The sequence below is a fragment of the Oceanobacillus sp. NCCP-135 genome, from assembly GCF_059698015.1.
On record NZ_BAAKSZ010000025.1, the window covers coordinates 1 to 49,895 of the forward strand.

Annotated in this window: 38 protein-coding genes and 2 pseudogenes; 28 read left to right on the forward strand and 12 right to left on the reverse strand. The window is 37.0% G+C overall.

Annotated features, from left to right (window positions below; translation table 11 throughout):
* Positions 1–428: 428 nt before the first annotated feature.
* Positions 429–1,616 (reverse strand): ROK family protein, encoded by a 1,188-nt coding sequence (locus tag AC6HVZ_RS15400; RefSeq protein WP_497559067.1) that lies wholly within the window; start codon positions 1,614–1,616, stop codon positions 429–431.
* Between the two features lie 270 nt (positions 1,617–1,886).
* Between AC6HVZ_RS15400 and AC6HVZ_RS15405 the strand changes: the two genes are divergently transcribed.
* From AC6HVZ_RS15405 to AC6HVZ_RS15480, 16 genes and pseudogenes are all read left to right on the forward strand, one after another.
* A complete protein-coding gene (locus AC6HVZ_RS15405; protein WP_497559068.1) occupies positions 1,887–3,140 on the forward strand; it encodes an ABC transporter substrate-binding protein in 1,254 nt (417 codons plus the stop codon).
* A gap of 61 nt (positions 3,141–3,201) precedes the next feature.
* On the forward strand, positions 3,202–4,089 hold the full coding sequence (locus tag AC6HVZ_RS15410) for a carbohydrate ABC transporter permease (protein WP_497559069.1): 888 nt from the start codon (positions 3,202–3,204) through the stop codon (positions 4,087–4,089).
* Complete coding sequence (locus AC6HVZ_RS15415; RefSeq protein WP_497559070.1) at positions 4,089–4,907, forward strand: carbohydrate ABC transporter permease; 819 nt, start codon at positions 4,089–4,091, stop codon at positions 4,905–4,907. Before AC6HVZ_RS15410 ends, AC6HVZ_RS15415 begins: the two co-directional genes overlap by 1 nt.
* Before the next feature lie 21 nt (positions 4,908–4,928).
* Positions 4,929–7,247: an alpha-xylosidase gene (gene yicI / locus AC6HVZ_RS15420; protein WP_497559071.1), complete on the forward strand. Its 2,319-nt coding sequence runs from the start codon at positions 4,929–4,931 to the stop codon at positions 7,245–7,247.
* A 26-nt stretch (positions 7,248–7,273) separates the two neighbouring features.
* Entirely contained in the window at positions 7,274–8,599 is a 1,326-nt protein-coding gene (xylA, locus tag AC6HVZ_RS15425) for a xylose isomerase (protein WP_497559072.1), read from the forward strand.
* Positions 8,600–8,627: 28 nt separating this feature from the next.
* A complete protein-coding gene (xylB, locus tag AC6HVZ_RS15430; protein ID WP_497559073.1) occupies positions 8,628–10,127 on the forward strand; it encodes a xylulokinase in 1,500 nt (499 codons plus the stop codon).
* Positions 10,128–10,465: 338 nt separating this feature from the next.
* A complete protein-coding gene (araD, locus tag AC6HVZ_RS15435; RefSeq protein ID WP_497559074.1) occupies positions 10,466–11,158 on the forward strand; it encodes an L-ribulose-5-phosphate 4-epimerase in 693 nt (230 codons plus the stop codon).
* A 21-nt stretch (positions 11,159–11,179) separates the two neighbouring features.
* On the forward strand, positions 11,180–12,886 hold the full coding sequence (locus tag AC6HVZ_RS15440; protein WP_497559075.1) for a ribulokinase: 1,707 nt from the start codon (positions 11,180–11,182) through the stop codon (positions 12,884–12,886).
* Complete coding sequence (gene araA, locus AC6HVZ_RS15445; protein WP_497559076.1) at positions 12,880–14,367, forward strand: L-arabinose isomerase; 1,488 nt, start codon at positions 12,880–12,882, stop codon at positions 14,365–14,367. The genes AC6HVZ_RS15440 and araA overlap by 7 nt, the downstream gene beginning before the upstream one ends.
* A gap of 662 nt (positions 14,368–15,029) precedes the next feature.
* Positions 15,030–15,519: pseudogene (locus tag AC6HVZ_RS15450) on the forward strand (substrate-binding domain-containing protein); the annotation flags it as partial.
* A 725-nt stretch (positions 15,520–16,244) separates the two neighbouring features.
* Positions 16,245–17,504 (forward strand): ABC transporter substrate-binding protein, encoded by a 1,260-nt coding sequence (locus tag AC6HVZ_RS15455; RefSeq protein ID WP_497559077.1) that lies wholly within the window; start codon positions 16,245–16,247, stop codon positions 17,502–17,504.
* Positions 17,505–17,558: 54 nt separating this feature from the next.
* A complete protein-coding gene (locus AC6HVZ_RS15460) occupies positions 17,559–18,491 on the forward strand; it encodes a carbohydrate ABC transporter permease (protein WP_497559078.1) in 933 nt (310 codons plus the stop codon).
* Positions 18,492–18,517: 26 nt separating this feature from the next.
* The gene (locus AC6HVZ_RS15465; protein ID WP_497559079.1) at positions 18,518–19,375 is read left to right on the forward strand and encodes a carbohydrate ABC transporter permease; all 858 of its coding nucleotides are present in this window, start codon (positions 18,518–18,520) and stop codon (positions 19,373–19,375) included.
* A 17-nt stretch (positions 19,376–19,392) separates the two neighbouring features.
* Positions 19,393–20,025, forward strand: coding sequence for a YesL family protein (locus AC6HVZ_RS15470; RefSeq protein ID WP_497559080.1), 633 nt, complete (start codon positions 19,393–19,395; stop codon positions 20,023–20,025).
* A 427-nt stretch (positions 20,026–20,452) separates the two neighbouring features.
* Complete coding sequence (locus tag AC6HVZ_RS15475) at positions 20,453–20,950, forward strand: helix-turn-helix domain-containing protein (protein ID WP_497559081.1); 498 nt, start codon at positions 20,453–20,455, stop codon at positions 20,948–20,950.
* Between the two features lie 23 nt (positions 20,951–20,973).
* Entirely contained in the window at positions 20,974–21,708 is a 735-nt protein-coding gene (locus tag AC6HVZ_RS15480) for a transposase (protein WP_497559082.1), read from the forward strand.
* Between the two features lie 305 nt (positions 21,709–22,013).
* Here the strand turns inward: AC6HVZ_RS15480 and AC6HVZ_RS15485 are convergent, their stop codons facing one another.
* From AC6HVZ_RS15485 to AC6HVZ_RS15495, 3 genes are read right to left on the reverse strand one after another with little or no spacing between them, the layout of a single operon-like run.
* Positions 22,014–23,180 (reverse strand): carbohydrate kinase family protein, encoded by a 1,167-nt coding sequence (locus AC6HVZ_RS15485; protein ID WP_497559083.1) that lies wholly within the window; start codon positions 23,178–23,180, stop codon positions 22,014–22,016.
* A 38-nt stretch (positions 23,181–23,218) separates the two neighbouring features.
* Entirely contained in the window at positions 23,219–24,367 is a 1,149-nt protein-coding gene (locus AC6HVZ_RS15490) for a Gfo/Idh/MocA family protein (protein ID WP_497559084.1), read from the reverse strand.
* A gap of 3 nt (positions 24,368–24,370) precedes the next feature.
* Positions 24,371–25,207 carry a class I fructose-bisphosphate aldolase gene (locus tag AC6HVZ_RS15495; RefSeq protein WP_497559085.1) on the reverse strand — a complete coding sequence of 279 codons (837 nt, stop codon included), beginning with the start codon at positions 25,205–25,207 and terminating at the stop codon, positions 24,371–24,373.
* Positions 25,208–25,451: 244 nt separating this feature from the next.
* On the opposite strand from AC6HVZ_RS15495, the pseudogene tnpA reads away from it, so the two are divergent.
* Positions 25,452–25,775, forward strand: a pseudogene (gene tnpA, locus AC6HVZ_RS15500) (IS200/IS605 family transposase).
* 214 nt (positions 25,776–25,989) lie between these two features.
* Here the strand turns inward: tnpA and AC6HVZ_RS15505 are convergent.
* Positions 25,990–26,745, reverse strand: coding sequence for a DeoR/GlpR family DNA-binding transcription regulator (locus AC6HVZ_RS15505; protein WP_497559086.1), 756 nt, complete (start codon positions 26,743–26,745; stop codon positions 25,990–25,992).
* 1,327 nt (positions 26,746–28,072) lie between these two features.
* Here AC6HVZ_RS15505 and AC6HVZ_RS15510 point away from each other — a divergent pair.
* Both AC6HVZ_RS15510 and AC6HVZ_RS15515 read left to right on the forward strand, forming a co-directional pair.
* Complete coding sequence (locus tag AC6HVZ_RS15510) at positions 28,073–29,179, forward strand: GntR family transcriptional regulator (RefSeq protein ID WP_497559087.1); 1,107 nt, start codon at positions 28,073–28,075, stop codon at positions 29,177–29,179.
* Between the two features lie 391 nt (positions 29,180–29,570).
* A complete protein-coding gene (locus AC6HVZ_RS15515) occupies positions 29,571–30,758 on the forward strand; it encodes a sn-glycerol-1-phosphate dehydrogenase (RefSeq protein ID WP_497559088.1) in 1,188 nt (395 codons plus the stop codon).
* 280 nt (positions 30,759–31,038) lie between these two features.
* Here the strand turns inward: AC6HVZ_RS15515 and AC6HVZ_RS15520 are convergent, their stop codons facing one another.
* Positions 31,039–31,185, reverse strand: a complete 147-nt coding sequence (locus AC6HVZ_RS15520; RefSeq protein WP_497559089.1) for a hypothetical protein — start codon at positions 31,183–31,185, stop codon at positions 31,039–31,041.
* A gap of 3 nt (positions 31,186–31,188) precedes the next feature.
* Positions 31,189–31,338, reverse strand: coding sequence for a hypothetical protein (locus AC6HVZ_RS15525; RefSeq protein ID WP_497559090.1), 150 nt, complete (start codon positions 31,336–31,338; stop codon positions 31,189–31,191).
* A gap of 253 nt (positions 31,339–31,591) precedes the next feature.
* On the opposite strand from AC6HVZ_RS15525, the gene AC6HVZ_RS15530 reads away from it, so the two are divergent.
* Entirely contained in the window at positions 31,592–32,545 is a 954-nt protein-coding gene (locus tag AC6HVZ_RS15530; RefSeq protein ID WP_497559091.1) for a DMT family transporter, read from the forward strand.
* A gap of 373 nt (positions 32,546–32,918) precedes the next feature.
* Here the strand turns inward: AC6HVZ_RS15530 and AC6HVZ_RS15535 are convergent, their stop codons facing one another.
* Positions 32,919–33,314, reverse strand: coding sequence for a hypothetical protein (locus AC6HVZ_RS15535; protein ID WP_497559092.1), 396 nt, complete (start codon positions 33,312–33,314; stop codon positions 32,919–32,921).
* 308 nt (positions 33,315–33,622) lie between these two features.
* Here AC6HVZ_RS15535 and AC6HVZ_RS15540 point away from each other — a divergent pair, with 308 nt between their 5' ends.
* On the forward strand, positions 33,623–34,789 hold the full coding sequence (locus AC6HVZ_RS15540; RefSeq protein WP_497559093.1) for an ROK family transcriptional regulator: 1,167 nt from the start codon (positions 33,623–33,625) through the stop codon (positions 34,787–34,789).
* Between the two features lie 97 nt (positions 34,790–34,886).
* Here the strand turns inward: AC6HVZ_RS15540 and AC6HVZ_RS15545 are convergent, their stop codons facing one another.
* Genes AC6HVZ_RS15545 through AC6HVZ_RS15560 form a run of 4 tightly spaced genes read right to left on the reverse strand, consistent with a single transcriptional unit; the run spans position 34,887 to position 39,594 of the window.
* Positions 34,887–35,924 carry an aldose epimerase family protein gene (locus tag AC6HVZ_RS15545; RefSeq protein ID WP_497559094.1) on the reverse strand — a complete coding sequence of 346 codons (1,038 nt, stop codon included), beginning with the start codon at positions 35,922–35,924 and terminating at the stop codon, positions 34,887–34,889.
* A 12-nt stretch (positions 35,925–35,936) separates the two neighbouring features.
* Positions 35,937–37,415, reverse strand: coding sequence for a UDP-glucose--hexose-1-phosphate uridylyltransferase (gene galT / locus AC6HVZ_RS15550; RefSeq protein ID WP_497559095.1), 1,479 nt, complete (start codon positions 37,413–37,415; stop codon positions 35,937–35,939).
* Positions 37,412–38,416 carry a UDP-glucose 4-epimerase GalE gene (galE, locus tag AC6HVZ_RS15555; RefSeq protein WP_497559096.1) on the reverse strand — a complete coding sequence of 335 codons (1,005 nt, stop codon included), beginning with the start codon at positions 38,414–38,416 and terminating at the stop codon, positions 37,412–37,414. Before galE ends, galT begins: the two co-directional genes overlap by 4 nt.
* Positions 38,413–39,594 carry a galactokinase gene (locus AC6HVZ_RS15560; RefSeq protein ID WP_497559097.1) on the reverse strand — a complete coding sequence of 394 codons (1,182 nt, stop codon included), beginning with the start codon at positions 39,592–39,594 and terminating at the stop codon, positions 38,413–38,415. The genes galE and AC6HVZ_RS15560 overlap by 4 nt, the downstream gene beginning before the upstream one ends.
* 418 nt (positions 39,595–40,012) lie before the next feature.
* Between AC6HVZ_RS15560 and AC6HVZ_RS15565 the strand changes: the two genes are divergently transcribed.
* The 7 genes from AC6HVZ_RS15565 (at position 40,013) to AC6HVZ_RS15595 (ending at position 49,404) form a co-directional block, all read left to right on the forward strand.
* Positions 40,013–41,017, forward strand: coding sequence for a Gfo/Idh/MocA family protein (locus tag AC6HVZ_RS15565; protein WP_497559098.1), 1,005 nt, complete (start codon positions 40,013–40,015; stop codon positions 41,015–41,017).
* Between the two features lie 720 nt (positions 41,018–41,737).
* Positions 41,738–42,724: a sugar-binding protein gene (locus AC6HVZ_RS15570; RefSeq protein ID WP_497559099.1), complete on the forward strand. Its 987-nt coding sequence runs from the start codon at positions 41,738–41,740 to the stop codon at positions 42,722–42,724.
* The gene (locus AC6HVZ_RS15575; protein ID WP_497559100.1) at positions 42,721–44,169 is read left to right on the forward strand and encodes a sensor histidine kinase; all 1,449 of its coding nucleotides are present in this window, start codon (positions 42,721–42,723) and stop codon (positions 44,167–44,169) included. The genes AC6HVZ_RS15570 and AC6HVZ_RS15575 overlap by 4 nt, the downstream gene beginning before the upstream one ends.
* Complete coding sequence (locus AC6HVZ_RS15580) at positions 44,150–45,559, forward strand: response regulator transcription factor (RefSeq protein WP_497559101.1); 1,410 nt, start codon at positions 44,150–44,152, stop codon at positions 45,557–45,559. Before AC6HVZ_RS15575 ends, AC6HVZ_RS15580 begins: the two co-directional genes overlap by 20 nt.
* Before the next feature lie 81 nt (positions 45,560–45,640).
* Positions 45,641–46,960, forward strand: a complete 1,320-nt coding sequence (locus tag AC6HVZ_RS15585; protein WP_497559102.1) for an ABC transporter substrate-binding protein — start codon at positions 45,641–45,643, stop codon at positions 46,958–46,960.
* A gap of 681 nt (positions 46,961–47,641) precedes the next feature.
* On the forward strand, positions 47,642–48,580 hold the full coding sequence (locus AC6HVZ_RS15590) for a carbohydrate ABC transporter permease (RefSeq protein ID WP_497559103.1): 939 nt from the start codon (positions 47,642–47,644) through the stop codon (positions 48,578–48,580).
* A gap of 71 nt (positions 48,581–48,651) precedes the next feature.
* Entirely contained in the window at positions 48,652–49,404 is a 753-nt protein-coding gene (locus AC6HVZ_RS15595; RefSeq protein WP_497559104.1) for a carbohydrate ABC transporter permease, read from the forward strand.
* Positions 49,405–49,895 lie beyond the last annotated feature (491 nt).

Consider the following 49,895-nt stretch of genomic DNA (forward strand, 5'->3'; position numbering starts at 1 on the left):
GATAACACGTCCTTTTTGGTTAGTTTGGTTGGTATCTTAATTATACCAAAAATCCAGTGTTCATGCGTTTTTTTTATGTCTTATTATCTTATTTAAGTAGGCTCTTTTTATTAAGTTATCAAGGTGCGAAACTTAAGTAATAGAGTTATGAACCAAGTATTTCCGTCTGCTATCTAGTGGATCGCACTGAAAGGCTGCTGCTTCTCAGCTTAAAAGGGTAAACCATTCACCATGCATTTGGCTACGTACTTTAACGTTTTACCTACCTGTGTGTGAAAATCAAGGTAATGCAACTCGAATATTTATTGGGTACAACGTTTTTCTCCTTTTTTGAACAGGGTGGACAACCAGGTTTTTCTTATTTAGGAGCTTAACTTTTTAGATCTCTAAGACCCGGGAAGTGAGCAATGACATCCAAGATCCGTAATTTACTCCACCGTAATTTTATGCTCAGAAAAGAAATTATTAATCATGAATGATGACATTCCGAGTGCGGTAGAAAATTTCCCTAAATTGGAGAAGACTATCTTTGTTTCTTCTCTATGATTAGTAGATAATCTTTCTTTTAACACTCGATTTATTGGATTAGTTATCCAATTTTCAAAGCGGGCAAACCTATTTCCTATCATTACGAGTTCTGGGTTAAACATATTGATTGTATTCGTTATTCCGATTCCAAGATATTCGCCGATATTGTTAAGTAAGTTAAGGATTTCATTATTCCCATTTTTAGCTTCTTGAATAATGTTATCTATGTTAATTTCATTAAAATCTTTAAATAAGTTTAATTTTCTTATTTCGTTAAATAAGGTACTTTCTGATGCATATAATTCCCAACAACCTCGGTTTCCACATCTACATTTTTTTCCATTGGATTCAATAGTAGAATGCCCGAGTTCTCCAGAAATACCTGTTGAACCAGTATATAGTTCATTATTAATGATGATACCAGCACCTATCCCGATGCCAACACTGAGATAAACGATACTATTATAATTTTTACCTGCACCATAGATATACTCACCATGAGCACCAGCATTTGCTTCATTTTTAATACTAGTTGGTGTATTAAACTTTTGCTCTATTTTCTCTTTCAAGTTTACTTTTTTCCATTTTAAATTTGGTGCGAAAAGGACTTCGTCATCTTTGTTGACCATACCCGGAACACCTACACCTATCCCAATAATGCCATAAGGACTGTTTGGAGCAATATTGAATAATGTTTCAATTGTGTGAAAAACTTGGTTTAAAACTACTTCAACATTTGTATTGCTAATAGTTTCATTAAGTTCATTGACTATATTTCCACTTAAATCCGTCAATACAGCCAAAATATAATTAACCCCTACATCAACCCCTATTGAATAACCGGCTTGATTATTAAAATAAAGCATTACTGGTTTTCTCCCACCAACTGATTGTCCTAGACCTATTTCATTTACCATAGATTCATCTATTAATTGATTGACCATTGTCGATACGGTTGCCTTATTTAGGCCAGTCGACTTAGAAATTTGAGCGCGAGAAATAGGACCATTATGTTCAATTGTATTTAAGACAATTGATTTATTAAGTTTTTTAATTAAATTTAAATCCCCGGTTTGAAGTGTTTTCATAAACCTCCACTCTCCCCTCTTTGTTTAACTTATAAATTATATTATCTACATAATACTATATTTTAAAAATAATATATACTTAAATACAAATATACTTTTCTTAAATTTCCTTATATTAAGTGTTGACAACGTTTTCAAAAGGAATTATACTAAGTTTAATCATTAAACAAAGTATTGAAAAATCCATTATAATTAGTAATGAAAGGAGTCGAATCTTTTTATTTATTAATTCAATAATATCCTAATAGAATATATAAAATGAAGGAGTAGATGACAGTGAAAAGGAAAAGTGTTTTATTAATTCTATCGTTAGTTTTTATATTGGCTGCATGTGGCGGAGGAGACTCTGTTACAGATCAATCAGATGAGCAGAAAGATGAATCAGGTAACAAGGATGTAAACATTTGGTACTATTATTCAGGCAAACAGCAAGATTTATTTGTAGATCTAATTGATCAATATAATGAATCGCAAGATGAATATAATTTGGTGGGAGAATACGTCCCATTTGCAGATACTAAGAAACAACTTTCTATAGGATTAGCAGGTGGAACATTACCTGATTTGGTGATTATGGACGTAGTTGATAATGCTGCATTTGCTGCTCAAGGTGTATTAGAAGATATTACTTCTAAAGTAGAAGAGTGGGGAAAAGCGGATGAGCTTTATGAGGGTCCACTCGAATCAGCTACTTATGAAGGTAAGTATTATGGTCTACCAGTAGGAAGTAATGCATTAGGGTTGTTTTATAATGAAGATTTATTTAAAGAAGCTGGTATTGATTCTCCGCCAGAAACTTGGGAAGAATTAATCGATGTAGCTCAAAAATTGACTACAGATAATGTGAAGGGTTTTGCAGTATCTGCAGTGAAATCTGAAGAGAGTGCATTCCAGTTCTATCCATTTTTACGGTCTGCTGGTGCAGAATATGACAGCCTAGACTCTCAAGAAGCAGTCGATGCATTAAGTTTATTTAAAACACTTGTAGATAATGGCTCAATGGGAAGTGATATTGTAAATGCTACTCAAGATGACTTGGCTAGACAATTTGCGACCGGGCAAATTGCTATGATGGTTAATGGTCCTTGGAATATTGAACGTTTAAAAGGAGAAAATCCTGACTTAAATTTCGGGACTACACAAATACCTAAAGATAAAGAATTTGCTTCGGTACTGGGTGGAGAAAATATAGCTATTATCAAAGAAAGTAATGTTGATGGAGCCTTCGATTTTGTAACTTGGCTATTAGAGCCTGATCGTATTGAGGAGTTTTCAGCTGAGACAGGTGTATTCCCTGTAATAAAAGAAGTACTTGAAAATTCTGATTTCTGGAATGAAGATAAACATTTAAGTGGATTTGTGCCTATTATGGATAATGCTGAACCAAGAGGTCCATCACCTGAATGGCCGGCTATTTCAGAAGCTATTCAAATTGCGATACAAGAAACACTGACAGATACAAAGACAGCTGAAGATGCTTTAAATAATGCGGCAGAAAAAGTTGACAAAATTATAAAAGAGTAAATATGGGGTCCCTCACCACGAGGGACTCCTCATAAACACTTAGTTAAAAGGAGGGGAACTAATGAAAAATCTTGTTAGCCGTTGGGGAGTTTATGCATTTGTTCTTCCAGCAGTAATATTCATGTTACTTTTGATAGGTTACCCACTGATATACAATATTATTTTAAGTTTTCAAAATGTAGATTTAAGTTCATTAGCCTCTGGTGAGAAAGACTTTATAGGATTTGGTAATTATAAGCAGTTATTTGAAATGGAAGTCTTTGGAATATCGGTTATAAACACGATTGTATATACAGTTGGTAGTGTTGTCTTTCAAGTTGTAATCGGATTTTTCATGGCCCTTTTTTTTAGTATGAATTTCCGCTTAGCCTCTTTCTTACGGGGACTTATGATGATTGCTTGGTTAATTCCTCTTACGATCACTGCGCTATTATTTAAATTTATGATGAGTGAAAATGCAGGAATATTTAATGAATTACTTATGGCATGGGGATTAATAGATAACCCAATCCAATGGTTATCTAGTCCAGATATTGCTTTATGGAGTGTTATTATTGCAAATATATGGGTAGGTATACCATTTAATATGCTTTTAATATCAACTGGATTAAGTAGTCTACCGCAAGATGTTTATGAAGCTGCTAGTTTAGACGGTGCAAACTGGTTCCATAGGTTAATTCATATTACACTTCCACTTCTTCGTCCAGTAATATTGGTTGTGTTAATGTTAGGGTTTATTTATACGTTTAAAGTATTTGATATAGTCTTTGTAATGACAGGTGGAGGTCCAATAAATTCAACAGAAGTGTTATCCACAGTTGCATACAGATTTTCATTTGACGAATTTAACTTTAGCTTGGGTGCTGCAGCAGCTAACATCTTATTTGTTATTTTGTTTATAATAAGCTTAATCTACTTAAGGCTTATTAAGAATGATGAGGTGATTTGATGAGCAAGAGAAAAGAATGGACACTAAATGTTATAGGTGTAATAATCGTTCTGGCCTTTTTGTTCCCGGTATTTTGGATGATAATTACCGCATTTAAAACACAATCTGAAATATTCCAGTCACCACCAACTTTTTGGCCAAAGGATTTTCAATTTACGAGTTTTATTGAAATATTTAAAGACGATGTAGGCCAGTACTTTCTCAACAGTTTCGCAATCTCTGGTTTAGCTACCCTATTAGTACTGGTATTAGCTGTGCCATCTGCGTATGGTCTCGCAAGGTTTAATGTGAAAGGTAAAAAGTCAATGATTTTACTTTTCCTGACAACACAGATGTTACCAGCAACAGTAGTTTTAACACCATTATTTGTTGTATTTAATAATTTAAGTTTATTAAATACGTATTGGGGACCAATTATAGCTTGTGCCACATTAGGAACACCATTTTCAATTCTTATTTTACGAACATTTTTCATGGGGCTTCCTAAAGAATTAGAAGAGTCAGCTGCAATTGATGGTTGTAGCCGGTTTGGAGCGTTTATGAGAATTATAGTACCTATTTCTCTACCGAGTATAGTTGTTTGCGGTGCAGTATCCTTTTTCTTCTCTTGGGGAGATTTAATATTTAGTATGACATTCAATAGGGATCAAAGTTTATGGCCCTTAACTGCAGGAATTTATAATTCAATTGGTCGATATGGAATTGAATGGAATAGTTTAATGGCTTTTGCAACTGTTTCAATACTACCTGTAATTGTAATTTTTATTTTACTACAAAAACATATTGTAAAAGGATTAGTAAGTGGTTCCATAAAATAATTGGAAGGAATGATGATAAATATGAAATTTACAAATGGTTATTGGTTAGTGCGAGAAGGGTTCGATGTTAACTATCCACGAAGTGTGCGTGATTTTGAAATAATAGATGATGGATTAATTTTATATGCTCCATGTAAAGAGATTAGACATAGAGGTGATACACTAAATATTCCATTACTTACAGTTAAGTTATCTTCCCCTATGGAGGATGTTATTCGAGTTCAAACATGGCACCACAAGGGTGGAAGAGAGAAAACGCCTAATTTCGATGTGCTACAATGTTCTACTAATTTTTCAGTAGATCACAACGAGAATGAAATTTATTTTTCGAGTGGAAATTTAAAAGTGAAAATAAATAAAGAATATTTTGGAATAGTTTATTATAACGGTAAACAAAAACTTACCCATACTGAAAATAAAGGTCTTGCTTGGATAACAGGCCCAAATAAAGAAACGTATATGAGAGCACAGTTAAACATTAGCGTTGGAGAAAATTTGTATGGACTTGGTGAACGGTTTACCCCATTTGTTAAAAATGGACAAGTTGTTGATACATGGAATGAAGATGGCGGAACAAGCTCTGAACAAGCGTATAAAAATATACCTTTCTATATGAGTAATAAAGGGTATGGTGTATTTGTTAACCATCCTGAAAATGTAAGCTTTGAATTAGGTTCTGAAGCAGTATCGAAATCTCAATTTAGTGTTGAAGGAGAATCGCTAGATTATTATGTAATTAACGGCCCAACACCGAAAGAAGTATTACTTAATTACACCGAATTATCAGGTAAACCAGCATTACCACCTGCATGGTCATTTGGACTATGGTTATCAACTTCTTTTACCACGAATTACGATGAAAATACGGTAAGTCATTTCGTAGATCAAATGGCTGAAAGAGATATACCACTAAGCGTATTCCATTTTGACTGTTTTTGGATGAAAGAATTTGAATGGTCTAGTTTTGAATGGGATAAAGATGTCTTTCCGGATCCAGAAGGTATGCTTAGAAGATTGAAAGAAAAAGGCTTGAAAATTTGTGTATGGATAAATCCATATATAGCACAAAAATCTAAACTATTTGATGAAGCTGTAGTTAATGGATACTTATTAAAAAAACCAAATGGAGATGTTTGGCAATGGGATCTATGGCAATCGGGAATGGGGATTGTAGACTTTACAAACCCTGATGCATGTACTTGGTATACTGAAAAATTAAAAGCTTTATTAGATATGGGTGTTGATTCCTTTAAAACAGACTTTGGGGAAAGAATTCCAACTGATGTTGTATTTGCAGATAATTCGGATCCGAAAAGAATGCACAATTATTATTCTTATAAGTATAACCAAGTAGTTTTTGATTTATTAAAACGTGAAAAAGGAGAAAAAGAAGCAGTTGTGTTTGCAAGGTCTGCTACAGCTGGTGGTCAACAATTCCCAGTTCACTGGGGTGGAGACTGTGAAGGAACGTATGAATCTATGGCAGAAAGTTTAAGAGGTGGACTTTCTTTAACGATGTCAGGGTTTGGTTACTGGAGTCATGATATCGGTGGGTTTGAAACGTTAGCAACTCCTGACCTTTTTAAACGCTGGATAGCCTTTGGTCTTTTATCCAGTCATAGTCGCCTTCACGGAAGTAATACTTACCGTGTGCCGTGGAATTATGATGAAGAATCGGTTGATGTAACGAGTTATTTCTCTAAGTTAAAAAATAAATTGATGCCCTATTTATTTAATGTGTCAGTAGAAAATAATATCACTGGTATACCAGTGATGCGACCAATGATGCTTGAATATCCTGAGGATTTGAATACGCATATTCTTGATACTCAATATATGTTAGGTGAATCTATTCTAGTTGCTCCTATCTTTAATGATGAAGGAAAAGGTTCTTATTATTTGCCAAAGGGAAAATGGACTCATTTATTATCTGGAAAAGTAGTCGAAGGTGGAGAGTGGAAAAGTGAAATCTATGATTATTTGAGCTTACCACTGTATGTAAGGGAAAACACTATTTTACCAATAGGAGAAAATGAAAACAGACCGGAATATGATTATGTGAGTAATATAACCTTTAATATTTATGAATTAAATGAAAATAAAGAAGCTAAAGCAATGATTCATGATGTTAGTGGGGAACTTACAGCTTCCATTACAGCAATAAAAAATGATAATGAAATAGCAATGAAAATTCATATGAAAGAGAATATAGCTTATTCAGTAATGCTTAAAGGATATACTTCCATCTCCTCAATATCTGCAGGGGAATGGATTAAGGAAAAAGATGGAATTAGAATACTGATAAATGAACCAGTTGAATCAGTAATAATAAGTATTTAAGAAAATGACTGGAAGAAGGGGAAAAAATGACTTACTTCAACAACATAAACAAAATCAAATACGAAGGTGCAACTTCAACAAACCCATACGCATTCAAATTCTACAATCCCGAAGAAATAATAGGTGGTAAAACAATGGAAGAGATCCTGCGTTATGGTGTTGCATACTGGCATACGTTTACAATGGATGGTTCTGATCCATTTGGTGCTGGTACAATGGTTCGTCTATGGGATAAATATACTGGAATGGATTTAGCCAAGGCACGTCTTGAAGCTGCTTTTGAATTATTTGAAAAACTGGATGTACCATTTTTTTGCTTCCATGATGTGGATATTGCACCAGAAGGAAGTGATTTAACAGAAACAAATCAAAACCTTGATACGATCGTTGGTCTGATGAAAGATTATATGAAAGATAGCAAAACAAAATTACTTTGGAATACAGCGAACAACTTTACACATCCCCGTTTTATTCATGGGGCTGCATCTTCCAATAATGCGGATATTTTTGCATACTCTGCAGCGAAAGTGAAAAAAGGATTGGAAATCGGAAAAGAATTAGGTGCAGAAAACTATGTATTCTGGGGTGGTCGTGAAGGATACGAAACACTGCTGAATACAGATATGAAGCTTGAAATGGATAACCTTGGCCGTTTCTTCCATATGGCTGTTGATTATGCAAAGGAAATCGGTTTTGATGCGCAATTCTTAATCGAACCAAAACCAAAAGAGCCGACAACACATCAATATGATTTTGATGTAGCTACAGGCTTTGCATTCTTGCAAAACTATGGTCTGGCTGATCATTTCAAATTCAATATTGAAGCAAATCATGCAACATTAGCTGGGCATACATTTGAACATGAACTACGCTATGCACGAGTGAATAATATGCTTGGTTCCGTCGATGCCAACCAGGGTGATCCTCTACTCGGATGGGATACAGATGAGTTTCCAACAGATTTATATTCTACAACACTAGCAATGTATGAAATCCTTAAAAATGGTGGACTTGGTCGTGGTGGATTAAATTTCGATGCAAAAGTGAGGAGAGGTTCATTTGAGCCAGAAGATTTATTCCATGCACATATCGCTGGAATGGATAGCTTTGCAGTTGGACTAAAGGTTGCGCAAAAACTGATCGATGATAAAGTACTGGATGGGGTAGTTGAAGAACGTTATAAAAGCTATACAGATGGTATCGGGTTGGATATCGTAGAAGGAAAAACAGATTTCCATAAGCTTGAAGAACACGCATTAGGTTTAACAGAGGTTAAACATCAATCTGGTCGTTTGGAAAAAATTAAAGCAACAATCAATCAATATTTGTTGAGAGCTTACGCTGGAGAATAAGTTTTTAATGGTAGGAGGATGTTTTGCAATGAAATACGTAATTGGTGTTGATTTAGGAACGAGTGCTGTAAAACTTTTGCTTGTTGATCAAAATGGAGATGTTGTTCAAGAAGTTTCTAAAGATTATCCGTTAATTCAGGAGAAAACCGGATATAGTGAACAGGATCCGAAATCATGGGTTGATCAGACAGTCGAGGGACTGTCTGACCTTTTGAAAAAATTTAATGGAAATCCAGAAGATATTGAAGGAATTAGTTTTTCTGGACAAATGCATGGTCTTGTGCTGCTTGATGAAAATAAAGAAGTTTTACGTAATGCTATCCTTTGGAATGATACACGTACAACTGCAGAGTGTCAGGAGATTTATAATGTAGTTGGCGAAGACCGTTTGTTGGAAATTACGAAAAATCCCGCAATGGAAGGATTTACTTTACCTAAACTGCTTTGGGTTAAGAAACATGAGCCGGAGGTCTTTGCAAAGGCAAAAACATTTGTATTACCAAAGGATTATTTACGTTATAAGCTGACTGACGAATTACACATGGAATACTCTGATGCAGCTGGAACATTATTATTGAATGTCAGTGACAAATCATGGAGTAAGGAAATCTGTGAACTGCTTGAAATTGATGCAAATATTTGCCCGCCACTAGTAGAATCACATGCCGAGGTAGGGAATATCACTTCTGGAATTGCGGAGGCTACCGGGTTATCACCAGCAACACGTGTATTTGCAGGTGGGGCAGATAATGCGTGTGGTGCAATCGGTTCTGGTATTTTAGAAGATGGAAAAACACTTTGCAGTATTGGTACTTCAGGTGTTGTCCTTTCTTATGAATCCAGTAATGATAAAGACTTCCAAGGTAAAGTCCATTATTTTAACCATGGTGCACTGAATGCCTATTATACGATGGGAGTAACGCTTGCAGCAGGATATAGCTTGAGCTGGTTTAAAGATGTTTTTGCGAAAGATGAGTCCTTTGAGGACCTCGTTGGTGAAGTCGGCTCTGTTCCTGCAGGTTCCAATGGCTTGTTGTTTACACCATATGTGGTTGGAGAAAGAACACCACATGCAGATGCGGCTATACGCGCAAGCTTTATAGGAATGGACAGTTCGCATCAACGAAAAGATTTTGTCCGGGCAGTTATGGAAGGAATCACTTTTTCTTTGAATGAATCGATAGCTATTTTCCGCGAAAATGGTAAAAACATTGATACGATCATCTCAACTGGAGGCGGTGCGAAAAACGCAGACTGGCTGCAAATGCAGGCTGATATTTTCGACGCTAAGATAGTAAAACTTTCAAGTGAGCAAGGGCCAGGCATGGGTGCCGCAATGCTGGCAGCTTATGGATGTGGCTGGTTTGAAACATTAGCGGATTGTGCGGAGGCGTTTTTACAAGTGGAGAGAGAGTTTGTTCCGAATAGGGAAAATGTGGAGAAATATAGGAAGTTGTTTGGTGTTTATCAGGAGGTTTATGGAAAGACTAAAGGGTTGAATGAGAGATTGGTGGAGTTTCGGAAATAATAAATGTGTCAAGCTCACAGGCTAGTGTTGACGAAAAGAAAAACTTGGGACACAAGAAAAGGCTAATCGCAAATCACCAAAAAATGTATAGATTCTTTGGTAATAAATATGATAATTCCAAGGGATGTAGGTCTATTACCAAAAAATAATCGAAAATAAAGATGGCTGATCCAACCAGTAATACTGTGTGTGGATTAGTCTTTTTTTTATTATTCTTAAAAACCAATACAAGTAAATTAAATTAACCCTTGATTGTACGTACAATTTATAATAACATAGCATTATACAGAAAATACATACGTACATGATGGTGATAATAAGAAAGGTGTTGATATCTCTTGCTTAAAGAATTAAAACAACAAGTATTAGAAGCGAATCTGGCGCTCCCCAAACATGGATTGGTTACATTTACATGGGGAAATGTAAGCGGTTTTAATAAAGAAGAAGGTCTAGTAGTTATTAAACCGAGTGGCGTTCCTTATGAGGAATTAACAGTAGATGATTTAGTTGTATTAGATTTAGAAGGAAACATTGTGGAAGGGCATTTAAAACCTTCTTCAGATACATCAACTCATTTGGTTCTTTATAAGAATTTCCCGGATATTGGTGGGGTTGTACACACACATTCCCCATGGGCAACAAGTTGGGCACAGGCAGGGATTTCTCTTCGATGTCTTGGTACGACACAAGGAGATTATTTTTATGGAACGATTCCTTGCACTCGTAAAATGAAGCCAGAAGAAATTATAGGTGATTACGAGCTTGAAACTGGAAATGTAATCGTCGAAACATTTTTAAATAATGGACTCGAACCGAATGAGATTCCAAGTGTGTTAGTTCATAGCCATGCACCATTTAATTGGGGGAAAGACCCAAATGAAGCTGTTCATAATGCAGTAGTTTTAGAGGAAGTAGCAAAAATGGCATATCACACATATCAATTAAACCCAGATGTACCAGCAATGGATCAGGTATTGCTAGATAAACATTATTTAAGAAAACATGGTTCCAAAGCTTACTATGGCCAATAATAAAGAAGGAGGTCATTGATTATGACAACAAAATATACAATCGGTGTGGACTATGGTACTGAATCAGGGCGTGCAGTTCTTGTTTCCTTATCAGATGGCAAAGAAATCGCTGATCACGTTACAGCCTATCGTCATGGCGTAATAGACGAAGAATTACCAGAATCAAAGATTAAGTTAGGCTATGAGTGGGCACTACAGCATCCAGCGGATTATATCGAGGTATTAAAGACTTCGATCCCTGCTGTTTTGAAAGATACTGGTGTTAGCCCAGATGACATTGTCGGAATAGGAATTGACTTTACAGCATGTACAATGCTTCCGGTTGACGAAAGAGGGGAACCACTTTCATTTAAACCTGAATTAAAAGATAATCCACACAGTTGGCTAAAATTATGGAAACACCATGCTGCCCAGCCTGAAGCAGATAAACTAAATGCGATTGCAGAGCAGCGTGGCGAAAAGTTCTTACCACGTTATGGCGGGAAAATTTCATCGGAATGGATGATAGCAAAAATTTGGCAGATCCTTGATGAAGCACCTGAAATTTATGATCAGACTGATAAATTTGTAGAAGCAACCGACTGGGTTATTTCACAATTAACAAACAATCTTGTACGTAACAGTTGTACTGCAGGCTATAAATCTATCTGGCATAAACGTGATGGTTACCCAAGTAATAATTTCTTTAAAGAATTAGATCCACGATTAGAGAACCTAACAGAAACTAAACTGCGTGGCGAGATTCTCCCATTAGGAACAAAGGCTGGGGAATTAACTCAAGAAATGGCAAGTGCGATTGGGTTAAATTCAGGTATTGCTGTTGCAGTTGGAAATGTCGATGCACATGCTGCTGTCCCTGCAATGGGAGTTGTTTCACCAGGCAAAATGGTGATGTCAATGGGAACTTCGATATGCCATATGGTATTGGGAACAGAAGAAAAACAAATAGAAGGCATGTGTGGAGTAGTTGAAGATGGAATTATTCCGGGATTTTATGGTTATGAAGCAGGACAGTCTGCAGTAGGTGATATTTTTGGCTGGTATGTTGACCAGGCAGTCCCAGCTTATGTAAAGGAAATAGCAGAAAAAGAAGGATTAAGTATTCACCAGTATTTAGAGAAGAAGGCAACAGAATATCAACCAGGAGAAATCGGTCTACTCGCACTGGATTGGTGGAATGGAAACAGATCTACATTAGTAGATACTAACTTAAGTGGTTTATTAGTCGGGATGACATTACAGACGAAGCCTGAAGAAATTTATCGTGCGCTGCTTGAAGCGACAGCATTTGGCACGAGGAAAATTGTCGATGCATTCCATCAAAATGAAGTTGCGGTTGATGAGTTATACGCATGTGGTGGGTTGCCGCAGAAAAACCAATTGCTCATGCAAATTTATGCAGATGTGACAAATCGAACGATTAAAGTTGCCGAATCTAAACAAACCCCGGCACTGGGAGCAGCGATGTTTGCAGCAGTTGCAGCAGGGGATAAAAATGGCGGATACGATTCAGTTGTTAAAGCTGCTGAAAAAATGGCGCGAGTGAAAGAGGAAACAATCCAGCCAATTCCAGAAAACGTAAAAACCTATGAAAAATTATATCAAGAATATAGTAAACTACATGATTATTTTGGACGTGGGGAAAATAATGTGATGAAAAGATTAAAAGCAATTCGTCCAGTAGAAACAGAAACTATTGCAGGGAACAAGGGGGAACTAAGATGTTAAAACTTAAGCCATACGAGTTCTGGTTTGTTACTGGAAGTCAACATTTATATGGAGAAGAAGCATTACAAGAAGTTAAAGAACATTCGGCAGTTATCACAGATAAACTCAATGAAACTGGTAATCTACCATTTCCAATTGTCTTTAAAGAAGTGCTGACAAATGCAGCTAATATTCATACATTAATGTTAAATGCAAATAGAGATGAAAACTGTGCTGGTATCATTACATGGATGCACACATTCTCACCAGCGAAAATGTGGATTGCAGGCTTAAAAGCATTACAGAAACCATTACTTCATCTCCATACCCAATATAATCGTGATATTCCATGGGAGAAAATTGATATGGACTTCATGAATTTAAATCAATCTGCACATGGTGATCGTGAATTTGGATTTATAAGTACACGCTTGAAATTACCTCGTAAAGTAGTCGTAGGTCACTATGAAAACCCAGAGATCACTGCGAAAATTACAAACTGGATGAATACGGCAGTTGCGGTAACGGAAGGCACGAATATTCGGGTTGTACGTTTTGGGGATAATATGCGAAATGTTGCTGTTACAGATGGTGATAAAATTGCAGCACAAATCAAATTTGGCTGGACAGTGGACTATTATGGAATCGGTGATTTAGTAGAGGAAATTGAAAAAGTTACATCAGATGAAGTGGATACACTTTACAAAGAATACGAGGAATTGTATGAATTAACAGAAGAAGAAAGTGGAAAAGGATGTGTTCAGAATTCGATTAGAGAACAGGCACGTATTGAACTTGGACTAAAAGCATTCTTATCTAAGCATAATTACAATGCATTTACAACTAATTTTGAAGACCTGTATGGGATGAAACAACTACCTGGTCTGGCAGCACAGCGTCTGATGGCTGAGGGATATGGCTTTGCTGGGGAAGGTGACTGGCGTACTGCGGGGCTGCTACGAATGATGAAAATTATTTCAGGTAATAAAGGAACATCCTTTATGGAGGATTATACGTATCACTTAGAACCAGGAAATGAAATGATTCTAGGTTCACATATGCTTGAAATTTGCCCAACTGTCTCAGCGACCAAACCTAAAATTGTTGTAAACCCACTTAGCATGGGTGACAGGGAAGATCCTGCTCGTTTAGTTTTTGATGGACGTGGTGGAGGAGCGGTTGTAGCTTCCTTAATTGAATTAGGTGGTAGATATCGTCTGGTAGTAAATGAAGTAGACGCAATTCAACCAACCGAGGAAACCCCAAATCTACCAGTAGCAAAAGTGTTATGGAAACCAGAACCATCATTAAGTGATGCAACAGAGTCATGGATTTATGCTGGTGGAGCACATCATACAGTGTTCTCATTTGAAGTAACGACAGAACAATTGTATGATTTTGCGGATATGACTGGAATCGAATGTGTAGTTATAGATAAGGATACAATTCCGAGACAGTTTCGAAATGAATTAAAGCTTGGTGAACTTACGTGGACAAGATAATAAGGCTTCTCCCTATTGATATTTGGAGAATATAATCATATTCAGTTAGGTGTGGATTTTCTGTGGTATAATCCACTAGCTAATCCGATTGTAATAAAGAGTATTGGCTTATGTATTCAAATGCAATCATGACACCGCACTAAAAAGAAGAGATCATTTGATAGTTCAATGGTATAAATGCAAGAGACTGTTGTACGTACAACAACGGAAGATGCCTATCAAAAAAAGGAAAGTGCAATATATCACTATCTTATACCATGTAATAAGATTAACTTTGAACGGTTATATCTATTCTACTATGTATGAAATGGAGATACTTTAAGATATATTATAATAAATTATATATTGAAATCAATCAAATCATAAAGTATAATAAATATACGTATAAGTTTTAATTATTATAAGTTACTTATACGTATAAAAAAATATCTGTTTAGAGAGATTTATTTTTTAGCCACATATGAAAGCGCTATCTAATCTCTTGTTGATAGATTAATAAATGGGAGGGTATATTAATGAAGCGGATCGTCTTGTTTGTTTTTATGTTAGTGCTATCTATAGTGCTAGTAGGTTGTAGTAATAGTGCAAGTGGAGGGAACGAAGAAGGTAATCACTTCAATTGAAGTAGAAGCCTTACTGAAGTGCTAAAAATGGGATAGAATCAGGATTTCCCTCTTATCTCGTATGATCGATTGATCATGAATTCAGATCATGTAAGCTATTATGCAACATTTGATAATCTCCAGGTTGGTGTATTACAAGGTGAATATATTGAAGAAGAATTAGGATTAGCTAATAGTGAGGACCCTTTTAATATAGAATTATTTGCTGGATCCCCTGATGATAATAATGCATACTTTTTCTGGGACGGTGCAATATCTATACTTCAACCATACATTGATAATGGCCAGCTTGTAGTAAAAAGTGATCAAACAACATTTGAACAAGGTAAAACATTACGTTGGGATGGAGCGAAAGCACAGACAGGAACGTATGGATAATCTATTAAGTGTACATTACTCAGACGATAAAATCGATGTAGTGTATTCTCCATTTGATGGAATCAGCCGTAGTGTTTTTTTATCGTTAAAAGCTGTAGGATATGGTAGTGATAATGACTCTATGCCTTTTGTAAACGGAAAAGGTAGAGAATACTCAGACGCTGTCATATCAACAATTGGGGCAAAATTGGGTACTAACTAATATTACATAAGATGTATATATGTAATTAGAATAGATCTAATAACTATTAATGCAAAACTTTTACAAGTTAACAAACTTGAGGAGATCTCTCGAATATAAAATAGATAATTCTAATTATTACACAGTAATTAAAAAGTATTTATCTGATTATATAATATAGTTTATATTTTATTAAATATTATAAGATTTAATATTGACATAATTATTTATTTTATTTAATATATACGTATATATTTTATTATTTACTACAAAGTTGTATATGAGTAAATGAAAATATTAGCTGAACCATATATGTATATTCATAGAGAAAATTTTAATGCACATTATGAGAAAGTGTTGGTTTCAAGTTATTACACAAACTTAACAAAATCGAAAGGTAGTTCAGTAATTTAAAAAATAAAAATGTTAAAAAGTTATGTTAATAATTTCTACAGATGTAAAATGCAATTAAATTGCTGTTATTTATAAAAACATTAAATATATTGAAGTATCTTTTTAAGTTATATGGTGAATTTTGATAAATTTAACATTATATACGTATAAGTTATTATCTGTAATTTTGGAAGTTGTATGTACTTTTTAATATAAAAGTGGGGTGAGGAACTTTAACATAAATTTAAAAATATTTGAGGTGTTGATGAAGTTTTAAAAAAACTAACAAGGAGGTTTTTTCAATGAAAAAGCAAGTAATATTACTAGTATTACTAATCTCTGCGGCCTTTTTGTCGGCTTGTGGTGATGATGAATCTGCAAGTGGAGATGGTGTAAAGGAAATTAAAATTTGGTTTGGAAGAGAAGATTTTATTCCTGAGGATAATTTTGAACAATTTCATGAAGAACATCCTGATATAAAAGTCGAAACTGATGTAATACCGCTAGAACAAGCTGTTTCCGACTTTCAGCGTAACCATGGAGCAGGAAATGCACCAGATGTAGTGCAAATCTTTCATGATAATGTTGGAACATTAGCTAATCAAGGTAGTTTAATGGATATGTCGGAATATATTTCGGCTTGGGAAGAGGATGAACCAGAAAAATTTGGGAATATTATGGAACAAGCTTGGAGTCTCGCTAGTTGGAACGATAATGTTTATGGTATGGGAATTCATCTAGCACCTTATTGGCAAGAGTATAGAATTGACTGGTTTAATGAGGAAGGTATTGAGATTCCAAAGGATTGGGACGAAGTACTGGATGCAGCTAGAACTTTAAATAATGCTGATAGAGATGGTTATGCTGTAGTAGGAGGAAGGGAACATCCAGCCTGGTGGTTTAGTAGTCAGTTTGTATCGATGGGAGGACAATATTCTGAGACCGGTTTGCCACAGTTTGATTCTGAAGCTGGCCGATATTTAATAGATTTTTATCAAACACTATCAAGGGAAGAATTAATTGATTCTGGTTCAATTTCTTGGAATTCAGGTGATATGCGAGGAGCCTTTATGAGTGGTAATGCTGCAATGATACCTGAAGGAGATAATATTTTCACGGCATTTGAAGCTGAAGGATTAAATTATGAAGAAGAATGGATTGTTAAACCTCAACCACCACGACCAGGAGGAGAAAAAGAACGCAGGGATTCGTTCTGGGGTTGGCCAATGATGGTTAACTCTGATACTGAACATCCAGAAGCTGTGATGGAAGTTTTCAAGTACTTAAGCGATACAGACATTGTTAAAGATGTTGCTATACGTTATCAGCCTACTTCCAACTTGGAGGTAATGGAAAGTGATGAATATATGGAAGCAAAACCATGGACACAAGCAATATGGAAGGAATTTAACGAAGCTATTATTCAACCTTCTCATATCAAGCAAGGTGAAGTACACAATATATTAAATGATGCTAAACAAGAAGCATTACAGAATCCCGAAAGGGATGCAGGTGAAATAACCGCAGAAACTCAGGAGAAATTAAATGCTTTAGAAGAATAATTTGTACAAGGGGGTCTCCCCCTTGTTTATAATCAGGCTAGGGGGAACATAGTTATGGTCTTGAAAAACAAGCGAAATAACAAGATTGCAGAAGGAAAAAATAAAAATTATAACTTTCGTAGAATAATCACACCTTATCTTCTGGTGTTTCCAGCAGTTATATTTGTCTTAGGTGTTTTAGGTTATGCTGTTTTTTCCGGTTTAATAATGTCTTTTTTTGACTTTACCTTCTCTTTTGATTTTTCAAGTGCGAAATTTATAGGACTAGATAATTACCTTAATCTATTTAAAGACGAAAACTTTCGTCATACGTTTTTCATTTCATTGCTTTTTGTTTGTGGTAGTGTTGTTTTAGGGCTTACTTTAGCTTTAAGTTTTGCTTTAGGCTTGTATAAATGTAATAAATTGGGTGGCTTTTATAAAGCACTATCACTTGTGCCATATTTGGTGTCAGGTATTGCTACTGCAATAATGTTTAGATTTTTGTTTAGTGGTGAAGTGGGCTTAATTAATATGATATTAAATACAATAGGGATAGATAGAATAGATTTTTTATCCAATCCATGGTTAGCGTTGATGGTTGTTACACTAGCTAATGTATGGTTCATTACTCCTTTTGCTACTTTAGTGCTATTATCAGGATTACAAGGCATAGATGTTGAATTGTTTGACTCAGCTTCAGTAGACGGTGCAAAAAAGCATCAGGTTTTGTTAAAGATTATTATGCCCTTAATCTCTCCGATGATGGGTATTAGTATGATATGGCTTAGTTTTGCTAGTTTTAACATGTTTGATGTTATACTTCCATTAACAAATGGTGGTCCTGGCAGATCCACTGAGGTATTGGCATTGTTTATGTATAATGTAGCTTTTGATGAATTACAATACTCACTGGGAAGTGCAGTAATGGTTATCATACTAATTTTAAATGTTCTAGTTAGTCTCATTTACTTGAAAGTATTTAATGTGAGCGATGCAGAAGGGTAGAGTTCTAAAGAAATGGAGGGTAATATATGAAAGAATTAAATTCATCTTATTATAAACTTAAGAAATGGTCTAGCGATAGAATTCATTGGATTCCGCTATTCGTATTACTGATTTGGACATGTTTGCCGTTGGTATGGGCGTTTTCTGCTTCTTTTAAGGAGACTACTGAAATATATAAAACACCTCCTACATTAATACCTGAAAATTTCAGTCTAGATAATTATATTAGGGTGTTTGAATATCCTAATTTTTGGACTTACCTATTTAATAGTGCCTTTTTAGCTGTAACTTCTACAATTCTAGCTGTTATTATAAGTGTATTGGCAGGATACGCATTTGCTCGTTATGCCTTTAAGTTCAGACATATTTTGTTATTAATTATATTAATACCCAGAATAATCCCAAGAGCTAGTTTGATTGTGCCGTTATTTTCAGGTCTTTCTTTGGTTGGATTAATAGATACATACTTGTCATTAATCTTAACTTATACGGCAACAGCAGTTCCTTTGGCTACATGGATACTAGCCGGATTCTTTAAGGTTATTCCAAAATCACTAGAAGAGGCTGCGGCAATTGATGGTGCAAGGCCGTGGCAGACTCTTTTATATGTAGTTGTTCCGGTTGCGATGCCTGCTATAGTTACAGTAAGTATTTTGTCGATGCGGGAAGCTTGGAACGAATTTCCTTTTGTACTTGCATTTACAACTTCACAGGAAATGCGGACTTTGCCTTATCAATTGTTTATGTTACGAGATAGTATGGGAATTCAGGACTGGCCAATGGTACTAGCCTTTACAATAGTTACAATACTACCACTATTGGTTTTATATTTAATTTTTGAGAAAAAGGTTATGAATAGTATACTGAGTGGAGCGGTGAAGTAGGATGAGTTGTGTTTAGTATGAATGGAATAACAGGATTAATTTATCAGTTTACTTTATGGGTTGCTCGCTTGGCATATTTAAATGTATTGTGTTTGTTTTTCATATTTCTAGGAGGAATTATTTTTGGTTTTTTTCCGTCAGTGACAGCATCATTTTCTATTACGCGAAATTGGTGCCAAGGAAAATCGTTCCCCATAGCTAAAAAGTTTATAGAAGAATACAAGAAGGATTTTAAACAAGCAAATATACTTGGATTTACAATCATACCTAGTTATTTACTTTTAAATTTAGGAATTGTATCCTTCTTTGTAACAGAAATAAATAATAATATTGGATTAATATTATTATTTTCAATAGTAAACTTAATTACAACTATATATGTTTTTTATTTATTTCCTGTATTCGTTCATTATAATATTCAATTAAAAGAAGTGTACAAGTATACAATGTTAATAGCATTTTCTACTCCAATGACTGCTTTTTTATTATTTTTAGTAGTAGGAGTTCAATATTATCTGATGATCGTTAGTGGTTTTTTTATTTTCTTTTTCTTAAGTTTACCTATTATAATAATAATGTTTTTTGCTTATTATACATTTCAAAAAGTATCAGAAAAGCAACAGCGAAGTAAAAGATCTTTATCTCAATAAGAAATTCACTTAAGATTTAAATCCTGAAAACCCGCTGTTTATAACGATGTGATTTATATTTGGTAGCTACCTTCGTATAGGCTGACAAATCAATATTTATCTACAATGGTGCTTTTTATTTTGCAATCTTTTTCTTCGTTATACTTTTTAAAGTATAACGAGGAAAAAATTAAAAAAAGAATCCCTTTAACAGTTGGTGCAAATGAGGTTCATGAAGTTTTCAACGTCACAGATTCCGGTAATGCAGGTTATATATATTAACCTGGTTTCGGCTTGAAGGTACAAGAATCCTGTCATAATGGGATCCCTAGTGCACGTTGTCCGAAATAAATAATCAGGTGGCATGAATCAATTAAAATAATGCTGGACATAGTCCCCTCGACCCATTATGATAGAGGTAAACACTATATCGAAAGAGGGAACGACCATGCCTAAACCAGTAGCCGTAGCGATAGAACTGAGCGAAAAAGAACAGGATATACTTGAATCCCTGTCGAAGGGATCACATACGCCCTTACATTTAAAACAACGTGCAACGATTATTCTCGAAGCATCAGCAGGAAGGGCCAATTCAGAAATTGCACGGAACCTTGGATTTAATCGTAACACTGTAAAAAAGTGGCGGATTCGCTATGATCAGGCTACTACGGAAATTACGCAACGTGAAAAGAATTTTCCACGGGAGCTCCGTGGTTTGATTGAATCCGTTATTCAGGATGATTACCGTCCCGGAGCACCGGCAACGTTCTCAAATGAAGTGGTCGCACAAATCATCTCCATGTCCCTGCAATCACCATCTGACTATGGAGTAGAAGGAAGTCACTGGACCCCATCGGAATTGGCACGACAAGCAGTTAAAAATGGCATAGTTGACAGCATATCGCCACGCTCCGTGACGCGTTTTTTAAAAATGGGGCAAATTTAAAGCTTGATCAATACAAAGGCTGGTTGCTTCCAAAGATTGATGACCCGGAACAGTTTAAACAACAAGTGGAAGAAGTATGCGACATCTATAAAAATGCTGAGCAATTGGAAGAACAGGGTATCCACGTCTATTCAACGGATGAAAAGACAGGCATCCAGGCACTTGAGCACGGTCATGAAAAAGGATCGGTGAAGCCTGGTCAACCAGAACGAATTGAGCAAGAATACCATCGTCGTGGAACTTCGGGTTTGATTGCGTCCCGATCGGTTACAGACGGGAAAATTGTAGCACCGATGATTCAACCAACTAGAACTGAAACAGACTTTGTACAGCATTTACGTGATGTCGTTGCCCTTGACCCTTTAGCAGGCTATCGCTTTGTCATGGATAATTTGAATACTCACATGTCCGAATCCCTGGTGCGGTTCGTCATCGAACAAGAAGATCTTGATATCGATACGGAGACCCTTGGTGTAAAAGGCAAAACAGGCATTCTCAAAAACAAGACGACACGTGCCGCATTTCTTTCTGATTGTTCACACCGCATTCAAATCATTTATACACCGAAGCATACGTCTTGGCTCAATCAGATTGAGTGCTGGTTTAGTGTTTTGACTCGACGCCTATTAAATAAGCGTTCCAGTTTTCGTTCTGTTAAACAACTCGAAGAAAAACTATGCGCATGGATCGCTTATTACAATGAAAATTTAGCAAAGGCATATAACTGGAAATTTGATGGGAAATTGCTTCAAATCTAATAAAAAGGGCAAGGGAGTAATGACTACGTATTTACGACAACGTGCACTAGTAGATTTCCACAAGTGTAAACTCTAAAAAAACCTTTTAAATTAATAAAAAATCGCCAGCCAAAACCTTGATTTAATAGGGTTTTAGCTGGCGATTTGGTTTTGAAAGAGGTACTTGTCATGAGTTCTGTTATAGTAAAAAAATGGATGTTTACTACCTTTGCTTGATTATCTTTCTTTTTCATCGAAAAAGCAGAGAATAATAATCAGAAAATTTCGGATTCAGTAATTGCAGTAAGAATTCCTGTAGCAATAGCTTATGTAGTTTTCTCGTTTGAGTACAAGTTACAAACTTTAGGTAAGACCGGCGGATTTTTAGCCAAAAATGACTCTATCTCAGACCATTTAGGAATTCCGCTAACTGCATCTGGAACTTGAACATTAAACGCTCCTACTGCGACGGCACTTTTTACTACATCTTCTGGTGTAAGCCCTTTTATTAATCCTCCTAGAAAGCCTGCAATTGTGCAATCTCCTGCTCCTGTTGTTCCTTTTACATTCACTTTAAAGCAAGGTATTACAAGTTCTCGTTTTCTCCACTGACCAATATCACCATACACAAATAGGTTCATTTCTCTTAATCTCTGTTCATCATCGGTTGTACGTAAGTAAAGTCCATTTTCACCCAATTTTATCACTACCATAGCCGTTCCCTTAGCAAGCAACTCATCAGATATTTGGGTTAGAATACCAGTATTTATTGCACCCTCTATTCCCTTTTCATTTACTTGTTGAGAAAATTTATTGTCAAATGCAGAATCTAACATATATATAATTTCCTCAAAGCTAGGTAAAAAGATATCTACATAGGGGAGTGTGTGATCCAAGATAGTTGACCAATCTACTTGTCCTGCTTCTGTACCTGGATCCGGTTGTGCCATATCTAATGATGTTGTAATCCTTTTATTTTTAATTCTTCTAAAAATTTCTTTTAGCTGATTCCCTTGATTTTGATACATGTGATACATTAATGGAGGATATCCAAAGTGAAATAATTTAGCATGATCAATTTGTTCGTCAGAAATATCGTTTGCTACAAAAGTATTATTTGCTCCCGGACAATGCAGGAATATACGATCTTTATTTGGTGGACTGACAACGATTGAATAAGAGCTTTCTTCACCTTTTCCTACAATCATCCCTCTAGATAAACTTTGTCCGTTGTCCTCTAACAGCTTGCGTATGATTTCTCCAAATATATCATCTCCGATTTTCCCCATCAATGCTGTAGAAAAGCCTAAACGATGTAAAGCAATACCAGTATTTGATACTGCTCCACCTGTTGACATCAAGGCTTTTCCAACTTCAACTAATTTCCCTGGCTGTAGGATCGTACTAATGTTAACTGATTGATTGTTAATCACTGGAATAATATCTAAACAAATATGACCCGCAACAACAATGTCTGAATATTCTTTGTCCACTATGCACCTTCCTTTCTCTACTTTGTATAATGTAGATTTTATAGGATAATAGTTTCTCCTTTTTTATGAGATTCAAGTGCAGCAGTAAATAGTTGATGACTTTGATTTGCTTCTTGAGGATTCGCACAATAAAATGGCTGTTGCATTCGATCTTTACCATTGATTAATTCATCACAAAAAGCCGCCCACATTTGTAAAATGGAATCTGAAAATCCGAATTCGAAAATCCCGCCCGTAATTGTTTTATATGCGGAAGCATATGGAACATCTTCTACATGCCATGCCTGTGGCTCACCAACTTGATATGGTAGATAGGCAATTTGTTTTGGGTTTTTCGATGAGAATTCTGCTGAGAATTCTGTCCCATTGATACGTAAAAACCATGTATTCGCATGACCTGGTGCAATCCGTTTCATTGAAAGCACCATCGGAAATTGTTGATCTGCAGTTTCTACTTCACAAGACAATATAGCATTATCCCACGTATTGCACGGAACAATATTTCCTTTTCCATCTGGACGCTCCTTAATCACATTTTGCAATAATGAACGAATGTTTTTTGGATACCAACCAAACCGTAACGGCATATGTACAACGTGCATACCAAGATCTCCCATACATCCATATTCGCCATTAGTTTCAATTCGTCTTTTCCAATTAATAGACTTTTCTGCATTCAAATCACTAGAATGCCATAAACCAGCTTCTACATCAATAATTTTTCCAAATTTACTTTCTTGAATCCATTTTCCTAATTGATAAGCGCCCGGATAAAATGGAAATTCAGATGAACATCTAACAATTACTTCTGGATTCTTATCAATTACCTGTAATATAGAATCATTTGCGGTTAGGTCAATCCCAAATGGTTTTTCACCTAATAAATGTTTTCCAGCTTCAATAATATCTACATAGATCGATTCATGTAAGTTATGTGGAACAGCACAATAAATCGCATCAATATCTTCCCTATCTAACAAAGCATGGTAATCAGTTGTTTTAAATTGAACACTTTCTATACGATCCCCAAACCAGGTCATCATTTTTGGGTTTACATCACAAACCCCAATAATTCTCGGTTCAAAGTTTATATCCTCCAAATGACACCATCTAGCTACAACACTAGCAAACTCTCGGCCCATTAATCCGCATCCGATGACGCCAAAGCGTATCTCTTGTTTTCCCATTAGTTACACCCCCTTTAATATTTTAAGCGCTTGTTGAACATCCACATCATGGTGGACAATATCCATTAGAGCATTCGTCATATTATTTGGACTATCATGTTGGATTACATTTCGTCCATATACAATTCCAGATGCTCCTTGTTCTATTAATGTTTTTGTGCGCTCTAATACTTCTTGATCTGAAACTCTTCCCCCCCCTCTTGTCAAAACAGGAATTCCAGATGCAGCTTCAACTACTTTATGATATTCAGTTACATCGTCACATGGATCTGCTTTAATAATATCAGCTCCTAATTCTACCGCTTGTCGCACAAGAGGTACAATCTTAGTAATATCACCATCAACCATATACCCACCACTTGTTTCATTATTTTGCATCACTAGTGGTTCAATCATCAATGGCATACCACATTTTTCACATTCTGCCTTAAGCTTGGCAGCATTTTTAATACATTGATGGTAAACTTCTGGTTGATTAGGAATTAAGAAAAGATTGACTACTATACAAGCAGCATCTAATCTTATCGCTTGTTGAACAGGTTCATTAATTAGCTCACTATATAAATGTTTAGGGAGTTCCTTCCCATAAACATTTGCAATATCGGTACGTAATACGAGTGATGGCTTTTGTTTACCTGGTATTGCTTGCAAAATTTTTGCTTGACCAGGGCTTAACTGAATAGCATCTGGGTTTGCCGCTACAATCGTATGTATAGCTTCCTCCATGTTTTCTATCCCTTTTAGAAATGAATATTCGTTGAAAAATCCGTGGTCAATCGCTACATCAAAACATTTACCTTGATCACTAAAAAGACGATTCATTCTTGGTTCTACTGACATTTTACCACCTCTACTTTGTTATATTAAAACACTATATGTTTTAATATAACATATTATTATCATGGTTTCCCGTGTTTGTCAATAAAAATCAGAAAATTAAATTTCTGATTACGATAAATAGGTTAATAAACTGGCTTCTGGAGTTTGACTTACAAATACGTGGTCTAACTCCACCGTCTTTGCACGGTATCAGCTTTTAGCCTTATCTTTATTTGTCCATACTTGTAGTGTGAGGTGAAAGAGTATGGATGGTTATGGAAAAAGAAGTCATGCGGTGTATGATATCAAATATCACGTAATTTGGGTTACAAAGTACAGATATAAGATATTACGAGGTCAAATAGCAATATGAACAAGGGAATTAATTAGGCAAGGATGAGAAGCTAGAAAGAACACAATTTTGCAAGGAAGTATTGGCAAAGACCATATCCATTTATTGCTATCATGTCCACCAAGTAAAGTTTTGCAATACTTAAAAGGTAGATCATCAAGATTATTGCAGGATGAATTACCAGACCTCAAAAAACGATACTGGAGACAGCATTTATGGGTGCGTGGCTATTTTTGAGCCACAGTCGGTACTGTGACGGACGAGATGATAAGAAATTATATAGCAAATCAATTCAATGAAGGTAAGGATGAAATATTCAGGATTGAAGAATGAGTTTAGTCAAAATTTGAGTATGCTTAAACATAGGGGCTTAGAGCAGGACTTCAGCCTGAAAAGCTACTTTAGTCGCCGACATTTATGTCCAAATCCACCTGCTTCAGCAGGTGGTCTTTTAAGTAATCATAATTTCTACATTATGCTCTTTACATAATTGTTTAATTCTTACTTCGGGTTGGCTATCTGTAATAAGTCGGTTAATTTGATGAAAATTGGCAAAGGAACTTAATGAATCTTTGCCAATTTTGCTATTGTCTAACACAATATTAACCTCTCTAGATTTTTTAATAACTAATCGTTTAATATCTGCTTCAAAGATATTTGAATTGCTAAAACCATGATCAACTGTTAGTCCTGTAGCTCCTATAAATATACGATCAAAAGCCATCTCGGATAAGTTTTTCTCAACATCGGGGCCAATCAAGGACATTGTTTCCTCACGAAGTGACCCGCCGGTCATATTCACTGGTATATGCTTTTCAGCTAATTCAGCAGCTATATTTAAACCATTTGTTACAATAGTTATATCCTTATGGGAGGGTAATGCTCGAATTACTTCTAATGTAGTCGTTCCCCCATCGATAAAAATAGCTTCCCTATCCTGGATTAAATTGGCAGCAACAGCTCCTATTTTTCTCTTTTCTTCTAGGTATTGAGATGCCCTATCGCGAATAGACACATCATTCCCTACTGGTATGGCACCACCAAGGGTCCGACGAATATGACCTATTTTTTCTAATTTTTCTAAGTCGCGACGGATAGTCATTTGTGATACAGGGAACCAATTACTTAAATCAGCAATTTTCACTTCACCCAACTCTAATACCCTTTTTTTAATTTCAATTTGTCGATCGTTAAGTTTTTTATTCAAATAAATCATCCCTTTATTAATGTACTTATTTATCAAGTAATGTTAATTTAAAATATATTATTATGTTTTAAATTAACATTACTATACTATAATAATGTAATTTTTTATAGTTTAAACTAACATCTATCTTATAATATTTGTTAATAAATTATAAAACTGTAATAGGGTATATAAATTTGAAGTTAATTGCTGGATTGGCAGCTCTGAGGGGTAAATTTAACTATAGGTTACCGGAAGTGTCATACACACTAATTAATTAACTGAATATTACTAAAATATTACTCTTCGTTTTGAGCCGAAAAAGCAACCAATTTCAGAGTTGATTTTTTTGAAAAATTTACACAAATATTTTTTTTGCTTCCCATCACATCCTTTGCTATACTTTTATTACTAGGTAAACCTAACTTGCATTGGTTTTACCATCTTAATCATGTCCTCGTCTATTAGAATTTTTCTTTGAAATGACTCTAACAGATCCGAGGATATTTTATTGCTGTTTTTTTGATGGATTTTAATAGCTTTGTTCCTTTTTGGAAGAGCTAGAATAATATATCTGCTATTTGTGTTAAAATATAATGATTTTTCTTGGCCGTATAATTTTGACTATTGATATGCTCGATGTGATAACGCACGTTTTTTTGTTATTAAACCCTTCGTTTTCAATTTTCCATCTTCTTCTCCCTGCATTGAAGATATTCTTTACAGTGCGCTTAGAAATTTTTGATGTTGGTAATAAACATGAAATGCTTCTTGCTTCCATCCGTTTCATCAAGTTCACATTCCATTACATTTAATTTTTTTCATTGTATTCTATATCGTTTACCCATCGAATGTCATCCAGTTTATTATCTTTTTCTATCTTTTTTAAGGTGTCAAATTCATCTGTAATGCTTTGTATACAGCCTTCTTTAAAACGTAGCATGTATGCCCAACCGTTTTCTCTTCGATTTTTTCATCTTTATATTCCCTAGGTAAGCAGTGTTCACAATGTTTTTCAGCAAAACTGTATAGTTCTGTACGACTGACAATGACTCCCCAATATTTATCTTTTATCCGATATTTTTCAACGGATCCTTTCTTTAAATAAAAATTCGTTTCCCTTTGTATAAACGTTATATTCTAAGCTATTTTCTGAACCTTGGTAGGAGATAAATGTGTTCCAATTCTTTCGTAAACATGCTAATGGTTAATCGGCTAATGTTTTTATATCACATTCTATCGTAAATATATTAGAAAATTTATCATCCTTCTTACAATCATTTACAGAAACTGCTATAATATAACTTATACGAACAAGTTTAGAATTAAATAAAAGCAGAGGTGTAACATGAAGACGAAACATAGCATCGTACGAGAGTTTATAAAATCAAAAATACTGGATGGCACTTATATAGTAAATCAAAAAATCGGATCAGAAAGTGAATTAATGGAACAGTTTAGTGTTAGTCGTCACACCGTACGTCTTGCCATTGGTGATCTGGTAAATCAGGGGTGGCTTTATCGTAAACAAGGAGCAGGGACTTATTGTGCGGAAAGAAAAGAAACCGGCTCAGGTAACAATAATCAGAAAACCATTGCGATAATTACTACGTATATCTCAGATTATATTTTCCCATCCATCATTCGGGGAGCTGAATCCTATTTAAGTAAAAACGATTACCAGGTAAGTATTTACAGTACTGATAATAATCATGAAAGTGAGAAGCAAATTTTAGAGAAAATACTAACATATCATGTTGATGGAGTTATTATTGAACCAACAAAGAGTTCAATATCAAATCCAAATATTAACTATTATTTAAACCTGGAAAAGTCGAATATACCGTATATTATGATCAATGCTTATTATGATGAATTGGAACCGCTTAGCATCACGATTAATGATGAAAAAGGTGGATTTTTGCAAACAGAGCATCTTATTGAAGAGGGACATAAGAATATACTTGGCTTTTTTAAAACAGATGATTTACAGGGGACAAGGCGAATGAAAGGTTTTTTAAAGGCACATCGGGCTCATCAAGTAACAATTAACCCAAGTAATATCATCACATATCATACACAGGAAAAAATGAGCAAGCCACAGGAAGAATTAGAGAAAACCTTGTTACAATCAAAGGAAGAATGGCCAACTGCTATTGTTTGCTACAATGATGAGCTTGCCATGTTATTGTTACAAGTGCTGCGCAGGAAAAATGTTAATGTTCCAGAGGATATTTCGTTAATTGGATATGATGATTCTGTTTTATCCAGAGTATCTGAGGTAAAGTTAACTACGATTAAACATCCACAGAGTAAAATGGGCGAGGCTGCAGCTAAAATGATGTTGGATTTGCTTAATAGTAAAAACGTTTCCCAGTCAGCAAATAAAGCAATGGAATCAATAGTGTATGAGCCACAATTAGTAATTAGAAATTCAACAAAGGATCGCAAGTAATATGTAAAATATTAATTAAAAAATATGCAGGAGAGGTGAAAATGGACTTTCTTTCCCCATAGATGCAACGCTCTTTGAAAATAAAGGGAAACATTATATTGTATTGGCACAAAGAGTAGAAAATAATACCGTATCCAATCTTTATATTGCTGAAATGGAAACCCTCTGACAATTAAGTCAAAACAGATTGTACTCTCAACTCCGGATTTGTCATGGGAACAGAGGATATTATGTAAATGAAGGTGCTGTGGCTGTTTTGTCCAATTTAGGGCAAAGTTAGCCTATAAAACTTGTCCCCATCCAGAAGGGGCAAAATGGTAGGGATTATATCTTGCGTATTTAGCCGGTTGAATTTTTCATTGGCTTTCTTTTTTCAGGAAGGGTGGAATAAATGAAAATATCAGAAGAAATATATCAGTTAGCAGAAGAACTTGGTGTAAAGCAAAAAGTATTACCAGAGATCAAGGTTGAAAATGGTGTCTTGAAAGAGGTATTACCATATGTAGTTGGAAAAAGCTTTAAAACACTCACTTTGGTTGTGGATGATCATACCTATGAAGCAGCTGGAGGTCAATTAGAAAAACTGCTCATGCAAGGTGGCATTCAGGTCAATACTGTTTTCCTTCAGGCAAACAAGCATCAACAAGTCATTGCGGATGAAGCATCCATTGTTCAATTGTTAGTAGAAACCCCGACTAACACGAATGCTTTAATAGCCATTGGTACTGGTACGATCCACGATATTACACGTTTCTGTGGAAGTAAAATGAATATCCCTTTTATATCTGTGCCAACTGCAGCATCTGTGGATGGCTTTACATCAAAAGGAGCACCACTCATTCTCCGAGGCATGAAAAAAACAATCCAGACTGTATCACCTATTGCTGTATTTGCTGATATAGATATTTTAAAAGCCGCACCACAGGAAATGACAGCCGCTGGATTTGGAGATATTCTCGCTAAATATACCTCATTAGTGGATTGGAAGATTTCAGAACTGATAGGAGATGAACCATATTATTCGCTTGCTGCGAACATGACTAGAAAGTCTTTAGTAACATGTGTTGAAAATGTAGTAAAAATAGCAAATGCTGATGATGAAGGAATAACAATTCTTATTCACTCATTGATAGAATCAGGTTTAGTAATGCTGTTATTAGACTTTTCAAGACCAGCATCTGGTGCGGAACATCATTTATCCCATTATTGGGAAATGGATTTACTGCAAAAAGACGCGAAACAAATACTTCACGGAGCTAAAGTAGGAGTGGCAACTGCGATTATAGCTGATTTATATAAAGAAAAGTTAAAAGACATACCTATGGACGATGAGAAATATGGAAAGAAATTAGAGGAAAATTTGAGCTATATTATAGACATGATTGATAATATTCCGGACCCAGAAGAAATAAGAAGTCTTCTTAGAATGGTTGGTGGATCATCTACAGTTAAAGAATTAGGTGTAGAAGAGCAATTAGTTATTAAAAGCATTAATGAAGCATTTCAATTGCGAGATAGATGTACTGGTTTACTATTGTTGAACCATTTTAAAAATGAGAATTTGGTTTATCCTTTGTAAAATAATAATAAGTTGAAAGATATTATCAGCTCGACAATTTATGGAAACTCCATTTATTACCTTTTTGTGGCAATTACATGATTCTATGGGCTGATTATGTACCATTAAGGAATGCATCTTCCTCTTACATTTCAGGACATCTTCCAGTGTCTCTGGTTCAGATTGATTGGCTTCGTAAATTTACTAGAAATGGGAAAGAAAAGTGGGGCAACTTGTGTGACAGAGCCAAGTAACAGTGCAGATATTGAGATGAGTTTAGTCGTAAGTGTGTATGCATGGACTATCTCACTTCTCTCACTGTTATGACGGCTGAATAATTCGTAATCCAGCACTCTATCAAATCATTTTCTTTTAACAACCCCAAACTCACCGCAGCATTTATCTTCTCATCATCCGGCATTTTTACGATTTTTATAAGATCACTCATTTTCTATTCTCCCAATCTATTAACAGTCACTTCATCATTGAATTTCTCACTTCTGCGTATTTGTTTCTGGAGTTTGTAGCCTCCATTCGTAATTTCTCCTATTGTATTGCTACCCATTCCACTATTAAAATAAGTACGAAAAGGTTTCTTCAAATGATGCTTTTCCTGTTCAAACTTTTATCTTTCTATTTTAATCTCCGTATTTAAGTTCATGTCAACAGTTAGTAAATTACCATTGTTGATCATCCTTTTACCCTCCCCGAAAAACAGCTTGTTAATTAACCCATTTAACTCCACTAAGCCAAAAGGAAGATTACTACGATAGAAATATGCTATTATAGATAAGGCTTAAATGATGAAATTACACTGTATCTACTTGAAAAATGCAACATAGGAGATGACATACTTGGATCGATTTTTTAAAAAGAAATGGCTTGTGGTAGGGATTGCTTTATTTTGCTCCGTGCTATGGGGCAGTGCTTTTCCGGTATTAAAGGTAAGCTATGAGGAAATACAAATGGCGCAGGATGATACCATTGCAAAACTAGTATTTGCTGGCATGCGGTTTCTGTTAGCGGGGTTAATTATTTTGATCGGGTTATTCCTTTTTAATAGAAGACATCTGTTTGTAACGAAGAGACAATTCCTGTTTCTTATTATTCTAGGAATTATTCAAACAGGCTTACAGTACTACTTTTTCTATAATGGGCTTGCAAACGTGTCTGGGATGCAAGGGGCAATTTTATCTTCAAGTGGTATATTTATTACGGTAGTATTGGCCCATTTTTTCTATGCAAACGACCGGATGAATGCGAGAAAAACTTTTGGGTTAGCTGCTGGTTTTATTGGAATAATTGTCGCTAATTGGGGGCAGGAGCTGCAACTAAGTTTCCAGTTAACTGGTGAAGGATATATGATATTAGCTGCGCTGACCAGTGCCATCGCAACAATTATGGCAAAGGAATTGGCGGTTGGGATCCATCCATTTGCGATAACGGGGTGGCAGCTGACAATCGGGGCTGGGCTCATGCTGATTATTGGTGTGCCACAGCTAAGTGAGAATGCAATGACATTTACTCCACTGGGCTGGGGACTGTTTATTTATTCGGCACTACTATCAGCTGCTGCATTTGGCCTTTGGTATTCGCTATTGAAATTTAATAAGGCTGGTGAAATAACATTGTACAAATTTATTACACCGGTTTCGGGGGCGATATTGTCAGCGATGTTTATCCCTGGTGAAAAATTGAATTTGTTTATTTTTGGTGCATTGGTGCTGGTAGCGTTTGGAATCATTGCGGTTAATTATAAAGGAAGGATGAAAAAAATACCGGTACAGAAGGGGGAAAGTGATAACTAATAGTTTATTGAGTGTGGGCTGTTGGTGTGGGGGTTGATGGGTGAATCCGATCATTATAATAATGTCGGTCGTTGTATTTATTCTTCTTAACAGCTTGCTCGTTTATTGCAATAGCTGTACTAACACTGATCCGTTACGATTGTTGTCATCTAGGCAAAAAAGTAACCGCTGTATGTGGTTACTTCTTTTAAAACTTTGATAATTACCGTTGTAACTGTAGCACCTATGATTTTATTATTATAAAAAATGGTTCAATCAGATTTTGCGGGGAAGGTTGGATCAGTTGGTTTATTCGAAAGCGGTATAATGTGTATTTAAAGAAATAACCCTAATAATTTCCCCGTACTTTGTGAAAGATTATAAAAAATATACTTCACGTCACTTCCTTCACCGATATAGCTGAAGAATAACTCCTTACCCTGCATCCTTCTAAATCTACTTCGCGCAGCAGTCCTAAATCAACCGCTGCATTTATTTTCACATCATCTGGCTTTTTCACGACTGTAATAAGATCATTCAGTTTCAATTCTTCCAATCTACTAACCGTCACTTCATCATTGAATTTTTCGCTTTTACGTATCTGCCTCTGTAGTTTATAACCCCCATTGATGATTTCTCCCTTCGTGTTGACACCCACTTGATTATCAAAATAAGCATGAAATAGCTTTTTCAGATGGTTCATTTCCTGTTCAATTTCTTTTTTCTTTTTATGAAGCTCATAGTATCTGTTTAGCATTTCACCGGTTAGTAATGAGTCGTTGCTGACCATCCAATTCCCTCCTTGTAAAAGGCTTGTTATTGAATCATATTTAAAAGTGAGAGAGTTTATTACAGGTAAATGGGTTCTTGTCCAAATTATTTAAGTAAATGTGGGAAAAATTGCCTAGTTTTATATAAACAAGTAGGGAGGTATAGAGTTTCCCACCTTATTAGGAAGCTTTTGAGATAAAGAAATCGGATATTTCACTGATTTCTACCAATCTGACCTATGGCTCTTGCTTCTAAGTAGATACGCCATTATTTTTTAATTAACTTAATTTACTATGTTATAATAATAGTAAAAACGGAGGTTCACCCATGCAGCGTGGTACATTTCAATTAATGAAATCAGTGAATAAATCAATCATTTTAAATAAAATCCGAACGTCAGAACCAATTTCCAGAGCACAAATTGCAAAAGAAACAAAACTTACCCCGCCAACGGTGAGCAGTCTTGTGAAGGAATTGATCGAGCAGGGGGTAGTGAAAGAGAGTGATCTTGGTGTTTCCAAGGGTGGCAGAAAACCAACGATGCTGCTGATCAATCGTACTGCCTTTTACGTAATTGGCGTAGATGCTGGGCCAGAAACGGTTGCGTGTGTTCTCACGGATTTATCCGGGGAGATCATCGAGCGAGCTGAAAGCAAGTTAATCAATCCGATAACGAACGATCAGTTTATCACTGTTTTAAAGGAAAACGTACATCGTATTTTACAAACGTCAAAACTGCATTCGGACAAAATTCTTGGGATTGGGGTGGCGATGCATGGGGTTGTAGATGTGGAAACAGGTACCTCGCTTGTAGCTCCAAATCTGAACTTGAGAAATATTCCTATTAAGCAAGTGCTTGAGGAGGAATTTAACTTAATTGTTAAGGTTGAAAATGATGCCAGAGCAATGGCGCTAGGTGAATCATGGTTTGGTGGACATGACGATGTAGATAGTATGGTGGCTGTCAATATTGGGCGGGGGGTTGGATCGGGGGTTGTTATAAATAAAAAGTTGTACCATGGTGCACAGGATATTGCTGGCGAAATTGGTCATATGACAATTGATATCAATGGTGAGGTTTGTGAATGTGGCAATCGTGGTTGCTTGCAAACCTTTGCGAGTGGGGCGGCTATTGCTGAGCGGGCAAGTAAAAAGATAGGGGGCATCTCCGCAACACGAACTGGTGAAGAAGTATACAAGCTGGCTGAAGCTGGCAATGAATCCTATATGAACATACTTGAAGAGACGGGAATGATCATCGGCATTGGTTTAACAAATTTGATTCATCTGCTTAACCCAAGGAAGATCGTTCTAGGTGGCGGGGTGATGAAGAGTGAAAAATTCATCCTGCCAAAAATCAAACAAACGATTGATCAACGTGTACTGACACCAGAGGCCAGGGAAACAGTAGTAACCGTTTCAAAGCTTGGTGGGGATGCAACGTTGCTCGGTGCAGTGTCACTGTTATTGGTGGAGTTGTTTGATCCGGTTTAAAAATAATTTAAAAAGAGGATAGTCCCTCGTTGCATAAAGGTGTTGGGGACTGTCCTCTTTATTCATCATTTCCCGGGAAATATCGGCAACATTCTTGTTATATTTCCACTCCAAATGAAAATATTGTCTGTTTCTTATACTGGTTTCCCGCTTGTAAAATCACACTTGGAAAGCCTGTATGATGCAATGATGCTGGTGAGCTTTGCGTTTCAAAGCAAACACCCAGGTATTTTTTTGAATAACCTTCTTTCAATTCCATTCTATCTTCCAATGTGCCGGAAGTATACATCACCATTCCAGGTTGATCTGTTTTAATGGTAAGTGTGCGCCCGGAAGTAGCATCACTAACAGCAACAGCATTCTCCTTCTCACCAGCAAAAATAAAATAATGATCATACCCATTGCCAGCAACTTTATTTTGTTCGGAGTCATCTTTGAATCCATCACTCAGCGGTCGACCATCACGAAAGTCAAAGGAAGTACCAGCAACATTCTTCAATTTTTCAGTCGGAATAAGCTCCTCATCAAGTTCGACAAATTGTTCACTATCCAATGTTACATGATGCTGATCAATTGTGTTTTTTAAATCGCCATTTAAATTAAAATAAGTATGATTCGTTAAAGTCAATGGAGTTGTCTGATCACTGGTTGCCGAGTAATCAATTATAAATTGGTTATTATTATTCAGTGTGTAGGTGACGGCAACATTCACATTGCCAGGATATCCACCTTCGCCATCTGGACTTTTGTGAGTCAGCTTTAATCCAACTGTGTCATCGGTTTGAAATGGTTCTACATTCCATATGACCTGATGGAATCCGGTTGATCCTCCATGAAGATGATTATTTCCATCGTTTTTTTCTAATGTGTATGTTTGCCCATCAATTGTGAATGAGCCTCCCTGAATTCTTCCAGCAACCCGGCCGATTAAAGCACCGAAATAATTTGGATTAGCTTCATAGTCTGCAAAATTTTTAAAACCAATCACAATGTTTTCCATCTTCTCGTTTCGATCGGGGATGCGCATTTCTGTAATGATTCCACCATAATTCAGTATTTTGATCGTCATGCCATGGTTATTTACCAAAGTGAATTCTGTCCATTTTCCTAAGATATCTGTTGTTTCTATTTGCATTGATTTTGCCACCTACTTATTTAATGTATCGATAAATCGTTCAAATGCTTGCTGTTCTTTGAAGACACCGGCATCTTCTAGTACTCTGGCAAATTTTCGGCCAAGTTCTTTTTCTAAAATTTCATCTGCCAGCTTGGCATCGCTAAGCTTCCCATATTTATGATTGATTTGCTCTGCCCATTCCTGGTGATATGCTGCCACTCGACTGGATTGACCAAGTAAAAAGTGCTTAATTTCTGCTAGTTCATCCTTCAATCTAGCTGGCAAAACAGCGAGTCCCATCACTTCAATTAGGCCGATATTTTCCTTTTTTATATGATGTACATCGGCATGTGGGTGAAAAATACCGAGTGGATGTTCCACGGATGTACGGTTATTTCGTAATACAAGATCAAGCTCATACATGCCATTCTGGATCCGGGCAATTGGTGTGATCGTATTGTGTGGTGTATCGCCAGTATAGGCTTTGATATCGGCAAGTTCATCCGAATAATTTCGCCATGTTTGCAAAATATGATCGGCTGCCTCAAGCAGGGAATCCTTGTGGGAACTAATCAGTCGGATGACGGATAATGGCCATTTCAAGATCGAAGCGGAAACCCCAGCAAACTGTTCCAATCTAAAATCAAAAGCACTCGCTGCATTCGTCATGGCAAACTCATAGCGCCCTGCTTGATAATGGTCATGACTCAAAATGGAACCGCCAACGATTGGCAGATCTGCATTGGATCCAATAAAATAATGTGGGAATTTTTCGGTAAACGTTAATAATTGATCAAACGTTTGTTTACTTATTTTCATATCCCGATGTTCTTCTGAGAGCAGGATGCTGTGTTCGTTATAATAGACGTATGGTGAATATTGCAGGTACCAGTTTTCATCTAATAGCGGGATGCGTATTACCCGGTGATTCGCACGTGCCGGGTGCCCGGTTCGACCGGTATATCCTTCATTCTCCACGCATAATAGACATTTCGGGTAATTCAGCTGTTGTTTCATTTCCCGTTCCCGCTTAATTTGCTCTGGATCCTTTTCCGGTTTGGACAGATTTATCGTAATATCCAGTTTACCGTATGCAGTGTCTGCTTTGAAATGGATGTTTTTTTCAATCCGATTCAGCTGAATGTAGTTGCTGTTTTTGCTTAGGTTATAGAAATAATCGGTCGCCGCTTTGGGTGATGATTCATATTTTTGATTGAACATAGCATTAACAACAGATGGGCGAGCAACAAAGCAGTTCATTATGTTTGCCGTGAGCATTTCTTTTTCATCGAAAACGTCCTCGATTACTTCCTGTTCAAGCGCATAGTCGATTATTTTTTCCAGAATGTCAGGAATTGGTTCCTCTGTTGTTGGATCAGGATTTTCTGGAAAAGCGTCCAAATTTAATAGATTCATGACCTGGTTGCGCACATAAATCTGATCTGCCTGGTCGATTAATTTCACTTCAATTGCTTGTTGAATAAGTCCGGATATATGCTGATAGATCATGATTTTTTCACATCCTTCCCGTAACCATCGGGATGGGATAGATGCCAATTCCATGCATCCTGAATAATCTGTTTGATGGAGGTGCGGGTTGGATTCCAGCCGAGAATATGTTTGGCTTTATCGGAGCTGGCGATCAATGTACTCGGATCCCCTGCACGCCGCTCGCCGGATTTTGCCGGAATTTCCATGCCAGTCACCTCGCGTGCAGTTTCAATCATTTCTTTCACGGAAAAGCCTTGATTGCTTCCAAGGTTGAAAATATCACTTTTGCCGCCATTTTTCAGGTAATCGAGTGCAAGGAGATGGGCCTGGATTAGATCCTCCACATGAACATAGTCGCGGATACAAGTGCCATCAGGCGTGTCATAATCCTCACCGAAAATCGTGATATGGTCGCGCTGGCCAAGTGCTGCCTGTAAAATGATTGGAACGAGATGTGTTTCTGGACGATGATCCTCGCCGATTCTTGAGGTTCCCCGTGCACCTGCCACATTAAAATAACGTAAGGACACGTACTTCATGCCATGTGCCTGCTCGGTCCATTTCATCAATTTTTCCATGATCAGCTTGGTTTCCCCATAGGTGCTGGTTGGATTTGTTGGCATGGCTTCTGTGATCGGTACAGCCTCAGGTTCTCCATAGGTTGCGGCAGAGGAAGAGAAGACAATATGTTTCACATCTTGCTCGATCATAACTTTTAACAGTATCTGTGTGCCGTAGACATTGTTGTCAAAATACTTGAGCGGTTTTTCCATTGATTCACCAACAAGTGAGTTTGCTGCAAAATGGATGACAGCTTCAATCGATTCATTTTCAAATACTTTTTGTAAAAATATTATGTCACGAATGTCCCCTTGGTAAAATGTTGCATCAGGATGAATAGCTTCTTTATGACCTGTTTCCAGATTATCAATGACAACGACATGTTCCCCTCGATCAATGAGCTGATATACTGCATGGGATCCAATGTAGCCTGCTCCACCTAAAATTAATATACTCATTTCAACACCCCTTCCGTAATTTCCTTTGCACCATCACTTATTGCTGCGGTGTAAAAGCTTGGCTTGTAGCCGATTTTATCCTTATAAATCCTGTTAACATTATACTGAAAGGAATCAACTTTGTCCTTCTCCACAATCGCTATCGCACACCCGCCAAATCCAGCACCTGTCATACGGGCTCCAATCACACCAGCTTGTTCCCATGCGGCCTGCACAAGTGTGTCGAGTTCGGTTCCGGTAACTTCATAATCATGCTGAAGGGAGAGGTGCGATTGATTCATTAATTTTCCAAATGCATCAAGGTCATCCTGTTGTAATTTTTCCAGTGCTTCTACTGTACGGGCATTTTCGTAGACCACATGTTTTGCACGTTTGCGGTTGATTTCATCTTTAATCAAATGCTTATGTCTTTCAAAAATTTCTATTGTTAAATCTCCTAAGCTGCTAATTGTGAGTTTTGTCTGCAAATCAGCAAGTGCTTGTTCACATTGGGATCGACGTTCATTATACTTTGATCCTGCCAATGTCCGCTGTTTATTCGTATGGATGATCATAATCACATGATTTTCCAATGAAATCGGTGCATAGTTATACGCCAGTGTTTGACAGTTTAATAGAATCCCGTGATCTTTCTTGCCCATACCAACGGCAAACTGATCCATAATTCCGCTGTTGACGCCAATATATTCATTTTCCACCTTTTGGCCGATTTTTACCAGCTCGATACGCTCCATTTTTAAATCGAATAGACTTTCCAAAAGAACCCCACTGGCCATCTCAATCGAAGCGGACGAGGAGAGACCGGACCGGTTTGGAATGTTGCCATAGAATAGTATGTCTGCACCTGTTTCAATAGAATGGCCGGCAGCTTTGATCGATTGGATCATTCCTTTAGGATAGTTCGCCCAGTCGTGAGCTTCATTATAGGATAAATCAGCAAGGTCGCACTCGATCATACCGATTTCTGGAAAATTTACCGAGTAAAACCGAAGCTTCTGATCACTGCGTTTCAGTCCAAGAGCGTAGGTTCCGAATGAAATGGATGCCGGAAAGACATGTCCTCCGTTGTAGTCAGTGTGCTCGCCGATCAGGTTGATGCGACCAGGGGCGAAGAAAGTCCTTGGCTTTTTATCTGTGTTGAAAAGGCTTTGGAATTCCTTTATTAGATTTGGTGTCAAATAAAAACCTCCTGAAAATAACGTAATAAATAATTAATTAATTTAATTAACTTAAGTTTACTATGATTTTCAAGAATGTTCAATGGGGTCATTCAAATTATACGAAACTTTTTGGATGATATAATGTAATGATGAAACGTGCATCTAGAAAAGAATGATGGAGCTTTTGCACATTTACGATTTGTACTATCTGCATCATTTTCCAGGGATTAGTATCCTGTAAACATAATTACAGTCACATTAGATCCGCATCGTTTTATGCGTCAGATCCATGATGGATGTGAAGAGATTGAGTAGGACGATTAGAAATAAATGAAAATAATTAAGTTTACTCTAGTTGTAGTTCGGAAAGTTTTTCGCATCAGAAAAAGGATTTATACATGGTAAGCTAGAATAGAAGAATAAGGAGGTTATTTAGATGACAAAAATTAAGTGGGGTATAATAAGTACAGCTGGGATTGCGCAAAAAGAGCTAATACCAGCATTTCTAAGAGCTTCAAATGCGGAGGTAACAGCAATTGCGACTGAGAGTGGGATTGAAAAGGCAAAGGCTGTTGCTGAAAGGTTTCAGATTGCAAAAGCCTACGACAGCTATGAAAAATTACTGGATGATCCAGCTATTGATGCTGTTTATATTCCATTACCAAACCATTTACATAAAAAATGGGTGATAAAGGCAGCGGAAAAAGGTAAGCATATTTTATGTGAAAAACCTGCAGCACTTAATGCAGAAGAGGTACTGGAAATGAAAGAGGCTTGTGAAAAAAATGAAGTGATTTTTATGGAAGCATTTATGTATCACTTTCACCCACAGCATGAGCGAGTGAAACAAATAATCGATGCTGGTGAAATTGGGGATGTTAACTATATGCGGGCGGCATTTTCCTTTAATCTGAATGGTAATAGCGATAATAATATCCGGCTTAACGATCAAAAAGGTGGGGGCAGCATATATGATATTGGTTGTTATGCGATCCATTCTTTAAGAAATATTCTTAGCTCGGAGCCGACTGCTGTACATGTGCATGCAACGATTGATTCGAAGTTTCATGTAGATACAGATGCTGTTGCTTATTTAACGTTTCCTAAAGGTGTCAGAGCATCGTTTGATGTAAGCTTTGGACTTGTAAAGCGGAGTGAATATGAGGTGGTTGGAACAGAGGGGAGAATTAGAGTTCCACGTGCATATCGTCCAGACTGGAATGGTGGCGATGGGTTAATTATCGTGGAAAAACCTGGTATCAGCCATACAGAAACAGTAAATGGGGACCAATATCGCAATCAGGTCGAACATATTTCACAGGCTATTTTGGATGGGAATTATGTGTTGGCTCATAATTTTGATAATACGTTAAATAATATGCGTGTCGTGGATGCATGTTATAAGTCGATTGAAATGGATGGACGAGTCGAATTAAAATAAAGGAAGCCCCAGGTTGTGTAATCACACCTGGGGCTTCCTTTTTTTAATGAATCGAATAATGATGTTGCCTTTTTTTATTGTTATCTATCCATCTGTATGCTAAAAAATCAACTATATATATTGTGGGAGGCTTTGGTGGTGGTGTGGATTGTAATTTCATAAAACAGGTTTGGGCTATTTGGGTATAATTGAAAGATTTCTTGGTAAAGTTGAGAGAACTCAGCAGAAAGTTGAGAGATCCAGCGAAAAGTTGAGAGAACTCAGTAGAAAGTTGAGAGAACTCAGCAGAAAGTTGAGAGATCCAGCGAAAAGTTGAGAGAACTCAGTAGAAAGTTGAGAGATAAACCCGAAAATGCTGTTGTCTCTCAACTTTCGCATAACGTCTCTCAACTTTCGCATAACGTCTCTCAACTTTCGCATAACGTCTCTCAACTTTCGCATAATGTCTCTCAACTTTCGCATAACGTCTCTCAACTTTCGCATAACGTCTCTCAACTTTCGCATAATGTCTCTCAACTTGCCCTAAATGTCTCTCAACTAAAGCAGGTTATCTCTCGACTTTCCCGAAACATTTCTCAACCCATCACCCATCATCCCCCGCCACCCCGCAAGACAGTTACACCATAACCAATCAAACTCGGCGCACCTTCCACCCAACCTATCAAACCCAATCTTTTCATGATAAAATAAATAAAAACGTTTACAAGCAGGTGATCGTATATGACGAAAAACACAAAACTATTACTTTATACCATAACCGGTCTCATTTTCCTGTTAAGTTTTATCGGAATGCTCATCTATGGTTACAAAACCTTTTATATTGAATCAACAAACACGAAGACACAGAAGTATACCTATCATTTTGCTTTAATTGCTGAGGAGACGGAGAATGATTATTGGCGGCTGATTGAGGAAGGCGCGAAAGAGGCAGCGCGTGAAAATGATATTTATTTAGAATATGTGGCACCGAAGAAGGCGGATAATTCTCAGCTTTTGCGGCTGTTTGATCGGATGATTTCGGCGAAGGTAGATGGGATTATTATCCAGGGTGTGGAAGGGAAGCGATTTGTGGATCTTATTCATAAGGCGGTGGAACGCAGTATTCCTGTTGTTACCATTGATACAGATGTGAAAAGCAGTGAGCGGAAGGCATATGTGGGGACAGATAACTTTTATGCGGGACAGTTGGCTGCGAAGGCAATTATTAAAAATACAACGGGAGAGCAATATGTTGGAGTGGTGACAGGAAGGTTTGATGCAATTAATCAGCAGGAGCGGTTGGCTGGCTTTAAACAGGAGATACAGTCGGAGCCGCGTATTCAGATTGTTGATGTGAAGGAATCGGATATTACGGAAATTGGTGCAACGCAGGCTACCTATTCCCTGCTTAAAGAACATTCAAAGCTTACAGCATTAGTAGGAACAAGCGCGCTTGATGGGATTGGCATGGTGGAAGGACTGCAGGAAATTGCTCTGAATAAAGATATATATATGGTTGCTTTTGATGTGCTGCCGGAAACGTTAGAGTTAATTAGGAAAAATAAAATTGATGTGACGATCGCGCAATACCCTAAGGAGATGGGATTTCAGTCTGTGGAAGTCATGATGGGGCTGCAAGGGAAGGATCTACTAAACAATCAGATTTTCACGGAAACCAAAATTATTGAGAGGCAGGATCTAAAGCTGCCTGATGGTGTTTTACAATGAAGATAAAGACAATTCGCGGGAAATTACTTGTTTATTTTTTAGTATTTGTTATTTTATTTCAGGTGACTTCCATCTCTATTTTTGTTAGTTCAACTGAATTGACGAAAAGTTATCATGATAGCTTCGAGCGGTTTTTACTATTGAATTCCATTTCGCAAAAGTCCGAAGCATTATATACGGAAACAAAAATAGTTGTGACGGAACCGAATGTGGATAACGAGAAGGATTACTTTGAGGCGAAGCGGCAGTTAACTAGTGATAAGAATCAGCTGAAGCTATCATATGGTGATCTGAATAAAATTGAAATAAAGAACTATGTAAATTTGATTGAAACATTTATCCATGAAAGTGAGCTAACAGTGGGGTTTGTTTTAAGGGATGATATTGAGCTTTATACCGCTCATCTGGAGGAAGCAAGAACTGCATCTGATTATATACAAGCATCTGCCCTCGAAATAATCGACGTGGAATTAACGGATTATCAGACTTTTTATCAGGATTTGCAAGAGAGAAATGAAAACTTCTTGTTATTTACAGTTTTTTTATTTGTGACAACCATTATGCTGGCCATCTTTTTTGCGCTTTGGTTCTCAAGGGGGATTACAAGGCCAATCAACCAATTGGCCCATGCAGCAAAAGAAGTTTCTGAAGGTGATTTACTTGGTGAATCTGTAACGATTCAGTCTAATGATGAGTTAAAATTACTTGGGGATGCATTTAATAATATGCGCTCCGACATACATCAGCTGGTTGAGGAGATAAAGGATCAATCGGAGCTTGACCGTCTTTTAAAAGAAATGGAATTAAAGCATTTGCAGAATCAGATTAACCCACATTTTCTATTTAATACACTAAATACACTATCCAAAATGGCTTATTTGGAGGATGCGAAATCAACTTCCCGGCTGATAGATTCCGTTGCAACACTGCTTAGGCATAGCTTGGGACCAATAGATAAGCGGGTATCACTTAAAGATGAAGTGGCTGTTGTTCAGGATTATTTTCACATTCAAAAGGTGAGATTTTCGGAACGGGTTCAGTTTAAACTAGAAATGGATGAAAGCTGTCTGAACATAGAGATTCCACGTCTTACATTGCAGCCATTGGTCGAAAATGCCTTTATCCATGGTATTGAGGGGAATGAAGAGGGTGGAATCATCAGCCTGAAAGTCTATCAAACTACTGGACTTATAAATGTGGAGGTTAGGGATGATGGGGTTGGGATGACTCCGGATAAAATAAATCATTTGCTATCCATGACCAATTTAAAGAAGGATCATGTAGGGCATTCTACCGGGATTGGCTTGACCAATGTAATCCGACGTCTGCAGCTCTATTATCAGGTTAATGATGTGATAGAGATTGAATCAGAGCTTGGAAAAGGCACGATCATCCGCTTGAAATTGCCTGTAGGGGGAGAGAATGATGCGAATTTTAATAGCTGAAGATGAATTGCTGGAAAGAAAAGCAATGAAAAAATTCATCGATGATAATTTTACCAATATGATTGTAATTGGTGAGGCAGTCAATGGGAGAATGGCGATTGAATTAGCCGGAGAGCTGAAGCCTGATATTATTTTGATGGATATTAAAATGCCTGGAATAAATGGGTTGGAAGCAATTGAAACCATTAACGAAAAGTATCCTGAGATAAAATTTATTTTAGTTTCCGCTTATGATTCCTTTCATTATGCGAAGGAAGCAATGCGATTTGGAATTAAGGATTATCTTTTAAAACCTGGAAGGAAAGAGGAAATTGTTAAAACATTACTACGGGTGGCAAAGGAAATCGAAAGCGAACGTGCAAATAAACAGAAATCGTTGGAGCTTTTGAAGGAGCGATTGATGACAAAGGTGATGCATATTCCACTCTCTGAGGATGCCTTTGCATTACAGAAAGAAGTATTTCCCAAGCTGAAGTACGGTTGTTTCTTTGTGCTGACAGCAAATCAAGCCGATGATTTTGGTGATGTGAAGGAAGCGGTTAAAGAACATACGAATTATCCTTTTGTTTTTCGGCAAATCGAGGGAAATGGTGTTCTATTGATGTTTTCAGCAAGTCCGATCGAAAAGGCTGATCTGCTTATTTTTGCGCGAAAGCTATCGTTGGAGCTTGGAGAAGCTGTGTTTATTGGTGCTGGTTACCCTGTTTCGTCCCTGGAAAAACTATCCAAATCCTATCATGACGCATATACGGCCTCCATACAGTTGGCCCGGGAAGGCAAAAGTAATTATGGATTTGTGCAAGCGGTGTCCGAAAATAAGCAAGATAAAATCGGATTAATTGCCCTTCAAGTGAAAAAAGGGCATGTCGATGATGCGATGATGCATTTTAAGAAGTATCCTTTATCTGAACGGGAAAGAGAAGATTTATACATCATGATAAAAAATAGTCTGGATACGCGTAATATCCCGATGCCAGGAAATTCTTTCTCTTCGTTAAGAACAGATCAGGACTGGCTTTCATTTCTACAGCTCTGCTGCATGAGAATCAATGCATATTATCAGTCGAACAGCTATATTGAAAAGGCGAAGCAATATATCAATGATCATTATAACGAAGCAATAACATTGGAGGATGTTGCTGAATATATAGGTTTGAGTCCAAATTACTTCTCGAATCTATTTAAACTGGAATTTGGAGTGACATTCATTGATTTTCTAACGAAGGCTCGTTTGGAAAAGGCGAAGGAATTAATCGAGGGTCAATCTCATTCCTTAAAAGAAATCAGTTTTATGGTGGGGTATAAGGATCCGAACTATTTCAGCAGGGTTTTTAAAAAATATTATCACGAGTCCCCAAAGCAATTTCAGAAGGACATCTTAAAAAAATGAAGAAAACCGTAAAAAAGTACAGAAAATGAACGGCTTGAAATACTCGAATTTATTTATAATTAGCTTTGAAAGCGTTATCAAATGAAAAATAAGGGGGATTCAGTTGTGAAGAAATTATATGCATTTTTATTATTTGCATCACTTGTTCTTGTACTGGCGGCGTGCGGTTCGGATTCGTCAGACGGTGATGCAGAGACGGGTGATTCCGATGTGAGCGAGGGCGGTACATCGGGAGAGGTTGAGATCTTCAGCTGGTGGACAGGTGCCGGGGAAGAAGATGGGTTGTTAGCATTAATTGATTTATTTGAAGAAGAACATCCAGATATTACAGTTGAAAATGCAGCAGTTGCTGGTGGTGCCGGAACAAATGCAAAAGCAGTTCTGGCAACAAGAATGCAAGGGAATGATCCACCTTCCACATTCCAGGTGCATGGTGGGGAAGAATTGAATAAAAGCTGGGTAGCAGCAGATAAAATGGAGCCACTGAATGACTTATATGAAGAAAATGACTGGATGGATAAATTTCCGGAAGAATTAATTGAGCTTGTAAGTAATGATGGCAATATTTATTCCGTACCTGTAAATATTCACCGTGGAAACGTTATTTTCTACAATATGAAGGTATTTGAAGACAATGGAATTGAAGTACCTACAACGTTTGAGGAGTTTTTCGCAGCGGCAGATAAATTACAGGAAGCTGGAATTACCCCACTTGCAATGGGTGATAAAGAATCATGGACTGCCACACAAATTTTTGAGAACGTGCTTTTAGGTGTGCTTGGTCCAGATGATTATAACAAGCTTTTCGCTGGTGAAATTGGCTTTGATGATGAACGTGTAGTGGAAGCCGCTGAGGTTTTTGGAAAAATGCTTGATTATGTGAATGAGGACCATGCATCCCGTAACTGGCAGGATTCCGGACAGCTTGTCGCAAATGGCGAAGCAGCAATGCTGAACATGGGTGACTGGGCGAAGGGATATTTTGCAAATGATTTGGATCTGACGACAAATGAAGACTTTGGATATTTTGCATTCCCGGAAACAGATGGCAATTTCGCAGTAATTACTGATACATTTGGATTGCCTAAAGGCGTGGAGAATGTCGATGATGTTAAAAAATTCCTGACAGTTCTTGGTTCAGTGGAAGGACAGGATACATTTAATACATTAAAAGGTTCAATTCCTGCACGTGTCGATGCAGATCCGGAAAAATATGATGACTATGGAAAAGATACAATAGAAGATTTCAAGAATTCGAGATTGGTTCCGAGTCTTGCGCATGGATCCGCAGCATCTGAAGGATTTTTAACAAAGGCAAATCAAGCTGTTAATATTTTTGTTACACAAAGAGATGTGGATAATTTGATACAGGCATTGCAAAATGCTGCACCTGAAATGTAAAGGATACTTAAAATGATGAGGTCGCCACTTGGTTAGGTGGCCTCTTCTTCATACAGGCTTTTTTGGCATAGATTGGGACTGCGCACTGCTCGTCCCACCGAAGTGACTTGGGACTGCACCATGGGTTCGTCCCATCGAAGTGACTTGTTGTTATCTGCTCCGTAGTCGATAGAAAAGACGACGTAATTACTGTTTGCTATAAGTATTTGCTATAATCGCCGTTCGGGATCGCTGCGGGCGGATGCGAACCTTAGGGCACGGCCTCAGCCTCCTCGAGAAACCCACTCTGCGGGGTCTTCGGACACGTGCTATTCCCGCAGGAGTCACCGCCCTTCGCTCACCCGAACTGGTGAGGTGGTTTCTATATTTCGTTTATTGATTATTAATTCAGTTCATCTGCAGTAACCAGTATACCAGCGGAGGAAATACACGTAGACTCCTGTGGGAGGAAAGGCATAGGTGAGACCCCTAAAGACGAGTAGCACGAGGAGGCTCACCAGCCGCCCACGGAAAGCGTAGTGTATTTCCGTAGCGCTGAATTAGCACTCATCTTCTAAAGAGTGGGAGGAAGTCACACTAAAGTTACGTCATCTTTTATAGAAACTGTGAAATTTAAAAAAGCAATAAAGTTTACGAAAAGAGCCTTATATACAGAGAAATCTCAAATGGAGGAGGAGTTATATGGCGAAAGAATTACAAATAAAAAATAAAAAAAGAATTTCCAAGGATCATTGGACAGCAATCGCATTTTTGATTCCGTCATTTTTGTTAATTCTTGTTTTTGTTTATGGATTTATTGGCTGGACCGGATATGTTTCTTTAAGTAATTATAATTCACTTATTCCTGATTTTTCCTTTGCAGGTTTGAAAAACTACATATATCTATTCAATGATTTTCGTTTCCAGGCAGATTTACGTAACACACTTTTCTTTACGATATTATTTATTGGTCTGGTAATTGTAATTGGGATGGGTCTAGCTATATTGCTGGATCAGAAGCTGAAGGGAGAATCGATTTTCCGGAATATTTTCCTCTTCCCGATGGCGCTATCCTTTATCGTGACAGGAGTTGTTTGGCAATGGTTGTTAAACCCTTCGACTGGATTCAACCAGTTTTTAAGTGTGTTTGGGATTCAGCCGAAATGGTATACAGATACTACCATTCTTGCTGGATTTGAATGGGGAAGTATTGAATTTGGTTTGCCAGTAGCAATTATTGCTGTTGTCATTGCTGCCGTATGGCAAATGACCGGTTTTTCGCTTGCTATGTATTTAGCAGGACTGCGCGGCATCCCAGATGAACTACGGGAAGCAGCACGGATGGATGGTGCAAGCGAATTTCAAGTGTACCGGAAAGTTGTACTTCCAATGCTGCTGCCGATTACAATGAGTGTTATCATCATTATGGCACATATTTCTTTGAAAATATTTGATCTTATTTATGCGATGACAGGCTCCGGTGCGAATTTCGTTACGGATGTGCCAGGGGTTTATATGTTTGAAACAACCTTCCGAGGAAATTATTATGCAAATGGTGCGGCGATCGCAATTATTATGTTACTTCTTGTTGCCGTATTTATCGTTCCATATTTATGGAATAGCAGAAAGGGTGATCAGTAATGGCTTCATCATTCAGTATCGGAAAATTCATCAAATATTTTATCCTGGTATTCTTTGCTTGTCTATTTTTGATGCCAATTTACGTCATTATTGTAACGAGCTTAAAACCGCTTGATGAAGTATCACTCGCAAACATGTGGGCATTGCCGACTGCAATTGACTTCAGTTCCTATGCAGAAGCCTTTTCAAATTTGGCTCCGAACTTCATGAACAGTATTTACTTGGTAATTCCAGCCACAATACTCTCCGCACTACTTGGTGCAATGAATGGCTATGTATTGTCGAAGTGGAAATTTAAAGGTGCAAATACAATATTTACCATTATTTTATTCGGGATGTTTATCCCATATCAAAGTATCCTAATTCCATTAATTCAGTTTCTACGCACGATCGATCTATATAATACAATCCCAGGATTAATTCTCGTGCACGTCGTTTACGGCCTGCCGATCACAACCCTGATGTTTCGTAACTTCTATGCAAACATCCCTGATTCAATGATCGAATCAGCTAAAATTGATGGTGCAAACTTTCTTGGGATTTTCAGGCATATTATTATTCCACTGTCCATCACCGGCTTTGTTGTTGTAGCAATCTGGCAGTTTACGAACATCTGGAATGAATTCCTATTTGCTGTCACGATCACCACATCAGATCAGCAGCCAGTGATGGTAGCCCTGCAGAATTTATCAGGAAGTCAGATTGTACAATGGAATGTGCAAATGGCTGGCGCACTGCTCGCAGCACTGCCAACATTGCTTGTATATATATTTTTAGGAAAGTATTTTGTAAGAGGTCTGTTAGCTGGATCTGTGAAGGGGTAGTGAGTTAGCTGTTGAATTGACGTGCGATCTGAGGTGTGGGTTTGGCTGAGCTAGACTCTAGGCTAAAAAGTTGGGAGAGTGGGGTGGAGTTGAGAGAAAATGGTTGGAAGTTGAGAGATACTGGTGGAAATCGATGTTTTCTCTCAACTTTGCGCGAACGTCTCTCAACTTCGGCATAATGTCTCTCAACTTTGCGAGGATGTCTCTCAACTTCGGAGTAAAGTTTCTCCACTTTGGCATAAATTCTCTCAACTTTCACGATGCAATTGCGGCTTTATAATAACTTCATCATATATTTACTGGATTAAATGTAAAAATGGTTGGGCTGTTTTGTGCCCGACCATTTCTTTTTATAATACTATTTTTATTTAATAGAAAGATAGATGGATTAATTGGAAAGTGATTAATTTAATTCTTTTAACAGCCCCCTATGTTAGGATAGATGTCGCATGATACTTTAGTATATACTAAGTAAATATGCGGAGGTTAAA

Coding starts and splice junctions, on each gene's coding strand:
- AC6HVZ_RS15400 (WP_497559067.1), bottom strand. CDS start 1,616: ATGAAAACACTTCAAACCGGGGATTTAAATTTAATTAAAAAACTTAAT.
- AC6HVZ_RS15405 (WP_497559068.1), top strand. CDS start 1,887: ATGACAGTGAAAAGGAAAAGTGTTTTATTAATTCTATCGTTAGTTTTT.
- AC6HVZ_RS15410 (WP_497559069.1), top strand. CDS start 3,202: ATGAAAAATCTTGTTAGCCGTTGGGGAGTTTATGCATTTGTTCTTCCA.
- AC6HVZ_RS15415 (WP_497559070.1), top strand. CDS start 4,089: ATGAGCAAGAGAAAAGAATGGACACTAAATGTTATAGGTGTAATAATC.
- yicI (WP_497559071.1), top strand. CDS start 4,929: ATGAAATTTACAAATGGTTATTGGTTAGTGCGAGAAGGGTTCGATGTT.
- xylA (WP_497559072.1), top strand. CDS start 7,274: ATGACTTACTTCAACAACATAAACAAAATCAAATACGAAGGTGCAACT.
- xylB (WP_497559073.1), top strand. CDS start 8,628: ATGAAATACGTAATTGGTGTTGATTTAGGAACGAGTGCTGTAAAACTT.
- AC6HVZ_RS15440 (WP_497559075.1), top strand. CDS start 11,180: ATGACAACAAAATATACAATCGGTGTGGACTATGGTACTGAATCAGGG.
- araA (WP_497559076.1), top strand. CDS start 12,880: ATGTTAAAACTTAAGCCATACGAGTTCTGGTTTGTTACTGGAAGTCAA.
- AC6HVZ_RS15455 (WP_497559077.1), top strand. CDS start 16,245: ATGAAAAAGCAAGTAATATTACTAGTATTACTAATCTCTGCGGCCTTT.
- AC6HVZ_RS15460 (WP_497559078.1), top strand. CDS start 17,559: ATGGTCTTGAAAAACAAGCGAAATAACAAGATTGCAGAAGGAAAAAAT.
- AC6HVZ_RS15465 (WP_497559079.1), top strand. CDS start 18,518: ATGAAAGAATTAAATTCATCTTATTATAAACTTAAGAAATGGTCTAGC.
- AC6HVZ_RS15470 (WP_497559080.1), top strand. CDS start 19,393: ATGAATGGAATAACAGGATTAATTTATCAGTTTACTTTATGGGTTGCT.
- AC6HVZ_RS15475 (WP_497559081.1), top strand. CDS start 20,453: ATGCCTAAACCAGTAGCCGTAGCGATAGAACTGAGCGAAAAAGAACAG.
- AC6HVZ_RS15490 (WP_497559084.1), bottom strand. CDS start 24,367: ATGGGAAAACAAGAGATACGCTTTGGCGTCATCGGATGCGGATTAATG.
- AC6HVZ_RS15495 (WP_497559085.1), bottom strand. CDS start 25,207: ATGTCAGTAGAACCAAGAATGAATCGTCTTTTTAGTGATCAAGGTAAA.
- AC6HVZ_RS15510 (WP_497559087.1), top strand. CDS start 28,073: ATGAAGACGAAACATAGCATCGTACGAGAGTTTATAAAATCAAAAATA.
- AC6HVZ_RS15515 (WP_497559088.1), top strand. CDS start 29,571: ATGAAAATATCAGAAGAAATATATCAGTTAGCAGAAGAACTTGGTGTA.
- AC6HVZ_RS15520 (WP_497559089.1), bottom strand. CDS start 31,185: ATGAGTGATCTTATAAAAATCGTAAAAATGCCGGATGATGAGAAGATA.
- AC6HVZ_RS15535 (WP_497559092.1), bottom strand. CDS start 33,314: ATGGTCAGCAACGACTCATTACTAACCGGTGAAATGCTAAACAGATAC.
- AC6HVZ_RS15540 (WP_497559093.1), top strand. CDS start 33,623: ATGCAGCGTGGTACATTTCAATTAATGAAATCAGTGAATAAATCAATC.
- AC6HVZ_RS15545 (WP_497559094.1), bottom strand. CDS start 35,924: ATGCAAATAGAAACAACAGATATCTTAGGAAAATGGACAGAATTCACT.
- galT (WP_497559095.1), bottom strand. CDS start 37,415: ATGATCTATCAGCATATATCCGGACTTATTCAACAAGCAATTGAAGTG.
- galE (WP_497559096.1), bottom strand. CDS start 38,416: ATGAGTATATTAATTTTAGGTGGAGCAGGCTACATTGGATCCCATGCA.
- AC6HVZ_RS15565 (WP_497559098.1), top strand. CDS start 40,013: ATGACAAAAATTAAGTGGGGTATAATAAGTACAGCTGGGATTGCGCAA.
- AC6HVZ_RS15570 (WP_497559099.1), top strand. CDS start 41,738: ATGACGAAAAACACAAAACTATTACTTTATACCATAACCGGTCTCATT.
- AC6HVZ_RS15575 (WP_497559100.1), top strand. CDS start 42,721: ATGAAGATAAAGACAATTCGCGGGAAATTACTTGTTTATTTTTTAGTA.
- AC6HVZ_RS15580 (WP_497559101.1), top strand. CDS start 44,150: ATGCGAATTTTAATAGCTGAAGATGAATTGCTGGAAAGAAAAGCAATG.
- AC6HVZ_RS15585 (WP_497559102.1), top strand. CDS start 45,641: ATGAAAAATAAGGGGGATTCAGTTGTGAAGAAATTATATGCATTTTTA.
- AC6HVZ_RS15590 (WP_497559103.1), top strand. CDS start 47,642: ATGGCGAAAGAATTACAAATAAAAAATAAAAAAAGAATTTCCAAGGAT.
- AC6HVZ_RS15595 (WP_497559104.1), top strand. CDS start 48,652: ATGCCAATTTACGTCATTATTGTAACGAGCTTAAAACCGCTTGATGAA.